General features: G+C 42.9%; 54 protein-coding genes (1 of these 54 cut by a window edge). 16 read left to right on the plus strand and 38 right to left on the minus strand.

Annotated elements, in window-relative coordinates; translation table 11 throughout:
- From K245_RS0102415 to K245_RS0102430, 4 genes are all read left to right on the plus strand, one after another.
- Window positions 1–306 carry the end of a FliI/YscN family ATPase gene (locus K245_RS0102415; protein WP_027358024.1) on the plus strand. The gene continues 1,026 nt to the left of window position 1, outside the view, so the window shows 306 of its 1,332 coding nt (coding positions 1,027–1,332); its start codon lies beyond the left edge, outside the window; the stop codon is at window positions 304–306.
- Between the two features lie 149 nt (window positions 307–455).
- Window positions 456–905: a flagellar export protein FliJ gene (gene fliJ / locus K245_RS0102420; RefSeq protein ID WP_027358025.1), complete on the plus strand. Its 450-nt coding sequence runs from the start codon at window positions 456–458 to the stop codon at window positions 903–905.
- Window positions 902–1,711 carry a MotE family protein gene (locus K245_RS26240; protein ID WP_051283801.1) on the plus strand — a complete coding sequence of 270 codons (810 nt, stop codon included), beginning with the start codon at window positions 902–904 and terminating at the stop codon, window positions 1,709–1,711. The genes fliJ and K245_RS26240 overlap by 4 nt, the downstream gene beginning before the upstream one ends.
- 225 nt (window positions 1,712–1,936) lie before the next feature.
- The gene (locus K245_RS0102430; protein ID WP_156906673.1) at window positions 1,937–2,902 is read left to right on the plus strand and encodes a hypothetical protein; all 966 of its coding nucleotides are present in this window, start codon (window positions 1,937–1,939) and stop codon (window positions 2,900–2,902) included.
- Between the two features lie 375 nt (window positions 2,903–3,277).
- Here K245_RS0102430 and K245_RS0102435 read toward each other — a convergent pair whose 3' ends face one another.
- From K245_RS0102435 to K245_RS0102550, 22 genes are all read right to left on the minus strand, one after another.
- On the minus strand, window positions 3,278–4,153 hold the full coding sequence (locus K245_RS0102435; RefSeq protein WP_027358027.1) for an AraC family transcriptional regulator: 876 nt from the start codon (window positions 4,151–4,153) through the stop codon (window positions 3,278–3,280).
- Between the two features lie 189 nt (window positions 4,154–4,342).
- Window positions 4,343–5,812, minus strand: coding sequence for a sensor domain-containing diguanylate cyclase (locus K245_RS22740; RefSeq protein WP_051283802.1), 1,470 nt, complete (start codon window positions 5,810–5,812; stop codon window positions 4,343–4,345).
- Window positions 5,813–5,889: 77 nt separating this feature from the next.
- Window positions 5,890–7,347 (minus strand): sensor domain-containing diguanylate cyclase, encoded by a 1,458-nt coding sequence (locus K245_RS0102445; protein WP_027358028.1) that lies wholly within the window; start codon window positions 7,345–7,347, stop codon window positions 5,890–5,892.
- 208 nt (window positions 7,348–7,555) lie between these two features.
- Entirely contained in the window at window positions 7,556–8,239 is a 684-nt protein-coding gene (locus K245_RS0102450) for a FliG C-terminal domain-containing protein (protein WP_027358029.1), read from the minus strand.
- 255 nt (window positions 8,240–8,494) lie between these two features.
- Complete coding sequence (locus K245_RS0102460; protein WP_156906674.1) at window positions 8,495–9,337, minus strand: MBL fold metallo-hydrolase; 843 nt, start codon at window positions 9,335–9,337, stop codon at window positions 8,495–8,497.
- A gap of 14 nt (window positions 9,338–9,351) precedes the next feature.
- Window positions 9,352–9,807: a dUTP diphosphatase gene (gene dut / locus K245_RS0102465; RefSeq protein ID WP_027358031.1), complete on the minus strand. Its 456-nt coding sequence runs from the start codon at window positions 9,805–9,807 to the stop codon at window positions 9,352–9,354.
- Between the two features lie 339 nt (window positions 9,808–10,146).
- The gene (locus tag K245_RS0102470; protein ID WP_027358032.1) at window positions 10,147–11,415 is read right to left on the minus strand and encodes a M16 family metallopeptidase; all 1,269 of its coding nucleotides are present in this window, start codon (window positions 11,413–11,415) and stop codon (window positions 10,147–10,149) included.
- A complete protein-coding gene (pnp, locus tag K245_RS0102475) occupies window positions 11,408–13,507 on the minus strand; it encodes a polyribonucleotide nucleotidyltransferase (protein WP_027358033.1) in 2,100 nt (699 codons plus the stop codon). The genes K245_RS0102470 and pnp overlap by 8 nt, the downstream gene beginning before the upstream one ends.
- 274 nt (window positions 13,508–13,781) lie before the next feature.
- Window positions 13,782–14,051, minus strand: coding sequence for a 30S ribosomal protein S15 (gene rpsO, locus K245_RS0102480; protein ID WP_027358034.1), 270 nt, complete (start codon window positions 14,049–14,051; stop codon window positions 13,782–13,784).
- 160 nt (window positions 14,052–14,211) lie between these two features.
- Window positions 14,212–15,111 carry a tRNA pseudouridine(55) synthase TruB gene (gene truB / locus K245_RS0102485; RefSeq protein WP_027358035.1) on the minus strand — a complete coding sequence of 300 codons (900 nt, stop codon included), beginning with the start codon at window positions 15,109–15,111 and terminating at the stop codon, window positions 14,212–14,214.
- Between the two features lie 14 nt (window positions 15,112–15,125).
- Window positions 15,126–16,097 (minus strand): DHH family phosphoesterase, encoded by a 972-nt coding sequence (locus tag K245_RS22745; RefSeq protein ID WP_051283804.1) that lies wholly within the window; start codon window positions 16,095–16,097, stop codon window positions 15,126–15,128.
- On the minus strand, window positions 16,097–16,462 hold the full coding sequence (rbfA, locus tag K245_RS0102495) for a 30S ribosome-binding factor RbfA (RefSeq protein WP_027358036.1): 366 nt from the start codon (window positions 16,460–16,462) through the stop codon (window positions 16,097–16,099). Before rbfA ends, K245_RS22745 begins: the two co-directional genes overlap by 1 nt.
- A gap of 35 nt (window positions 16,463–16,497) precedes the next feature.
- The gene (infB, locus tag K245_RS0102500; RefSeq protein ID WP_027358037.1) at window positions 16,498–19,458 is read right to left on the minus strand and encodes a translation initiation factor IF-2; all 2,961 of its coding nucleotides are present in this window, start codon (window positions 19,456–19,458) and stop codon (window positions 16,498–16,500) included.
- Window positions 19,459–19,530: 72 nt separating this feature from the next.
- Window positions 19,531–20,850, minus strand: a complete 1,320-nt coding sequence (gene nusA / locus K245_RS0102505; RefSeq protein ID WP_027358038.1) for a transcription termination factor NusA — start codon at window positions 20,848–20,850, stop codon at window positions 19,531–19,533.
- Window positions 20,847–21,320: a ribosome maturation factor RimP gene (locus tag K245_RS0102510; protein ID WP_198013808.1), complete on the minus strand. Its 474-nt coding sequence runs from the start codon at window positions 21,318–21,320 to the stop codon at window positions 20,847–20,849. Before K245_RS0102510 ends, nusA begins: the two co-directional genes overlap by 4 nt.
- A 355-nt stretch (window positions 21,321–21,675) precedes the next feature.
- Window positions 21,676–24,084 carry a phenylalanine--tRNA ligase subunit beta gene (gene pheT, locus K245_RS0102515; protein ID WP_027358040.1) on the minus strand — a complete coding sequence of 803 codons (2,409 nt, stop codon included), beginning with the start codon at window positions 24,082–24,084 and terminating at the stop codon, window positions 21,676–21,678.
- Window position 24,085: 1 nt separating this feature from the next.
- Window positions 24,086–25,093 carry a phenylalanine--tRNA ligase subunit alpha gene (gene pheS, locus K245_RS0102520; protein WP_027358041.1) on the minus strand — a complete coding sequence of 336 codons (1,008 nt, stop codon included), beginning with the start codon at window positions 25,091–25,093 and terminating at the stop codon, window positions 24,086–24,088.
- Between the two features lie 235 nt (window positions 25,094–25,328).
- Window positions 25,329–25,685: a 50S ribosomal protein L20 gene (gene rplT / locus K245_RS0102525; RefSeq protein WP_027358042.1), complete on the minus strand. Its 357-nt coding sequence runs from the start codon at window positions 25,683–25,685 to the stop codon at window positions 25,329–25,331.
- A gap of 195 nt (window positions 25,686–25,880) precedes the next feature.
- Window positions 25,881–26,078, minus strand: a complete 198-nt coding sequence (gene rpmI / locus K245_RS0102535; RefSeq protein ID WP_027358043.1) for a 50S ribosomal protein L35 — start codon at window positions 26,076–26,078, stop codon at window positions 25,881–25,883.
- A gap of 311 nt (window positions 26,079–26,389) precedes the next feature.
- The gene (gene infC, locus K245_RS0102540; RefSeq protein ID WP_332248649.1) at window positions 26,390–26,971 is read right to left on the minus strand and encodes a translation initiation factor IF-3; all 582 of its coding nucleotides are present in this window, start codon (window positions 26,969–26,971) and stop codon (window positions 26,390–26,392) included.
- A 101-nt stretch (window positions 26,972–27,072) separates the two neighbouring features.
- Window positions 27,073–27,576, minus strand: a complete 504-nt coding sequence (locus K245_RS0102545; RefSeq protein WP_027358045.1) for a nucleoside deaminase — start codon at window positions 27,574–27,576, stop codon at window positions 27,073–27,075.
- 280 nt (window positions 27,577–27,856) lie between these two features.
- On the minus strand, window positions 27,857–28,420 hold the full coding sequence (locus tag K245_RS0102550; protein WP_027358046.1) for a type I restriction enzyme HsdR N-terminal domain-containing protein: 564 nt from the start codon (window positions 28,418–28,420) through the stop codon (window positions 27,857–27,859).
- Between the two features lie 165 nt (window positions 28,421–28,585).
- On the opposite strand from K245_RS0102550, the gene K245_RS0102555 reads away from it, so the two are divergent.
- Genes K245_RS0102555 through K245_RS0102565 form a run of 3 tightly spaced genes read left to right on the plus strand, consistent with a single transcriptional unit; the run spans window position 28,586 to window position 31,106 of the window.
- Window positions 28,586–29,701 carry a deoxyguanosinetriphosphate triphosphohydrolase gene (locus K245_RS0102555; RefSeq protein WP_084156101.1) on the plus strand — a complete coding sequence of 372 codons (1,116 nt, stop codon included), beginning with the start codon at window positions 28,586–28,588 and terminating at the stop codon, window positions 29,699–29,701.
- A gap of 11 nt (window positions 29,702–29,712) precedes the next feature.
- Entirely contained in the window at window positions 29,713–30,333 is a 621-nt protein-coding gene (locus tag K245_RS0102560) for a YkgJ family cysteine cluster protein (protein WP_027358048.1), read from the plus strand.
- Window positions 30,330–31,106: a YkgJ family cysteine cluster protein gene (locus K245_RS0102565; protein WP_027358049.1), complete on the plus strand. Its 777-nt coding sequence runs from the start codon at window positions 30,330–30,332 to the stop codon at window positions 31,104–31,106. Before K245_RS0102560 ends, K245_RS0102565 begins: the two co-directional genes overlap by 4 nt.
- Before the next feature lie 188 nt (window positions 31,107–31,294).
- Here K245_RS0102565 and K245_RS22750 read toward each other — a convergent pair whose 3' ends face one another.
- Window positions 31,295–32,170: a YifB family Mg chelatase-like AAA ATPase gene (locus K245_RS22750; RefSeq protein WP_198013809.1), complete on the minus strand. Its 876-nt coding sequence runs from the start codon at window positions 32,168–32,170 to the stop codon at window positions 31,295–31,297.
- A 99-nt stretch (window positions 32,171–32,269) separates the two neighbouring features.
- Between K245_RS22750 and K245_RS27140 the strand changes: the two genes are divergently transcribed.
- The 9 genes from K245_RS27140 to K245_RS0102620 all read left to right on the plus strand — a co-directional run bounded on the left by K245_RS27140 (window position 32,270) and on the right by K245_RS0102620 (window position 41,442).
- Window positions 32,270–34,294, plus strand: coding sequence for a recombinase family protein (locus K245_RS27140; RefSeq protein ID WP_084156099.1), 2,025 nt, complete (start codon window positions 32,270–32,272; stop codon window positions 34,292–34,294).
- A 220-nt stretch (window positions 34,295–34,514) separates the two neighbouring features.
- Entirely contained in the window at window positions 34,515–34,859 is a 345-nt protein-coding gene (locus K245_RS0102580; protein ID WP_027358050.1) for a DUF2493 domain-containing protein, read from the plus strand.
- Window positions 34,860–34,993: 134 nt separating this feature from the next.
- Window positions 34,994–35,314, plus strand: a complete 321-nt coding sequence (locus tag K245_RS0102585; protein ID WP_027358051.1) for a hypothetical protein — start codon at window positions 34,994–34,996, stop codon at window positions 35,312–35,314.
- Between the two features lie 372 nt (window positions 35,315–35,686).
- Complete coding sequence (locus K245_RS26245) at window positions 35,687–36,433, plus strand: tellurite resistance TerB family protein (RefSeq protein WP_027358052.1); 747 nt, start codon at window positions 35,687–35,689, stop codon at window positions 36,431–36,433.
- A gap of 1,124 nt (window positions 36,434–37,557) precedes the next feature.
- Complete coding sequence (locus K245_RS22765) at window positions 37,558–37,845, plus strand: hypothetical protein (protein ID WP_035276349.1); 288 nt, start codon at window positions 37,558–37,560, stop codon at window positions 37,843–37,845.
- A gap of 439 nt (window positions 37,846–38,284) precedes the next feature.
- Window positions 38,285–39,244, plus strand: coding sequence for a tetratricopeptide repeat protein (locus tag K245_RS0102605; protein ID WP_027358054.1), 960 nt, complete (start codon window positions 38,285–38,287; stop codon window positions 39,242–39,244).
- A gap of 45 nt (window positions 39,245–39,289) precedes the next feature.
- Window positions 39,290–39,829 carry a hypothetical protein gene (locus K245_RS0102610; protein WP_027358055.1) on the plus strand — a complete coding sequence of 180 codons (540 nt, stop codon included), beginning with the start codon at window positions 39,290–39,292 and terminating at the stop codon, window positions 39,827–39,829.
- A 94-nt stretch (window positions 39,830–39,923) separates the two neighbouring features.
- On the plus strand, window positions 39,924–40,418 hold the full coding sequence (locus K245_RS0102615; RefSeq protein ID WP_027358056.1) for a hypothetical protein: 495 nt from the start codon (window positions 39,924–39,926) through the stop codon (window positions 40,416–40,418).
- A 352-nt stretch (window positions 40,419–40,770) separates the two neighbouring features.
- Window positions 40,771–41,442: a thermonuclease family protein gene (locus K245_RS0102620; RefSeq protein WP_027358057.1), complete on the plus strand. Its 672-nt coding sequence runs from the start codon at window positions 40,771–40,773 to the stop codon at window positions 41,440–41,442.
- Between the two features lie 514 nt (window positions 41,443–41,956).
- Here K245_RS0102620 and K245_RS0102625 read toward each other — a convergent pair.
- The 15 genes from K245_RS0102625 to K245_RS0102695 form a co-directional block, all read right to left on the minus strand.
- Window positions 41,957–42,721, minus strand: coding sequence for a DNA adenine methylase (locus K245_RS0102625; RefSeq protein ID WP_027358058.1), 765 nt, complete (start codon window positions 42,719–42,721; stop codon window positions 41,957–41,959).
- A gap of 62 nt (window positions 42,722–42,783) precedes the next feature.
- Window positions 42,784–43,023 (minus strand): hypothetical protein, encoded by a 240-nt coding sequence (locus tag K245_RS22770; RefSeq protein ID WP_156906675.1) that lies wholly within the window; start codon window positions 43,021–43,023, stop codon window positions 42,784–42,786.
- A complete protein-coding gene (locus K245_RS0102635; RefSeq protein ID WP_027358059.1) occupies window positions 43,020–43,577 on the minus strand; it encodes a hypothetical protein in 558 nt (185 codons plus the stop codon). The genes K245_RS22770 and K245_RS0102635 overlap by 4 nt, the downstream gene beginning before the upstream one ends.
- A gap of 11 nt (window positions 43,578–43,588) precedes the next feature.
- Entirely contained in the window at window positions 43,589–44,827 is a 1,239-nt protein-coding gene (locus tag K245_RS0102640; protein ID WP_027358060.1) for a Kelch repeat-containing protein, read from the minus strand.
- Between the two features lie 10 nt (window positions 44,828–44,837).
- On the minus strand, window positions 44,838–45,167 hold the full coding sequence (locus K245_RS0102645) for a hypothetical protein (protein WP_027358061.1): 330 nt from the start codon (window positions 45,165–45,167) through the stop codon (window positions 44,838–44,840).
- Between the two features lie 210 nt (window positions 45,168–45,377).
- Complete coding sequence (locus K245_RS0102650) at window positions 45,378–45,908, minus strand: phage tail protein (RefSeq protein WP_027358062.1); 531 nt, start codon at window positions 45,906–45,908, stop codon at window positions 45,378–45,380.
- Window positions 45,909–45,916: 8 nt separating this feature from the next.
- Window positions 45,917–46,588, minus strand: coding sequence for a phage tail protein (locus tag K245_RS22775; protein ID WP_051283808.1), 672 nt, complete (start codon window positions 46,586–46,588; stop codon window positions 45,917–45,919).
- Window positions 46,588–47,724, minus strand: coding sequence for a baseplate J/gp47 family protein (locus tag K245_RS0102660; RefSeq protein WP_027358063.1), 1,137 nt, complete (start codon window positions 47,722–47,724; stop codon window positions 46,588–46,590). Before K245_RS0102660 ends, K245_RS22775 begins: the two co-directional genes overlap by 1 nt.
- A complete protein-coding gene (locus tag K245_RS0102665; protein WP_027358064.1) occupies window positions 47,711–48,133 on the minus strand; it encodes a hypothetical protein in 423 nt (140 codons plus the stop codon). Before K245_RS0102665 ends, K245_RS0102660 begins: the two co-directional genes overlap by 14 nt.
- Window positions 48,133–48,450, minus strand: a complete 318-nt coding sequence (locus K245_RS0102670) for a PAAR domain-containing protein (RefSeq protein ID WP_051283809.1) — start codon at window positions 48,448–48,450, stop codon at window positions 48,133–48,135. Before K245_RS0102670 ends, K245_RS0102665 begins: the two co-directional genes overlap by 1 nt.
- 59 nt (window positions 48,451–48,509) lie before the next feature.
- Window positions 48,510–49,127 (minus strand): hypothetical protein, encoded by a 618-nt coding sequence (locus K245_RS0102675; protein ID WP_027358066.1) that lies wholly within the window; start codon window positions 49,125–49,127, stop codon window positions 48,510–48,512.
- Window positions 49,128–49,138: 11 nt separating this feature from the next.
- Entirely contained in the window at window positions 49,139–49,729 is a 591-nt protein-coding gene (locus tag K245_RS22780) for a hypothetical protein (RefSeq protein ID WP_051283810.1), read from the minus strand.
- The gene (locus K245_RS0102685) at window positions 49,716–50,525 is read right to left on the minus strand and encodes a hypothetical protein (protein ID WP_156906676.1); all 810 of its coding nucleotides are present in this window, start codon (window positions 50,523–50,525) and stop codon (window positions 49,716–49,718) included. The genes K245_RS22780 and K245_RS0102685 overlap by 14 nt, the downstream gene beginning before the upstream one ends.
- Window positions 50,525–51,064, minus strand: coding sequence for a hypothetical protein (locus tag K245_RS0102690; protein WP_027358068.1), 540 nt, complete (start codon window positions 51,062–51,064; stop codon window positions 50,525–50,527). The genes K245_RS0102685 and K245_RS0102690 overlap by 1 nt, the downstream gene beginning before the upstream one ends.
- Window positions 51,054–52,088 (minus strand): hypothetical protein (locus K245_RS0102695; protein ID WP_027358069.1); only part of this gene is annotated, 1,035 nt, incomplete at its 5' end. The genes K245_RS0102695 and K245_RS0102690, both read right to left, overlap by 11 nt.

Here is a 52,088-nt window from a genome sequence, read left to right on the forward strand (position 1 = left end):
AGACGTCTTGCCAACAAAGGTCATTATCCTGCAATAGAGGTTCTTGAAAGCGTAAGCCGTGTAATCAGGGATGTGACTGAGCCGGAGCATCTTAAAATGAGGCAGAAGGCCATAGATCTGATGGCCGCATACCGGGAGGTCGAGGATATGATCAATATCGGAGCTTATGTGGAAGGTTCTGACAGCAGAATCGACTATGCCAGAAAGGTAATGCCTAAAATAAATGCTTTTCTGAGACAGTCTGTTGACAAGAAAATGTCCATTGAGATGGGCGTGGCTGAATTGAAGAATATCTTCAAGAACTAAGGATTACAAGGTCGTAAAAAGTCCGATTAAAGTCATTGCGGCGCAGGCCTGAATCCAGAAATAATTGAAATTACTGGATGTTTTATCAAGTCCGGCATAACGCTGATGCTTTATTTGACTTTTTGCAAGTCCATCAAGGATGATGTTTTATGAAAAAATTCAGATTCAGTCTTGAGCCTCTTTTAAAATATCGTACCTTCATGGAGCAGAAGGCAAAGCAGGAACTTGCCGAAGCTTTGAAAAATCTCTCAGACTGTGAGGAACAGATAAAAAAACTGGAAAATGACAAGATCAACGCCATGGTTGAAATGGACAGGGAAATGGCAAAGGGTATTTCATCAGACCAGTACAGGCTTCACACTTCTTTCATCGACTCCCTGGATGCAATGATTCTCAGTGAAGAAGACAGAAGAATCAGACTAATGAAGGTCGTGAGGGAAAAACAGCAGGCTCTTGCAAAAAGATCGGTTGATAAAAAAGCCATTGAGAATCTTAAACAGAAAAAGAGGACTGAATACCTTGAAGAAATGGCATCGAGCCAGCAAAAAATTGCGGATGAGATAATCATGGTCAGAAAAGCGAGGGAAAACCTGAAATGAAATATTCAATCATACTGTTTTCATTGGTTTTGTTCATGGTTTTTTATTTTTCTCCGCCTGGAACAGAGAAGAATTCTATTTCTGTTTCCCCGGTTTTTGCCGAGGCAAAGAAAGAAGAAAAGCCCGCTGAAAAAAAAGAAGATAAGGCAGAGGCCAAAAAGGAAGAAAAAAAAGCGGATAAGGACGAAAAACCGGCTGAAGAAAAAGGCAAGGAAGGCGAAGAAAAAGCCGCTGAAGGTGAAAAAAAGGCCGAGGGCGAGGCTGCCAAAGCAGAAGAGGCTCCAAAAGGTCCGTCAGAGGAAGAAGTTTCTGCAATGCTCAAGGCAATAGAGGATAAGAAAAAAGCACTTGCGGCAGAAGAAGAAAGAATCAATTCAGAAAGAAAACGTCTTGAGACCCTGAAAGAAGAAATAGATGAAAAAGTTGATGAGCTTACCAAGATTCGTCAGGAAACAGAAGGATCTATAAAGAATCTGGATTCCAAAAAATCAGCCGAAGAGATTGCAAAGGACGCGGCTGAAAAAGCCGAAGAAGAAACAAGGCTCAAGCAGCTTGTTAAAACATATTCCGCCATGAAACCCAAAAGCGCCGCTGCCCTGTTTGACAAACTCGATAACGATGTAGCCAAAAAAGTGATTCTCAGAATGAATGGCGATGTTGCAGGTAAGATCATGTCTTATGTAAACAGTGAAAAGGCTGCTACCATAAGCGAGGTGATTGCCGCAAAAAATGGCACGAAAACTGTCCGTCCCGAGACTGAAAAAAAGCCCCAGGACGCAAAAGAAGCACCTCCTGAGAAAAAGTGATTTGGATTCGCAGGTCTGATTAGAGCGCCCTTTGCTCGTAATCAGACGTCATAATTTTTGATTTATGATTGATGTAATCAGACCAATATTTCAAAAATCATAAATTGAAAATCATGTGCCGTCGGGCCGCTTTTTTGGAAAAAGCTCAGCAAAAAACTTATGTTCATATTTTGAAAGGTAATACTCATAATGATATTAAAACAGCAGATTCATCGGCTGATTTTTTTGAATAAATGCATTGTCTTCATATTTTTGAGTTTTTTTCTTTTTTGCGGACTTACCGGATGTTCTGGTCTTCAAAAAGACTCAAAATCCATATCTGCCATATATTCAATGTCAGATGAAAAATCTGAATTCTCCCCTGTTTTTGAAATTCAGGGTTATGAAAAAGATCTCAACAGGATCGGAACTCCATCAGCCGTAATTCTTGATGGAGGTGACGAGGAAATCATCATAGATATAACAAAGCCGTCTGTTTTCACCCAGACCCAGAAATTCAAAACAGAAAATGGAAGCTATACAAATAGAATTTACAGGGTTCACTTTCCCAGAGTGCCATATTTCCATCTTACAGCCGGAAACAATGTTGGCCTTCTTGTGATTGTCACCATGGATTCTTCAAACAAGGCTGTTCTTGTCACCACAGTGCATACATGCGGGTGCTACAATGCCATAATTCCGACAAACTATCTCCAGGAAAGCGCGTATCCTGATGGCTGGAATAAAGAATCTTTTGATTTATATGGGGAAACCCTTCCCGGAATGATAGATCTTTCCAATTCTGATTCATCCTCCATTCTTCTGAAAATAAGGCCTGATGTGCACAGGGTCATGGATATAAGGCCTTTGGCAAAAGAGAATTTGAATGCCTCGGATGAACGTCCCAGATTTGAAATGAAGAAGCATGATATGTCCGAACTTGAAAAGATCTCGGCAGGCGAAGGCAAAACCGTGAATTTTTTCCATAAGGACGGCTTAATGAAAGGCCATGTAAAAGGGACTGTAAAACCCCTTGAGATGATGTTCATGAGTCTCATCAGCCTTGATCTTTTTGTCGGTTCGGACAAAATTTACTCACCGCCCGATGAGTATGGGAATCCCTTTTATACGAGCTTGAAACCCTGGAACAGAAATGAATCAGATATGCGTGACTTTGCCGGATATCTCAAGTTTTGGGGATGGAAGCTGTGATTTGATTTATGGCTTGACTCGTTACCGTGCTTTGCGTTTTCAGGTTTAAATACCAGAATATACTTCACATCATCATAAATGGAACTCTTCAGTTAGATGAAAGGTCAAAGGCCGCTTTTTGAAAAAAGCTTGGCAAAAACTTTTCGGTTATGGATTCTTTTGCGTGAAAAAACATATGTTCTCAACTCTTAATAAAAAAATATAAAAGTTTTGGGAAAGGTCTGGAAAACCCTTTTTCAAAAGAGTTTTCCAGTAATAATGCAACAACAGGCAGGCATTTAAACTGCCTGACTCATTTCAAATGTTCAGGCTGTGACATTGATGAGTATAAATAAAGGCCCCGCAGAAATCAGCGGGACTTTCGTAAAATGTCGATTATTTATGAATAGGAATGCAGATATCAGTTACAAGCTCTTCGGCAGGAGTTGTTTCTGGGCTGTTTCTGTATATTTCCAGGGAAGGCGCAAGTCCTGGTTCATAGCCGCTTGAAGGAAGCCATTCTCCGTAAAGCCAGCGGTAACAGTCATGCAATCCGTCATAACTTCCTTTGTGGGTAAGAACCGCAAATTCCCCGCCCATGATTTTTTGTTTTATTACCCCATTTTCCGGAATGTAATTGTCATTTACTTTGATGCAGGCGTCATAACGAATTTTGTCCTTTTCTGTTATGTCAGGATCATCGTAGCCAATACCAACGCAAAGATGTGGCATAACGGCATTTTTCATAACCGAGTCATTGCTGCATAGTTTCTGCCAAGCTGTATGGCATTCAAAATAGCTTCCAGTATGGCGTACAGATGCCACAGTTATTTCTTCAAGGTTTTCAATTCTTACGTCCATTTTAGTCTCTCCATAATTTTTTATTGTGACTTCTGAATAAATAGTCTTTTCAGGAGATAACCCGATGCTTGTGCCAGATTTCCTGTAATCCATTGGAGACATAAGGAAAATTTTCTTGAACGCACGGGAAAACGATTCATGATTTTCATAGCCAGCATCAAAAGCTATATCTGTGACTGGCCTTGAGGTGTATTTCAGATCCCAGGCAGCGCGCTCAAGCTTGAGCCTCCTTGTGTAATCCATGAGCGACTCTCCTGTCATGGCCCTGAAAATCCTGTTGAAATGCCACGGTGAAAAGCAAGCAACACCTGCAAGTTCTTTAGTCCCGAGCTGTCTGTCGAGATGCTTTTGAATATGCATCTGCACCCTCAGAATGCGTTCTTCGTAATCCTGTCTGGTTCTTTCATTCATGCTATCTCCCTTCATGAGGAGATATATAATGGATAATAATATGGACTGCTTGACAATTTGTGCTTTTTCTCACGGAGGATTAATCAGAGTTCTTTAATCGAATAAAAGGTCCCGAAGTGTCTGTAAATACAGGATGCCGGATCAGGCCCGGCATGAAGTCAACGCCTTTTGGGTTTTTTTGCAAGTTCATCAATTTTCAATGATGGTTTCAATTCTGTTGCGGCCGTTATCCTTGGCCAGATAAAGTGCCTTGTCAGCCCTTTCCATAATAGATTCAGGGGTTATGTCTGATTCCATAAGCCCTGATATTCCTATGCTGAGAGTTGCCTTTATTTCATTTGAACCTGCGGTTATCCTGATATCTTCACATCTGCTCCTGATTCGTTCAGCCGCGTCATTCGCTGATGTTATGTCTGTCTCAGGTAAAATAACGCAGAATTCTTCTCCGCCTATCCTTCCGGCAATATCCATATTTCTGATAGTGTCTTTGAAAAGCTTTCCCATTGATCTTAGAACTTCATCTCCTGCGCTATGTCCATATTTGTCGTTGACCTTTTTGAAGTAGTCAACATCAATCATTAATAGCGAAAGGGATCTTGAATAACGGTGGGATCTTTCAATTTCTGTGTTTAGTTCCTCAAGAAAGGCCCTTCTGTTAAGAAGACCTGTCAATGCGTCAATCTTTGCCTGAAACTCGAGCTTTGCTTGGGCCTCTTCACTGTATTTTATTGAAGCCAGCAGATGGTACCAGAGAAAAGCCACAAAAACCGTAACCCAGAAACAAAGGCCAATGATCGTCATGGTCTGCTTTTTCCATGGCGCAAGAACATCTTTCATCGCAGAAGAAACCGCAATGACAAGGGGATAACTCTTTAGCCTTGAAAAACTCACTAATCTGGTCACGCCGTCCGTAGCGCTGCCATCAGTCAGAAAAGTCCCGCTTTCTTTTTGCATATGAGTGCTGAACTCAGAATAACTCAAGATAGATTTGCCAATGATTTTTTCGTTAAACGGGGCTCGTGCAATAATCTGCCCCTTATTTGAGAGTATTGTTATTGTCCCGTTTGGCTTGATTCTGGAATTTTCGTGAAGTTCTGCAATCCTGTCAAGTTCTATTGCTGCGAAAATCACTGCTACGTATTTTGACTTGGCATTAACAGGTATAGATATAGGCACCAGCCATTTATTGGTGACCCTGCTTTTCAGTGGCTGGGATATATAAAATCCTTTTGTGGAGTCATCCAGCTGGACTTTGAAATATTCGCGGTCAGAAACATTTGCCAGCTCGTATTCGGACTGTTTCGGAATATAATGAAGCCCTCCTGAAGGAGAGACTATCCTTATATCCACAAGATTGTCCGAAAGCTTTCTGAATCCGTCCACAAGACCTATGAATTCCTCAGCGCTGGCTGGGTCTGAGTCAGGATGATCCGCAATCCACCTTTCGGAAGCCTGGAGAGAAAGCTCTATAATCCTGAACAGACCAGTTGTCTGCTCATCTAATGCTGATCTGAGCTGACCGAGGATTTTGGCGTCTGCGTCAAGAATCCTTTCACGTTCTGAGAAAGACCAGAAAAAGACCATGCCCCACATGAAACAAACGAGTAAGGATATTATGCCAAATATGCCTGCCCTGGTTCTTCTGAATTTGATTTTCATGTGTCCCTTTGCGAATATTTTGGGGAAAATTTATTTTTTAAATATCATGTATTCCAAGGCGATTCGTATCTATTGCTTCAGAAAGACGCCTCAACCCTGTTGCGGCCCTTGTCCTTTGCCAGATAAAGCGCTTTGTCGGCTCTATCCATAATGGTTTCTGGCGCTTTATCCGATTCCATAAGCCTTGATACGCCGATGCTCAGCGTTGCCCTGATTTCATTTGTTCCAGAGATTATCTTGAGCTTTTCAAATTTGCTCCTTATCCTTTCCGCCACGTCGGTCGCTGATTTAATATCAGACTCTGGCAGAAGAATGCAGAATTCCTCGCCTCCTATTCTGCCTGCAATATCAACGCCCCTTATTGTGTCGCAGAAGAGCTTTCCAAGTGATTTGAGGACTTCATCGCCTGCGCTGTGGCCAAATCTGTCGTTAATCTTTTTGAAATAATCCAGATCAATCATGAGCAGTGAAAGGGGTCTTGAATATCTATTCGATCTTTCGATTTCAGAACCGAGTTTTTCGAGAAAGGCTCGTCTGTTACGAAGCCCGGTCAAAACATCAATTTTAGCCTGATACTCAAGCTTTGTCTGGGCTTCTTCCCTTGATCTGATTGCATCAAGCAGCTGGAACCAAAAGAAAACCACAAAAAAAGTAACGCCTGTGCCAAGGCCTATGATTGCAATGGTCAGCTTTTTCCATGTTTCGAGGATATCGTCCATTGCGGACGAAACCGAAACGATTATGGGGAAATCCTTTAGCTTTGAAAAGCTCACCATTCTGGTAACTCCGTCTGTGATATTGCCATCGGTCAGGAATGTTTCCATGTCCTTGTTCCTATGCTTATAAAGTTCAGATTTTTCCAGAATTGGCTTGCCAATCATTTTTTCATTAAACGGAACCCTCACATTGATGAGGCCCTCAGGTGACAGTATGGCTATTGTGCCCTTAGGCTTTATCCGTGACTTTTCGAGCAGTTCGATTATCTTTTTTAATTCGATTGTAGCAAGAATCACGCCAGCATATTTTGACGCCGAATTTACAGGAATGGATACTGGTAAAAGCCATTCATTTGTGATTTTGCTTTTAACCGGAGAGCCAACATAGAAACCTCTTGTAGCCTCACTAAACTGGGCCTTGAAGTATTCATGGTCAGAAACATTGACCCTGGCCCGCTCACTGCTTTGGGCTATGATTTGAAGGTCACCTGATGGAGAGATTATTGTGATATCCACTTTATTGTCAGAGAGTCTTCTGAATCCGTCGACAAGATTTATGAATTCTGCCGATGTGGCCGGATTTGCGTAGGGATGGGTTGAAATCCATCTTTCCGATGAATAAAGAGAAAGTTCGATTGTTTTGAACAATCCCTTTATCTGCTCTTCAAGAAGGGATAGCAGCTGCTCTATTATGCGGGAGCTGGAATCAAGCACCCTTTCTCTTTCGTTAAAAGCGCCGAAAAGCATTATTCCCCACATGAATAATATGGGTATGAAAATTACACAGAATATTCTGGCTCTTTCGAATTGATGCCTCATATGCCCCCTTGCTGTTTGACACGCCCGCAAAAAGCCGTTTTAAATATTTCCTCTAATGCCGGAAGTATGAATCTGTTGTGGGCGGTCTGACACCGGGGCACAACAGATTAAACCAGATCCGGCATGGCATTATGCCATTTTGATATTTTGCGAGGGCTCATCATTCAAGGCCGTCAAGATGCCAAAGTTTGATTGGTGTTCATTCGCTTTAAGGTCTGATAAGAGCTTCAACAAGAGTTTGCTGGGCCTCGTCAATTTCTTCGGGATCTGCTCCTGATGCGAATTTCATATCTTCTTCTATTATTTCCCTGAATCTTGAGGGTATATTCGAGAATATCTTGTTTTTTATGGCATCGGTTGAATCAAGGAGGGCCATAGCTATGATTCCTATATCAACCCTGAAAATTCTGGAGCTTATGTCCATATCCCTTATGCCCATGATGTCCTCGAAAAAATAGACTCCGTGCTTTTCTTTGTAGGCCTTGATTTCCTTTTCAAGAATGCTGAAATAGGTTTTCTTTTTTTCCTTGATGGCAGACATCATATGGGATCTTTCTTTTGTATCCGAGATGCATATCATCTCTGCCAGATGTTTTTTTGGGTTGAAATCCTTATATCTGACCTCTAGTGACCTGACAATTTCTTCTTCTACCTTATCAAGGATCTGGTTTAGAGCGGTTTCGGTTATGCTTTCAAGATCGATGAGGATTGACAGGATCTTCTCGCGCTTTTCAGGCTTGATTATCTTCATGAGTCCCGCAGCGCCTTCGACTGTCATGTTCATTATTATGACAGCCGCACTCGTATCCGAGATATGCATCAGTATTGAAAGAAGATCTTTCGGTGGTATTGTTCTTACGAGCATCCATGTATTGAAATTGAGCTTCTTCATCTATTAACGCCAAGGATCATTTAAGGTTTTTGCTGATTGCCAATGCTGCAAGAAAGTCAGGGACAAAAGCAGCCCATCCCCTTTTTTATTACACCATTGATAAATGCTCAAGAATTTATAATTTGAAAAGACTCTATCATGATTATGGAGATTTTTTTCATGCTATTGATTAAATTGTGTCTGGGAAATTCACTGTCAAGTGGCATGGATGTCACATTAACTGTTATATTTGGGGAGACAATGGGGGCAGGGCTGTCAGATCTTATAAACTTCAGAAGCTGATGTCTGATCAGCGACCGTTATCCCTACGCGTCTGCCTCTTATCGCTTCAGATACGGTTCCGAGGGCCATTTCACGGGTGTTGTTTTTTTCGCTTACATGGCCGATTATTACCTGTCTGAGTCCTGGATGGATAATCTGGGTGACGAGTTCTTTGGCTTCCTGGTTTGACAGATGCCCGACCCTGCTTCTCACTCTCTGCTTGAGTGTCCACGGATATGGGCCGGATGCAAGCATTACCGGATCATGGTTTGCCTCGATCATTACGAGACCGCAGTTCATGAGTCTTGTTTTGACAAGGGATGTGGCGATTCCAAGATCGGTTGCAATACCCATTTTTTTTAAACCGGATGAAACAGTGAATCCTGCCGGATCTACAGCGTCGTGGGATATACTGAATGGTTGGATTTCCATTCCGTTTATTCTGAATGCATTGCCGCATACAAATTCCCGGATTTCATGGAATGATTTTTTTTTGTCACCGATTGCGGCCATTGTCGCCCTTGAGGCGTAAACAGGAATTTTATATCTTTTTGATAATACGAACGCGGCCTGGACATGGTCAGTGTGTTCGTGGGTTATGAGTATAGCCTTCAGATTTGAGGTCGGCAGATTCTTGGAGGCCATTCTTTTTTCAAGCTCTATGCCCGAAAGACCCGCATCGATAAGGATAGAATATTTGCCTGATGAAACATATGTGGAATTACCCTTGCTGCCGCTGGCAAGGACACATACTGACATCTCTTGATCAATGCTGCCGGATTCATCGTAAATATGTTCTGTGGATTTGTAATTGTTAAATGTCACTGGATCAGGCATTGATTTATTTTCCGTTATATCCCGGTATGTCCGAACCCGCCGGTTCTTTCTGTTTTTGAAAGCTTTTCAACTTCATCAATTGTCACCTGATAAACCTTCTTGATCAGCATCTGGGCCACACGATCGCCTCTTTTAAGCACGAACGGGGCCTTCCCAAGGTTTATTATGGCCACCTTAACTTCTTCACGATAGTCTGCATCAACAGTTCCTGGTGAATTAATCAGGGTTATTCCGAATTTTACGGCAAGTCCGCTTCTTGGCCTTATTTCACCTTCATAACCTTGAGGAATGGCCATGGCAAAACCTGTGGGAACAAGAAAAATGTCTCCTGGCTCAATGACCGTATCTTCGTTTACAGCCGCGCAGAGATCCATGCCCGCAGAACCGGGAGTCATATATCTTGGTATGGGAATATCAGCGTCCTGGTCAGGTCTGAGTCTTACAATTTTCAGAAGGGGTATTTCTGGCATAATGCTCCGGTATTAATTTTAAAAAAACGTTTCTGTATCAATTTGTCTGTTTTAGGAAGAGGAGAGCCTTTTGTACAGCTTTTTCCTTGTGCGGGTTCCAAAAAAAATGGTGCGCAGACCATATAGTCCGGGCACCATATCTTTATCAAAGCTTAATGAGACAAAATATCAATTTTTTTGTGAAACTTTTTTACAAAAAATCGACCCGCGAATGCTAATATTTCTGATTTTTGAACGATGTTTTTTGAAACATTGGTTTGGTTCCATCAATCATAAATTCAAATTCTAAAATCAAAAATCCTGGCGTTGGATCACGGACAAAATGCGTCCTAATCTGACTTACGAATAAAGCGCTTCTTTGAGCTTATTTCTGTCCAGGTCAGGGCCGAGCGCTGTCAGAGCGAGGCTTTCAGGAGAGAAACATTCTGACGCAAGGCGCTGAATGTCTTCCCTTGTGACCTGGTCAAGCTTTTCAGAAACCTCTTCGACGGATATGAATCTTCCGAAGTATGCTTCGTTCTGGGCTATTCTCATAACCTGACCGTCTGTATTTTCCTCGGCAAGAAGTATGTTCCCGCGTATGAATTCCCTTGCAGCATCGAATTCAGACTGGCTGACAGTCTCTTTTATGAGCCTGTCCAGCTCTTTTTTTATGAGAGCCACTGATTTTTGGGCGTTCTCAGGAGCGACTCCGGCATAAACGCCAAATGATCCTGAATCTGTATTTGTGCTGTTAAAGGAGTAAACATTATAAGCAAGGCCGCGCTTTTCCCTTATTTCCTGGAAAAGACGGGAGCTCATATTTCCACCCAGAATTGTATTCATGATCCCTGCTGCAAACCTGTCCGGTGATGTGTAATTTATTCCGTTCATACCGATGCAGATATGGGCCTGTTCAATATCTTTTTCATGCACCATGACATGAGGCCTGATTACGGGCGGAGTTCTGTCCGGAAAGCCTAAACCTGATTTTATGGTTTCAAAGCGTTTTCCAACGAGGTCAACCACTCTTGAGTGCTCCATATTCCCAGCCGCCGCAATTATTACTTTTTGGGGGTCGTAATTGCGCCTGAAAAATTTAAGAACATCATCCCTTGTGAAGGACATGAGCATTTCAGGTGTTCCGAGAATGCTCCTTGAAAAAGGATGGCCTTCCCAGAAATGGCTGTCAAACAGAAGATGAACATATTCATCAGAATTGTCTTCTGTCATGCTTATTTCCTGAAGAACCACCTGGAGTTCATTTTCCATTTCCTCAGGAATAAAAGCAGGATTCAGAAAAATGTCTGACAGAATATCAGACATTTTTTCAAGATGGGTATCAATGGCCTTTGCGTGGAAGCAGGTGCTTTCCATGGAAGTAAAGGCATTGGTGTGGCCTCCGATTGCGTCGAAGGCCTTGGCTATCTCGTATGCACTACGGGTTGTCGTACCCTTGAACAGCATATGCTCAATGAAATGAGCCATGCCGTTCTCTTCAGGGTATTCGTCCCTTGAGCCTGTATCAAGCCATACTCCCATTGCCACTGATCTGACATGGGGTATATGCATGCTCAGGATCTTGACCCCGTTTGAAAGGGTCGTTTTTGTGTAGGACTGACTATTCATTCGTCGTGTCTTCCAGAAGGGCCTTGCGGCTCAGTCTGATTTTCCCGTCCCTTGAGATTTCAAGAACCTTAACCCTGATTGTCTCGCCTTCGCTGATGACATCAGTTACCTTGCGTACTCTTTCCTTTGCAAGTTCGGAAATATGAACGAGTCCGTCGCATCCAGGCTTGATTGTGACAAAAGCTCCGAAGTCAGTTATCTTTGCAACGAGACCTTCGTAAATTCCACCAACTTCAGGATCGAGTGCTATGTCGCTGATAATTTTATGGGCCTTGGCAGCGTCGTCTTCATTTGATGCGGAAATCTTTATAATGCCTGAATCGTTTATCTCGATCTGGGTATTGGTATCTGCCTGGATCTGGCGTATTACCTTGCCACCCGCTCCGATTATATCGCGGATTTTGTCTGTATTGATCTGCATTGTATGTATTTTAGGAGCATGAGGAGATATTTCATCCCTTGATTCAGAAAGAGATTCGAGCATTTTACCAAGAATATGAAGTCTTCCTCTTCTGGCCTGTTCAAGGGCCTGGGTCATGATTTCCTTGGAAAGCTCGTTGATCTTTATGTCCATCTGAAGGGCTGTGATGCCTTCGCTTGTCCCGCAGACCTTGAAGTCCATGTCTCCTGTATGATCTTCGTCTCCAAGTATGTCAGAAAGGATTGCAATCTTGTCGCCTTCCTTTACAAGTCCCATTGCAATGCCTGATACAGGAGCCTTGATCGGAACTCCGCCGTCCATGAGGGCAAGTGTGCAGGAGCATACGGTTCCCATGGAAGATGATCCGTTTGATTCTGTAACTTCAGATACAAGACGGATTGTGTAATCAAAGTTTTCCTTGTCAGGAAGAATGGCTTCAATGGCTCTTGTCGCAAGAGCACCGTGACCGTATTCACGTCTGCTTGGTGCTCCGACTCTTTTTACTTCGCCAACGCAGTACGGAGGGAAGTTGTAATGAAGCATGAACTGCTTTTCGGATTCTCCGTGGAGAAGTTCGACTTTCTGGGCATCCCTTCCTGATCCGAGGGTAAGCACTCCAAGAACCTGGGTTTCGCCTCTGGTGAAGAGAGCCGAGCCGTGCGGACGAGGAAGAATGTCAATATCGCAGGTGATTGGTCTTACTTCATCAAATTTTCTGCCGTCGACTCTGATTTGATCAGTGAGTATGATATCCCTGCTGACTTTTTTGACAAGCTCTGAATACATGCCAGAAACTTCGGCTTTGCGGTCTGCATATTCTTCGCCAAGAGCAGCTATCAATTCTGCCTTGACCTTGCTGACAGCGTCCTTGCGGCTGAACTTGTCAGGAGACATGAGCGCGACCCTGAGCGGTGCTGACGCAATTTCTTTTATTTTTGCCAGAAGAGCTTCATCCCGCTGCTTTGCTTCAAAAATTCTCTTTTCTTTGCCAAGCGCAGCCTGGAGCTTTTCCTGGGCCTCTATGATTGGCTTGATTGCATCATGTCCGAAATAAATGGCATCGAGCATTTCTGCTTCAGAAACCATCTGACCGCCGCCTTCAACCATTGTGATTCCGCTTTTTGATCCGGCCACAACAATATTGATATCACAAGAAGGATCCGAAATCTGGCTTATGGTCGGATTTGCAACAAATTTTCCGCCGATTCTTGCTACTCTGACACCTGCTATTGGGCCCATGAATGGTATTTCAGAAATGCTCAGAGCAGCCGAGGCTCCGATGAGGGCAAGAATATCAGAATCGTTTTCCTTGTCCATTGAAAGAACCGTTGCAATAACCTGGGTCTCGCAACAGAATTCATCGGGAAAAAGCGGCCTGATAGGTCTGTCTATGAGGCGGCAGGTTAGAACTTCCTTTTCGCTAGGACGGCCTACTTCTCTTCTGAAATAGTTGCCAGGAATTCTTCCCGCAGCATATATCTTTTCTATATATTCAACTGACAGCGGAAGAAAGTCGGTTCCTTCCTTTGCGTCTTTGATATAGGAAACAGTCACAAGGACTATTGTGTCTCCATATTGAACGATTGCGCTTCCTGCTGCCTGTTTTGCTATTTTTCCGGATTTGATGGTAAGCGGTTTGCCCTCAACGATTGCTTCTACTACATATTCCATATTTTTTTCTTCCTTGATTCTCTGCACCCGGACAAATCGGAGAGACTTACGCCAAAACAGCATTCCATTTTAAGCTGTCGTATTAAGGCAGGATTGGATAATTTGGTGTGTAAAATGAAATCCTGTTTGTGCGCGAGCCCTTGCCGTGTGTTCCAGATACATTGGGTTTGTTATTCTCATTTCGCATTCAGATTACAATTGTATTGCATCTTGATTGCGGAAATGAAATTTGCCAAAAAAAGCGGCGCAGGATGCGCCGCTTTTTTATTTTTTATTACCTTCTGAGACCGAGAGCCTTGATTATGGTTCTGTATCTCTGAATTTCCTTGTTTTTCAGGTAGTTCAGCATTCTTCTGCGCTGACCTACAAGCATAAGAAGACCTCGTCTTGAGTGATGATCTTTTTTGTGAGTCTTGAGATGATCAGTCAGATACTCTATTCTGTTTGTAAGAAGAGCAATCTGAACTTCAGGGGAACCTGTGTCAGACTCATGGGTCTTGAATTTTTCGATTACTTCTTTTTTTGCTTCGTTTGACATTGTCATTCTTTGAATCTCCGTTTGGTTTGGAATATATATTACGATTTTGCATATCCCGACCATGTTGATTTGTTCATGGTGGTCTCCGAAATCGCGGTCCAATATTCCATTCAGACCAAGCGTTCCAGACAACTCTTAACGTGATACGCGCTTCCCATGCAGATTTTCAGATCAGGACACAGTGGTATCCATATCTGCCAAATTCATCTTCATACCTCAAAATAGCCATGAGGTCATTATTTTTATTTACAATTTTCAAAAATCCGTCGCTGTCCGCAGCAAATTCAGCACTTACAGAATCAAGATTTCTGCCATGCCTTATGGTAATTTCAAGTGATTCATCAGCAATCAGCTCCGGCATTCCTTTGAGTGCTGTGGCTGGTTCGAAAACGAAGTCAATGCGCTCTGTTTCAGGAACTTCCCTGAAATCATCCAGTTTTATGGCGTCTTCCACATTGAATCCGCAGTTCACGGTTCTTCTCAGTTCTTTAAGATGGGCGCCACATCCTAATTTTTGTCCAATATCATAGCATAGTGTGCGGATGTAGGTGCCTGACGAGCATCTTACCCTGAAAAATACAGAAGGCAGATTGATTTCAAGAACCTCAAGCTCAAAAATTGTCACCGGTCTCGCCGGTTTCTCAACTGGCTTTCCCTTTCTTGCGAGCTTGTATAAAGGAACTCCGTTGTGTTTTAGGGCTGAAAAAGTGGGAGGCTTCTGAAGAATATCACCTTTAAAACATTCACATGCTTTTTTGATATCAGATTCACTGATTTGATCTACAAGTTCGGGGTTGCACTGGCTCGTTATCTGGCCTGTTCTGTCCTGGGTATCTGTTTCTATTCCGAGAAGCATCTCAGCTTCGTAGGTTTTTTCTCCGCCTAAAAGAAACGAGGAAATTTTTGTGGCTTTTTCAAGGCATACAACCATAAGGCCTGTTGCAAATGGATCAAGGGTTCCTGTATGTCCGCACTTTGAAGCTCCAAGAAGTCTTTTGACCCTTGCCACGACAAACGCAGAACTGATGCCGGATGGTTTGTCAATCAGAATAAGTCCGTTTTTCATTTTTCCCATTTATATTAAAGTGCGTCGGCAAGACGCATTATATTGTCCTTGAGTGCGGAAAAAGAGGAAAGGGTGGTGAAGCCGGCCGCTGTCGAGTGGCCTCCGCCTCCAAAGCTTGCGGCAAATGATGATACATCTATTGTCCCGTCTGATCTCAGGCTGACGTAATACAGCGTCTCATCTTCTTTGATTTGCTCCCTGGCCTGGGTTTCAGCTTCCTGGATAAAAGCTGCGACCCTCACATCTTCGATATGTTTTGCGTAATTTACCAGACCATTAACATCTTCGGCGTTTGTGCCTGTTTCCCTGAGCATTCTCTGGGTCAGAGACATCAGGGAAAGTTTTCCGTTCTTTGACACTTCAATGGATTCAAGTACCATGTTAAGGAGTTTGATTCTTCCGAGGGAGTATGGGCTGTATATATTTTGAGCGACTATGTATGGATTTGCGCCTTTTTCAACCATATCGGCGCATATTTCGAAAGATTTCCTAGTTGTGTTGGAAAATCTGAAGGAACCTGTGTCAGAAACTATGCCCGTATATATTGCAAAAGCAATATCAGTGGTGATTTCTGCTCCGAGATCCATTATCAGGTCGTGAATGATCTCGGATGTTGAGCAGGCTTCGGGCTTTATAAGTCTGGCCTTGCCAAAGCGGGTGTTTGTCTGGTGGTGGTCTATGTTCAGAAGTATATGAATGTTTTCTATGCTTTTATGCAGATTCCCGATTCTTGACAGGTCTCCGCAGTCAAGAATCACGGCAGTATCATAGTCATCAATGCATCCTGGCGTCTGGGTCAGAAGCTCGACTTCCGGCAGATACCTGAAAACCGCAGGAAGCCTGCTTTCATTATAGACTGTTACTGTTTTTCCAAGGGATTTCAGTGCGAGACCAAGCGCAAGGCTGGAACCAACTGCGTCGCCATCAGGATTTTTATGACTTGCAAGGAGTACGTTTGTACTCCTTTTTAAATACTCTAATATCATTAACTATTACTGTCGCTGTCGCTATTCTTTATGTTTTTAAAAATTTCTTCTATCTTCTGTCCGTATTTGATGGATTTGTCCACCTCAAAGCGGATATCAGGCATATACTTCAGTCCGAGATTCTGGGCAAGCGTTCTTTTTATGAATCCATAAGCGCTTTTGAATCCTGCGAGTGCTTGCTTTTCCCTTGTCTCATCGCCTGTGGCAGAAAAAAATACTGTGGCGACCTTCTTGTCAGGCGTCAGTTTGACACCGGTAACAGCGACCAGAAATAGTCTCGGGTCGCTGATTTCCTTCACAAGCATCTCCGCCAGGATTTTTTGTATATGTCCTTCGAGCCTTTCGGATCTAGGATATGACTTCATAAATACTCCAAACACCTGAAAGCCGTTAATGTGAATTATTCATCCATCTTTGGCTTGATTTCTTCCATGTAGTAACACTCGATGGTATCGCCAATCTTGATATCATTGAAGTTTTCAATGCCGATACCACAGTCATAACCTTGTGCAACTTCTTTAACGTCGTCCTTGAAGCGTCTGAGTGATGAAATGTTCCCATCATAGACTATGATTCCGTTTCTAAGAACTCTTGCCTTGAGATTGCGCTGGATCTTGCCGTTTGAAACCATTACTCCGGCGATTGTGCCTACCTTTGGAATGCTGAATGCCTCAACTACTTCCGCGCGTCCCATGACACGTTCCTCGTAAGTAGAATCCATGAGGCCGATCATGGCGTTCTTGATGTCCTTGATAGCATCGTAGATGATGTTGTAGAAACGCATGTCAACATTTTCTTCTTCTGCCATTTCATGAACTTTTGCGCCAGGACGGACGTTAAATCCGAGTATGATGGCATTTGAAACAGCCGCCAGCGATACATCCGACTCTGTAACAGTACCTGTAGCTGAGTGAATAACATTGATCTTCACTTCGCTGGTAGAAAGCTTGGACAACGATTCCTTGAGTGCTTCAATGGATCCATGAACGTCAGCCTTGAGTATGAGGTTAAGGTCTTTAACTATGCCTTCCTCAAGCTTTTCGAACAGGCCTTCGAGGCTCATTCTGCTATTTTTTGCCAATTCTTTTGCTCTCTGTTTCTGGGCTCTGTCCTGGCTAATCTGTCTCGCATCTTTTTCACTCTTGCACTCGATGATTTCATCGCCAGCCATTGGAACACCTGAAAGACCAAGAACTTCTACAGGGATTGACGGGCCAGCTTCGTCAGCCTTTTGTCCCTTGTCGTTGATCATGGCTCTTACTCTGCCGTACTGGATACCGCAGACTATGTATTTCCCTGGCTTTAACGTTCCTTCCTGGATAAGAACCGTAGCAACAGGGCCTCTTCCTGAATCGAGCTTGGCTTCAATTACGTGGCCTCTTGCCATTTTCTCAGGATTAGCCTTGAGATCGAGGAATTCAGCCTGGAGAAGTATCATTTCAAGGAGGGCATCAATGTTTATGGCCTGCTTTGCAGACACATGAACAAATATGACATCACCGCCCCAGTCTTCTGCAAGTACACCATGATCAGACAGCTCTCTCTTAACTCTGTCAGGATCAGCGTCAGGCTTGTCGATTTTGTTTACTGCAACAATTATAGGAACGCCGGCAGCTTTTGCATGGTTTATGGCTTCAATTGTCTGGGGCATTACTCCGTCATCAGCAGCAACAACAAGAATAACTAAGTCCGTAATTTTGGCTCCGCGTGAACGCATTGAGGTAAATGCCTCATGTCCGGGAGTATCGAGGAATGTGATCATGCCTCTATCTGTTGTTACGCTGTAAGCACCGATATGCTGTGTAATACCGCCAGCTTCGAAATTGGCAACTTTTGTCTTTCTTATGACGTCAAGAAGAGATGTTTTCCCGTGGTCAACATGGCCCATTATTGTAACGACCGGAGCTCTTGTTATAAGAGATTCTGGTGCGTCAACTTCCTGGGCTATAAGTGTGTCTTCCTCAAAAGACGCTTTTTCAACTTCAAAGCTGAATTCAGAGGCTACGAGAACGGCTGTGTCGTAATCAATGGTTTGGTTTACTGTCGCCATGACCCCAAGCTCCATGAGCTTTGCGATCATTTCATTGGCTTTTATGCCCATGCGTTTTGCAAGTTCAGCCAGAATGATGGTTTCGTCAACCTTGATTCTTCTCTTGATGGCTTTAGGAACAGTAAGCTGGGTCTTCTGTGGCTCAGGCTTGGCCTTTCCGCCCTTCTTTTTCTTTCCGAATCTTCCTGACTCGCTGTACAGAGCATTGCCCTCAACAACTTCTTTTTTGCTGAAGGTTTTTTTCTTGCCCTTTTTGTCCCAGCTGTCTCCACCGCCGCCGCCATGACGTTTCTTTGCCTTGTCATCGGAAGGCTCCGCATTTACCACAGGAGCGATGACTTTTTCTTCAGGCTCGATTATAGGCACGTCTACGACAACAGGCCTTCTTTCGGGCTTGAATGTTTTTTTAGGCGTAATTTCAGGAATGAAATCAGGCAATTTGATGATTCTCGCAGCCGTAGGTTTTTTTCCTTTTTTCTTGGACTTAGAAGACCCCTTGTCTTCTTCCCCGCTGTCATCGGTTTCAGGTTTAACTGAAGTGTCCATGGGCTTTGCTGGGGCTCCTTGCTTGTCCTGTCTTGGAGTTTCTGATCCTGGAATAAAAGGCGGTTCGGCCTTTTTGTCCTCTTCGGCGATTATTTCCGCTATAACTGTTTTTACATTCTCTGGTTCGGAAGGTCTCTGAACAGAAACTGTTTCTGTTTCATGCACTGGCCTTGTTTCCCTTTTTTTGTGATGCTCTGCCTGTTTGTGTTCCTGGGCCGGAGTTTTATTTTCTTTTGTGCTTTGCTTCATTACTTCTTCAGGTTGCTCAAGAAGCTCAGGCCTGAAAATAACCTTTGCCGCAGAATGTTTTCCTGATGCATCCTTTTTTCTGGGCTGATGCCCATCCTGTTTTTCTGCAAACGTGTTGCCCGGCAGATCTGATTCTATCTTTTCAGATTGAGTCTGCTCTGCTTCATGATCATCAGGTTCTGCTATCATATCGGTTTCAGATATTTCTGCATGTGCTTCGAAGGATTCTTCTACTGCTGCTTCTGCAAGGGAATCTTCTGCTTTGGCTGCTGTTTCCTGATTGAGTTCCGGAGTTTCGGCGTTAGCTTTTCTTCTGCGGATGACAGTCGGTTTGTTTTTGTCGTCGTCTTCGGCTTTTTTCCCTGCTACCTGTTCTTTGATTAGTTTTACTGCGTCATCCTCCAGCGAGCTCATATGGCTTCTGACGTCGATATCCAACTGCATGATCTTGTCAAGAAGCGCTTTATGCGACATCCCCAGCTCTTTGGCCAATTCGTATACTCTGATTTTCGCCATCCGTCCCCCTTCCTATAAAAAACACAGGCTATTTCTGAACACCTGAACTTGCGGCAATTTTAGATAATTTTACTATTCTTTTGTTTCCTGATCAGGGAGAGAAGCTGATTCCTGAATGATATTCTCTTCCGGTTCCTGATCAGTGTCGTCGATTTCTTGGTCAAGAAGGGCAGCTGACTCCTGAATGATTTTCTCTGCGTCTTCCAGTGTCATACCTTCTACTGCCATGAGATCGTCGGTCGATGCATCTCTTATAATTTCAGGGGACACGAATCCATGCTCGTAAAGCTTTTCGGCAAGCACCATTCCAATGGAAGGGAGTATCATGAGTGCATCATACCCTTCTTTTAGTGCCTTGCTGTATTTCTCTTCGCTAATGACATCAAGACGCCAGCCTGTGAGTTTGGATGCAAGTCTGACGTTCTGACCTTTTTTCCCTATGGCAATCGAAAGAGATTCCGTCGGAACAATCACTTCCATTGATTTGTTGTCTTCATCAATTATGACCCTTGCTATTTCAGCAGGGGCAAGGGCGTTGCATACAAATTTTGCCTGATCCATATCCCAGGCAATAATATCGATTTTTTCGCCCCTTAGTTCCTGGACGACATTCTGTACCCTGTTGCCTTTAACGCCGACGCATGCGCCAACCGGATCAATGCCCATCTCTATGGAGGATACGGCTATTTTGCCGCGGCTTCCAGGCTCTCTCGCAGCTGCCTGTATAAGGACGATTCCTTCGTTTATTTCAGGTACTTCGGCCTTGAATAGGTTTATCAGGAAGCTCGGATGGGTTCTTGTAAGAACTATCTGCGGCCCCCTTGCATCATGAAGTACTTTCATGATGTTGGCCCTGATTCTGTCGCCTCTTCTGTATATTTCCCTCGGGATCTGCTCCCTTGCTGGAAGAAGGGCGTCGGTCTGGCCGAGATTGACAATTATGTCTCCGCGGTCGATCCGTTGGACAATACCGTTTATTATTTCCCCCTTGCGGTTGATAAAACCTTCGTATACCGCATCTTTTTCAGCATCCTTCATCTTCTGTATGATGACCTGTTTTGCTGACTGAGCCGCGATTCGGCCAAAAAGGGCGGTATCCATTTTAATGCCGAGGCTGTCACCAGGCTCGCATTCAGGATCAAGTTCCCTGCCTTCCGCGAGATTGATCTGGGTAGCGGGGTCCGTAACTTTGGTTACGACTTCCTTGAACTGAAATACTTCTATCTCGCCAGTTACCGGCTTGTACTGAACCTCTATTTCCGCATGTGGGCCAAGTTTTTTTCTTGCTGCAGAAGCTATAGCCTCTTCTATTGTTTTAATCAGAACACTGGAATCTATCCCCTTGTCGCGGCTAACCTGATCTATAACCCTTTTAATTTCATTAAACATCATTTTTCTCCGAATTCATAAACCAGCCTCGCGGTGGATATGTTTGCTTGGGGGATTTGCACAGGACCCTTGATGGTTTCAAGGATCAAGCGTCCTTCTTCAATGCCGAGAATTGTGCCTGTAAAGGTTTTCTGGTCGTTGATAAGGGTTTTGACTTTTACCCGCGCTTTTTTACCTGCAAATCTTACGAAATCAGACTCCTTGGCAAGAGGCCTGTCCAATCCCGGAGACGAAACCTCCAGTGTGTATGCACCTGAATTTTCAAGCAAGATGTCGAGCATGTCTCCCAGCTGTCTGCTGACAAGTGTGCAGTCTTCAAGGGAAACGCCGCCCTCTTTGTCTATATAAATTCTGAGAATGCGTCTTCCTCCCTGGGAAAGGAACTCTGCATGCACGAATTCCATGCCCTCTGCCCCGCACAGAGAAGATGCTGTATCCTTGATCTTGATCATTGTTTCGTTTTGCGTCGACAACCCGTTATCTCCTGGTTTTAATCCAGCCCTTTTACACAAAAAAGAAACGGGCGCAGAGCCCGTTTTTTCTGGTGCAGACAGACGCAATGCTGTTTGCCAGGCCATTCCCGACCCGTCAGGATCAAGAATTCTTTTGAGCATATACAGATATGTATATGAATAAAACATAACTATAAAATAAGTATGAGGAAATTGTCAATGATTAAAATTGGTTGGCCTGTCGTGACTGGTTTGTGACAAACGACGCCCAACTTTTTTGAGGATGAAGCCCTCCGGATAGGTGTGGCCAGAGGGCTTTTTGATTTCTTCGGCATTCAGGCCATAATATTTTCAGCCAGGATGCGGATAAAGTCATCTATGGCGATACGGCGCCTAATCCCGTTCTCAATTCATCAGATATCCTGTTGTGGATCTTGTTCACAGCATCATCTTCGAGTGTTGATTCGGCTGATCTGTACACGAAACGGACAGATACGCTTCTTTTTTCCTCCGGTACGGGAGTCCCTTCATAAACAGCGCACACCCATGATGTCTCAAGCAGAGATTCTTTCATTGATCCTATTTTTTCCATAATCTCGGCTGAGCTTATGGCTTTGTCAATGATAAGGGTTATATCCCTGGATGTAGATGGGTACTTGGGTGTTTGTTTGTACTGTCTGTCTGAAGTATAATTCTGTTTTACAATGTCAAGGTTCAGTTCCATGAAAAGGGCTGACTGCTTGATGTCGTAGGCTTTCAGGACAGCAGGATTGATTTCGCCGAGAATGCCCGCTTCTTTACCGTCTATGCTTATTTTTGTGCAGTATCCAGGTCTTGCATAAGGATACAGATCAAGATCAGGTTTTTCAAAAACTACGTTTCTGATTCTGAGATTATCAAATATTGCCTCTGCAGCGCCTTTTATATCATAAAAGTCCACTGAGTCGGATTTTGAATGCCAGGTATTTGGTTCTCTTACGCCAGTCCATGCAATTGAAAGTGTTTCTGTCTCCTTGGGGAGCTTTTCATTAATAACAGGCATGAATGTCTTGCCAACTTCAAACATTCTGAGGTTTCTTTCCTGCTGGGAAATATTTTTCCTCATCGTGTCAAATATTCCAGGCAAGAGGCTTGTTCTCATTACGGCTAATTCTTCAGAGAGCGGGTTTAGGATCTCCACGCTGTTTCTTCTTGAATCAATTTCAGATAGTCCCAGGCGGTCATAGCTTTTCGGGCTTATGAAGCTGTAATTGATTGCTTCATAGAAACCCAGCCCGGTCAGAATTCTTTTTATCATCATCCTGAACTCGAATGTCGACGCTGGTGTCCTGTCTGCCGTTGCAATGGCAGGGAAGGTGACCGGGATATTGTCATACCCAGAAAGCCTTGCTATTTCTTCCATGAGATCTTCCGGGATTGTTACGTCAACCCTGAAAGAAGGAGGTACTGCTACAATTATATCTCCTTCAATCTGGGTTTCGAACTCAATACTTCTCAGCATATCGGCCATCATGGACGGACTGAAATTTGTGCCAAGTAGTCTGTTTGTTCTTGTTGCGCTTATGCTGATCGGTTTCGGAGCGAATTTAACCGGATTGACATCAATCGTGCCATCTGTGAGTCTGCCTCCGGTCAGTTCTGCAATGAGGGTTGCTGCTCTTTCCGCCGCATATAATGTCCCAAGAGGATCAATTCCTCTTTCAAATCTGTGGGATGCGTCTGTTCCAAGACCCAAAACCTTTGCAGTCTTTCTTATGGATGCGGGATTGAAATATGCGCTCTCAAGCAGGATATTGACCGTGCTGTCGCTTATTTCGGAGTTCTCTCCGCCCATTACTCCAGCTATTGCGACAGGCTTTTCCCCGTCGCATATCATGAGCATTCCATCTTCAAGTTTTCTTTTTTTGCTGTCCAGGGTGGTGAACTCGTCGCCTTCCTTTGCTGTCCTGACAATTATCTGTTTGCCGGCAAGGTTGTCATAGTCAAAGGCATGGAGGGGCTGGCCGGTTTCAAGCATTACGAAGTTGGTTATATCAACTACATTGTTGATCGGCTTGAGTCCGACTGATTTGAGTCTGTCCTGAAGCCACGCCGGTGACGGAGCTATCTTTGCGCCTAAGATTATTTTTGCCGCATATCTTGGGCAGAGTTCAGGATTTTCGATTACAACTATTGCAAGACCTGCCGCTTCGCCGCCTGCTTCTGATATCTTCAGTTCTGGCTTGGTTATCTTTGATTTCTGGATCGAGGCCACTTCACGCGCAATACCTAATATGCTGAGGCAGTCAGCCCTGTTTGGTGTCAATCCTATCTCAAAAACATGATCAGAAAGGTTCAGGGCCTTATTAAGAGGCGTACCAGGAGCTATTGAGGCGTCAAGCTCCAGTAGTCCGCCAGCCGCTTCTCCTATCTCAAGTTCTCTTGCGCTGCATAGCATTCCTGATGAAGATTCGCCCCTTATTTTTCCTTGTTTTATAACGCTGCCGTCAGGCATTACGCATCCAGGCAGAGCAAGCGGAACAATCATTCCCTCTTTTGCGTTGGGTGCTCCGCAGACGATATCTATGGTCTCTTTTCCCGTAAAAACCTTGCAAAGTTTGAGTTTGTCAGCATTGGGGTGGGGCGCTGTTTTTTCAATTCTTGCGGCTACGATTGTTTCGAGCCATGCGAATCTGTCGTGTAGAGCGTCCACTTCCAGCCCTGTCATGGTTAGAGCTGCGGAAAGTTCGTCTATGCCTGTGTTTATGGTCACATATTGGCTAAGCCAGTTGGTGCTGAATTTCATTTTAGAATTGTCCTAAAAACCTGATGTCGTTTTCGTAGAATTTTCTAAGATCGTCTATGCCGTATTTGAGCATGGCGATTCGCTCGACGCCTGTTCCGAAAGCAAAGCCCGAATACTTTCCAGGCTCATATCCAGCCTTTTCAAAGACATAAGGATGAACCATTCCGGAGCCAAGGATTTCAAGCCATCCGGTCTGGGAGCAGACTCTGCATCCTTTACCCCTGCACATCACGCACTCTATGTCGACTTCAGCGCTTGGTTCCGTGAAAGGGAAAAAACTTGGTCTGAATCTCAGCTTCACATTTTTGTCAAAAATCTGATGGACAAAGATTGTGAGAATACCTTTAAGATCGCTGAAGCTTATGTTCTCGTCGACAAGCAGTCCCTCCACCTGATTGAACATTGGTGTGTGGGTATGGTCAGAATCGCATCTGTATACTTTGCCAGGCGCTATTATTCTGATTGGAGGCTTGCTTTTTTCCATGACCCTTGCCTGCATAGGCGAGGTATGGGTTCTGAGAACCACGTCTCCGGATACATAAAAAGTATCCTGCATGTCTCTCGCCGGATGATTTTTAGGGATGTTGAGCGCCTCAAAATTGTAGTAATCGCTTTCGACTTCAGGACCTTCGGCAATTTCAAAACCAAGGCGAAGAAATATGCTGCATATTTCCTCGGTGACCTTGGTGATTGGATGGAGGTTTCCCTGATAGGCTGGGCGTCCGGGAAGAGTGATATCAATTCCAGGAGCTTTTCTTGCAATATCAGCCTCGATTTTTTCAGTCGCCTTTTCAATGGCCTCCTCAATTTCCTTTTTAAGGATATTGGTGAGCTTGCCAGCCAAAGGTTTTTGATCTGCGGGCAGATTTGCAACATTTCTCAGCATAAGGGTTAAGGAACCTTTTCTGCCAATGTACTTGACAGAAACGTTCTGTAAAGACTCAAGGTCTTTGGCTTCATTGACAGCGCAAAGCGCTTCTTCCCGAATCTGTTTGAGTTCTTTTTCCACGGCTATATCTGAAATCCAGAAGTTATTGTAAATTTAGACGGTTCGGTAGTTTGTTGCGCTTTTGCAAGTCAGATACTTACCCGTCAGCATTTTTATGGTTATGTAATTCCAGTTCGCATTCAGAATCTTAAACTTTTAACCGATGTACCATTCTAAAGGCTTGTGGAGCGGATATTAAAAAAGCCCATGCGGTTTAAATCCGCATGGGCTTCTATTTTTTCATGACAAAAAAATACTAATTTGCCAGTTGGCCTGCAGCTGTTTCAGCTATTTTGGTGAAAGCTGCAGGATCAGAAATGGCAAGTTCGGCAAGAACCTTGCGGTCAAGTTCAATGCCAGCCTTATGAAGGCCGCCTATGAATTTGCTGTATGAAAGTCCGTTCATTCTTGCCGCAGCATTTATACGTACAATCCAGAGAGCTCTGAAATCGCGTTTCTTTGCTCTTCTGTCACGGAATGCGTACATGAGCGCACGGTCAACTGTATCCGCCGCGCTGCGGAAAAGCTTACTTCTTCCGCCTCTGAAGCCCTTGGCTAATTTTAAAATCTTGTTACGTCTTCTTCTTGCCTTAAAGCCCCTCTTAATTCTCATTTTAATCTCCTCAAAATTTTCCGCTGTATACGCGGATGTGATTGTGTCTGATCCCTTTTCCGGCAATTCCGTAAGTGGAAAGAAGTCTGTCCCGGCTTTTCATATTAGTTACCTGGCTACCTATAGCCGCCCAAGGTTTGAAAGGCCTCGCCGGATGGCTTCATGACACCATTCAGATCCAAATCCGTCTATCTGCTATGCGTTTGGCAGAAGGTGACGGATTTCACGCATATTTGACTTGTCGATAATCTGACCCTGGCGAAGTTGACGCTTGCGCTTTGTGGTCTTCTTTGTGAGGATATGGCTTGAATTTGCTTTTTGATATGCAAATTTACCAGACCCGGTTTTTTTGAACCGCTTGGCAGCGGATCTATTGGTTTTGATCTTGGGCATCGGAAATCTCCTTGGAATGCAAAAAAATATCCCTAATCTAAAATAAACAAAAAAACTGTCACTGTTTTCAGTGGCCAGTTTCAAAAGTCGGCATAATAAACATAAGGTCTATCTGCGTCAATAATAAAAATGCGGATAGATAATTAATAACCCCAAAAAAGACGTGAAAAAACACTCCAGTCGCATGAATTCTAACCGGAGTGAAGGCCTGTTTTTGGCGCCTGCCTTGTGATCAGCCTTAAAGAGATAGGCTCAAAGAAGGACTTTAAATAATAACCATAGGGAAGCTTTTATGCCCGCAAAATCCGGGGTTACTGAGCTTTTGGCGCTACAACCATTACCATTGCCCTGCCTTCGAATTTTGCGTCACTCTCAATGGTCGCAATTTCTGTTATTTCTGCGGCAATCTTGGTAAGCAGTTCTTTTGCCTGTTCTGACATGGTTATTTCCCTGCCCCTGAAAACAACGGTGATCTTGACCTTGTCTTTCTTTTCAAGAAATTCCTTGATATGTCTTATCTTGGTCTGAAGGTCGTGTTCTCCTGTCTTGGGACGGAGCTTTATTTCTTTAAGCTGGAAGGTCGCCTGTTTCTTTTTGGCTTCCTGATTCTTCTTAGTCTGCTCGTATTTGAACTTGCCATAGTCCATTATTTTGCAGACAGGAGGGCTGACGTTGGGTGAAACTTCAACGAGATCAAGCGCTCTCTCGCTTGCGGCTGCAAGGGCTTCGTGGAGTTGAAGGATTCCGAGCTGTCTTCCTTCGTTGTCGATGACCCTGACTTCTCTGGCCCTAATATTACGATTTATTCTGAGTTGTTGTTCAGCAGCGATGCCTACACCTCCTGAGACAGTGTTGTTATTAACGGTGATTCTATCACCGATGATGAATGGTATACAGGTATTATTACATCAGGCTTGTTTACTATGATAAAGGGTAATATTGCAAGATAAAAAATGTGGATTTTATAAGGATTATCAGTTTGTTCCGACTTTTTTCAGATTGTCTCCAAAGTGTATTTTGCAAGAAGGCTGTCTTTTAGGTAATCGTTCGAAGGACTTGAAAAGAATTTCTTGAAAATTTGGAGGCTTTCGTTTCTCATTATTCCTGGAACAATCTGTATTCCTGAGTCCCTGTAAAGAGGAGGCAGATTTTCAAGAATGCATGAAGTACCTCCACCCATGGTGTCTTCATAAGCATAAACCATTTTTTTTATTCCGCTTATGATTATTGCTCCAAAGCACATTAGGCATGGTTCCAGAGTGCAGTATAAGGTAAGATTTTTTCTGTCAGCCCCGGGATGATCTTTTTCAAGATTTTCAAGGGCTATGATTTCGGCGTGTCTGGTTTCCCCGCCTGCTGATTGCCTTGAACTTGTTCTCGTAGATGATGAAATAATCCTGCCATTCTCAATAATTACGCACCCAACAGGGAACTCACCTGACTCGAGGGCTTTTTCTGCATTTTTCAGAGCTTTTGCCATGAATTCTTCATGATTCATATAATCGTCCATAGAAAAAAATATTTTTCATTTTTTGTAATTATTCAGCAAATAAGTATTTAGGTCGCTTTTTTGAAAAAAAGCTTAGCAAAAAACTTTTGGTTTTCTGGTGATTGGTGGTGTACCAAGGTACCGCTCAATATTTCTTTCCTTGATCTTACTTCAAAGCACAATGGCCAAATTAACTTAAAAGTTTTTGGGAAAGGTTTGGAAAACCCTTTTTTCAAAAAGGGTTTTCCAAGAATAACAATGCTAAGCTGAATAGTTACCATTTTTTTTGTTATTCATCGGGCAATCTGCATACATTTTCGTCACAAGGACACGCTCCGTCTATTTCATATGCGTAAACAAGCCTGCCTGCCATTTCCATAGCCCTTTCTCCAATTTTGGGAAAGTAATAGGAAGAGTATTTTTTTTCAAGACATAACCTGTCAGGGATTGAATCAAGGCCGTATGAAATGATGGCGCCACTTTCTCCATCAATAATAAGAGCGTCCTCGCCATTTGTTACAACGACAAAGGGAATCTGGTAAGGCTCAATCAGTCTGGATATAGCAATTGCAGGAGTCTCTCTGGTAATAATTGATCCTGGCCCGTATTTGACAATCATCATTACCTTGTCTTTAATGGATATTTTGAAATCAAGCCATATGCTGCCCCTTCTTTTTGAAACAGATTTCAGCTCAATTTTTATTCTGCTCTCAATCTCTTCCCTTAAATAATTTTTGTTCTCCACAAGGATCCGGGCGATTTTCTGCCTGTATCTTTCATCGTGATTATCTTCAATTTCCCTGCCTGACAGGAAATCCTTCATTTTTCCGAGTACAAGATGATGTCCGCCCATTTTTTTATATCTCCGGTGTTAGCGTTTGATTGAGATTAATCCCTAACAGATCAGTAGGCAACTATCTGTTTGGTAGTACCTGAATTTTTTGGTGTTTATAATTGCAAAGCCTTGAAAAAGGATATACTTTCTGGCTGGATGAGTATTATTGGAATGGGGAAAAAAATGAGTATCTCAAAGGCTGCAATCAAGGCAGGAGACGGGTTTGGGACAGAACCCACGCTCTTTTCAATTCGTGAATCTTTTGAAGAAAGAGAAAGCAATTTTATTTCTCCCCACGGATGCACAAGCAGGGATTCCAGGGGCAGACGAAAAAGCGAGACTTCATGTCCGGTCAGGACTGTTTTTCAGCAGGATCGGGATCGCATAGTTTTTTCAAACAGTTTCAGAAGATTGAAGCACAAAACCCAGGTTTTTCTTTCTCCGCTCGGAGATCATTTCAGGACAAGACTCACCCACACACTAGAGGTTGCGGAGATCGCAAGAACCATTGCACGGGCAATGAGACTGAACGAGGATCTTACAGAGGCCATAGCTCTGGGTCACGATCTTGGTCATACGCCTTTCGGCCACGGCGGCGAGACAGTTCTTAAAGAAATATTTTCATCAAACTTCTGCCACAGCGACCAGAGTCTCAGGGTTGTTGATGTTCTTGAACGTCAGGGGGCAGGGCTGAATCTTACATATGAGGTCAGGGATGGCATACTCAAGCATTCCAAAGGTTTTGGAAATATAATTCCTTGCGAGCCTGGCGAAAAAGCCGTGACTGTCGAAGGGCGAATAGTCAGAATTGCTGATATCATGGCATACCTGAATCATGACCTTGATGATGCTATCAGAAGCGGCGTCATCACCCGCGATCAGATTCCGGGGGAATGTATAGAAACCCTCGGTGATACTCATTCCCAGAGAGCAACCACAATGATCAGGGACATCATCTATTCATCAGGATACACAGAAGACGGTGTCGATTTAAGGATGAGTGATGAAGTCTATGAACGGATGATTCTTCTTAGAAAATTTCTTTTTGATAATGTCTACAGATCTCCCCAGGTGCATAATGAATTCCTAAAAGCCAAAAAAATTCTTACGGATCTTTTCGGTTTTTTTATGGAAGACACCCAGGCCCTCGTATCCGAGCTTGCAAGGATGGAAATGGAATGGATAAAACTTGACTCCATGCCCATGCCGAGGATAGTGTGCGACCTCATTGCAAGCATGACAGACAGGTATGCAATGAATCTCTATAATCGCATTTTTATGCCAAAGCCTCTTTTTTAGAAATTATGGTTATGAACAATATATTTGAAATGGTAAAAACAGCTGAAAAAGCTGGTCTTTTTGCTGAACTTGCCGATATTTTCAGTGACATGGATATGGAATATGAAAAGTCTGCGGCTTCAGCCGGATTTTCATGCAGAGGCTGTTCTGAAAGCTGCTGCGAGACCAGGTTTTATCATTTTACCTGGGCTGAGTATCTTTATCTGATGAAGGGTCTTATGAGTGGCCTGGCCGGAGTTGAGCCCGACGTTTTTGCTTTAATGGGCGACAGGGCAAAATTTGTCGCTGACTATTACAGAAAGGGCAGCCAGATAGATGTTCCAAGAATCATGTGTCCGGTGAATGAAGATGGACTTTGCAGGCTTTATGATTTCAGACCCATGATATGCAGACTTCATGGCGTAGCTCATGAGTTCAGCATGGGACACCAGAAAAAAGAGGGTCCAGGATGCTCTCTGTTTGATGCTGAGGCCAATGGCAAAAATATTCAGCCTCTTGACAGAACTCCTTTTTATTCAAGGATGTCCATGCTTGAGAAAAAGGCCCGCGAAGTACTCGGGCAGCCAGGCAAAATAAAAATGACCGTTGCAGACATGGTGGAGTCTGCGTTTGCTGAAAAGCGGGTGATATGAAGCTTGTTTCAATAGATGAATTGGCCGAAAGGGGCAGAAGGATAACATCCTTTGACAGATTCAGTTTTCGTTGTCATCCTGATGTGAGCTGTTTCAACAGATGCTGCAGGAATCTCAATCTTTTTCTATATCCATATGACGTGATAAGGCTCAGAAAAAGTCTCGGAATAACTTCCGGTGAATTCATAGACAACCATGTTGATGTTGTCATGAGGGAAGGGTGCTTTTTTCCGGACGTTCTACTCAGAATGTCTGAGGACAGTGAGGCCTCATGTCCTTATCTCACTGCTGACGGATGCTCAGTTTATCAAGACAGACCCGATGCATGCCGGGCATTTCCGGTAGAGCATGGCGTATATATAAATGACAAAGGTGTTTCCGAAGACGTGCACTTCTTCAGGCCTCCCGATTTCTGCATGGGGCAGCATGAAGAAAAACAGTGGACTGTAAAGACCTGGGCAGAAGATCAGAATGCAGTCGAATACAACAGAATGACTAAGCTGTGGGGAGAAACTAAGGCTCTTTTTGGAACAGACCCGTGGGGGCCAGCAGGTTCTGCCGGGCCAAAGGCGAAAATGGCATTCATGGCCGCCTATAATATTGATGGCTTCAGGGAGTTTATTTTTGAGAGCTCATTTCTCCAGAGATACAAGCTAAAGGCAGATCTCCTCAAAAAGCTCAAATCCGATGACGTGACCTTGATGAAGTTCGGCTTTGAATGGATAAGAGCTTTTGTGTGGGGACTGAAGAGCGACAAAATCAGGTTGAGGTAAACAAAATAGCTTTCAAGCCCACAAAGTATAAGGCGTTTTGTTCATCGATCTAATGCGTAAAGCTTGCGGTTCTGTCTTGTTTCCGGTAGATTCCGTATCCGATGTTAGCCTGAAAATAGCGCATAGATCCGATCTCTTATCCCTACGCCTTTGATTTGCAGACCTTCGTCCGTTTTTTAGGGAACCCCTTAATGCCTGTCCAGACTCCTTAGCTGAATAGCTTCAGCCACATGGTGGTGAGCTATATCAGGGCTTGCCTCCAGATCCGCAATCGTTCTTGCAATTTTGAGAATACGGCTCACTCCCCTTGCTGACAGTCCCAGTTTTTCAGATGCTTTTTCAAGAAATGAGGTTATTGGAGAATCAATGGAGCAGAAAGCCTTGATATGTCTGCTTCCCATTTCCGCGTTGGTCTTTATTTTTGTTTTTGCAAATCGCTTTGACTGGATTCTTCTGGCTGCTTCAACTCTTGATCTTATCTCGGGCGATCCTTCAGCTTTTTTGTCAGACATAAGGGATTTGTAATTCACCTGCGGAACTTCAACCTGAATATCTATCCTGTCCATTAGAGGACCGGAAATCTTTGACTTATATCTTGAAATCTGGGCCTGACCACACTTGCATTCATGGACAGGATCACCGAGGTATCCGCATGGACAGGGATTCATGGCTGCGACCAGCATGAAACTTGATGGGTATGTTATTGTCGCCATTGCCCTTGATATTGTGACTCGTCTGTCTTCAAGAGGCTGTCTGAGCATTTCAAGAACAGTCTTTTTGAACTCAGGCATTTCATCCAGGAAAAGCACGCCATTATGAGCAAGGCTTACTTCTCCTGGTTTCGGATTGGCTCCTCCACCTATCAGACCGGCATCAGATATTGTATGGTGAGGATTTCTATACGGCCTCTGATTAACAAGCCCTGATTCCGCGTCAAGAAGGCCTGCAACGCTGTGGATCTTTGTGGTTTCGAGGGCTTCTTCAAATAAAAAGGACGGAAGAATACCTGGTATTCTTCTTGCCATCATGGTTTTTCCGGAACCTGGGGGGCCTGACATAATCATGTTGTAGTATATTTAATATTGATTTTCATTTTAATTTAATCTAATTATATTAGCTAATTGAATAATTATTATATTTTTGTACGCCCCTGGATAAAACTTATGACCCAGCCTGTTTGCTATAGCTATACAAGATTTTCAAGCCCACAACAATCAAAAGGTAATAGCTTAGAGCGCCAAATAAAGCTTGCAGAAGAATATGCTAAAAAACACAATTTCACATTAGACAACACATTAAGAATGCATGATGCAGGTCTTTCAGCTTTTTCAGGAGAACACATTGAAAAAGGTGCTTTAGGTAAATTTTTGACATTAGTGAATTCAGGTAAAATACAGAAAGGATCTGTTCTAATTGTCGAATCATTAGATAGGCTTTCACGAGATCAGATCACAGACGCTCTAACACTATTCATGGATATAATAAAAAGTGGCATAAAAATTGTCACTTTGAGCGATAGCATGGAATATACAGTTGATTCTATAAATAATAACTGGGCACAGATCGTTGTTTCATTAGCAATAATGTCAAGAGCGCATGATGAAAGTCTTACTAAATCAAAGCGTTTAAGTAGTTCATGGGAAGCTAAAAGAAACAAAGCCAAGGAAGCTGTTATTCTTACAAAAATATGTCCTGCTTGGATACGAGTTATAAAACAGAATAAGTTAAGGAGTTTTGAAGTCATAAGCGATAGAGCTGATCTTATTAGAGAAATATTTTCAATGTACTTATCTGGGAAAGGCGTTCACACAATAGTCACTAAGATTAATAAGGATGGAATACCTGCTTGGGGAAAATCAAAAACAGGGTGGCATAGATCTTATATTCAGAAAATTCTTCATAACAGAGCTGTGATTGGGGACTTTCAGCCAAAAAAGAAAGTTGATGGGAAGTTTGTGCCTGTTGGAGAAATGCTGAGAAATTATTTCCCTCAAATAATAAGTGAAGAAGATTTTTTTAGAGTTCAGCAAAAAATGCAAAAAAACACTAAGTACCCTGGCAGGACTGGAAAAATATCAAATTTATTCACGGGATTATTGGTTTGCTCATATTGCGGGTCACAGTATACATACAGAGACAAAGGCAATAACTGGATGTATTTACATTGCTCAAATTCAGTTGATGGTAAAGGGTGCAGAGCTACAAGTGTCAACTATTATATTTTTGAAAAAGCCTTTTTAGAATTTTGTTCAGCCCTTGATGTAAATAAATTAATTGATGGGAATAATGACCAAATTGAAATTAACAGCTTAAGAACAAAAATTGAGTTCATAACCTCAAAAATCGAAAATAATAATAGGAGGCACAGGAATTTAAAACAAGCTATCAGTGAAGCCGATGATAAAAAAATACGAAAAGAACTATTAGATGACCTAACAAGAATAAAAGACGAAACATTAATTTTGCAAAATGAAGCAGACGAAACTGAAATAAAAATTAGAGAATTAAACGCATATAAAAATTATTTTAAAGAAAGAATAAACGACATTAATAAACTGTACTCGCATATGGATGCATTACAGGAAGCAGATAGGATTGAGTTTCGTTTAAAAATTAGAGGCAAATTAAGAGATCTGATTAAGGTGATTGGCATATCTTCAGATGAATACTCTGACGAGTTCATTAAAGAATTCAAGAGTTACTTTGCAAGCAAAGAAATCGTTTTTAAGGATGATTTTTACGAATTAATGAAGAGTAAAAATTTCAGTAATGTAAGAATTGAATTCATAAATGGTTCTTTGCTTGAATTTAATATTGATAAAAGGACTCAGAAAGCCAAAAAAATCATAGATTTTCAAAAAGAACAGGCTAAATATATATCATATGGTAATGGGAATGCCTGCCTTGTAAATGATCTGCTTACCAATGAAGAGCTTTTTATAGCAGAAGATGAAATGCCCCTGATATATCTAAGGAAGGGTTCTATGTCTCAATCATATAGTGAATGCTTAAAATGCATTCATAATCTTGCTTCTTCAGATGGAATAAAATGCCCTTCAGTTAAGGTTCACAAAATTATTGATTACAAGAAATTTATAGAAGATCGAACTAAAAGCATTAATAGCTTTTTCAAGATAGAGCTTAAAAGCGAAGCTATTGAAGCATGCCCACAATTTCAAGAAAAATAGATTCATATTTTGCAGACAAACTTTTTTATCTTACTCTGCCTCTCAGATACATTTGCATATAAATTAAAAATGTAATGGCACTATCACTTCAGCCGCAAAACCGTATCATTTTCACGTCTTCTTGATGAACTTAGTTTATTGTGCTAAACAAAGGTATCAATATAGCCATACTTCGAATTGGTATGGGCCTTTATATAAAATTAAATAGCAAAGGATTCATATGCGCACCATTATTGCTGGAAGCAGAATTTGCAACAACATGGCAAACTTACTGTCAGCACTCAAATCAGCAGGATGGAAACCCACAACTGTAGTATGTGGCACAGCAAAAGGTGTAGATACCTTAGGAGAAAAGTGGGCCATAGATAATGGCATACCGATTGAGAAATTTGCACCTGACTGGAGCAGATACGGCAGAGCCGCAGGGCCTAAACGCAATTTAGAAATGGCAAAATCAGCAAATGCCCTTATTGCGTTATGGGACGGCAAGAGCAAGGGTACTAAGAACATGATAGAAACAGCCAGAAAAGAAGGGCTAAAAGTTTACGTGCATTTAATCGACTAATAACCTCAGAAAACGACCCTGTAATTATATCAGATAAAGCCCCACCTCAAAGAGAGGTAGGGGCTTTTATAGTTTCTGGGACTATTTCAAGCTGAATACGTCAAAAGGGACTCTTGCATAAGGAGAGAGCATATATGTGGAATGAACCAAGTAAAGAACGCCTTGGTGCAATACCCAAGCTTTATGCTACAGAGCATATACCAATTAAAGACAAGCTTATTCATCTGCATTTTTTTATAGGGAACTGCGATTGGTTTATAGCTGAGTATGACGGAGATAACATCTTCTGGGGGTATACAATCTTAAACGGAGACCATGAATGTGCTGAATGGGGCTATATTTCATTCAGTGAGCTTAAATCTATTAAGGCTGGTGGGTGGTGCGAGGTTGATTGTGTACTGGAAAAATATTGGCGGCCTAAAAAAGTATCAGAAATACCGGTGATCAAAGTTTAAGGTGGTCAAATGAGGCCAGTAATGCGGGAATACAAGCTCTATAAGTAAAACGGCAATGTATTCGAAAGCATTTAGATTAAAGTATGAAACCAGCACTCATATTATTGACTGGTTTAAAGTAAATGCTCGCATGAAACTTTTGATTTAAATTAGATACAACGAACGCTAAAACAAATTGAAATCAAAATTTTTATTTATCTTTCATGAAAATTTGTCCAACATAATTATGCTAATTCTTTAAAATTTTCATTGAACTTTTTTTTTAAAAAAAAGATAACTGGTTAATAATTTCTATACCGCTTCAATTAAAAGTTAATAGCCATTGAGCAATTTAGCTTATATTTTTGTATAATTATAAGGGGATGCATCGCTATGGATAATAATAAAGAAGTAGCATTACGCTTGATAGAGTGTATGTTAATAATTTCATATAGTGATGGTCATTTAGATGAAAGTGAAATTGAAGTTATAATAAATATTGCTTCTCAAACATGGAATGGCTCTGATGATGATTTAAAAATGCTTATTCAGCAAGCTATTAAGAATATAGAAAACAACAACGATTCTCTATCAAGAAAAATGGATGATAATGCTGATTTTTTTTCTGGAATTCTCGATAGCGAAGGTAAAACCCAGCTTATAAATATTTTTGAAGAATTAATAAATGCTGATGGAAAAATAACAAAAGAAGAACTAAATTTATTCAACAAATTTCATGATAGAATACTGTGTCATCAGTATGATAAAAAAGTAAACAATCATGAAGGATATAAGGACTCATTAATAATATTTGGCGCTTCATTATTAGCTCTGCCATTTGGATTAGCTAATATAATTTCACCTCAATTAAGTTTTCTAATTGTAGCAGTTGCGGCTGGTTATATTATATGGGATAAATTTTTCAGGAGAAGATGCTCTGTTTGTTGTTCAAAACGTAACATTCTTTTTGATGAACAAGAACTTGACAGATGGCTGGGGCGAAAAACTGTATATGAAAAAACTGCTAGTGGAAAAACTAAATCTAAAAATGTTCAAACAACATACATGAAAATAAAGAGATTCTATAGATGCAATGATTGTGCTTATGAGTGGGCAATAATTTCAAATGAGGAAAAATAAATTTTAACCATAGTCTGCATAGGCCAAGCTCATAGTCAGGTTAATCTATTGCAAAAGCCAGTATCAGCAATAATTTTTGATTAATAGAAGCTTCGGCGTCCCGCATGCATCAATTTTTTTTTGAAGAGTAAGCTACTTTAGCAACCATTAGATTTTCAAATGACACATCAATTCTCTGCTGGTGGTTTAAGCCTACCTCCTGCGTTCAAGTCTGATCCTGAATAATCAGGATCAAATCTCAGAAAGTACAGAGCCTTATATAAACACCGTTAGGATTTCTGAAATTGTCATATTCTGTTTTTTGCGGATGAGAGCGTTCAATACATCGCTTAAGATAATTATTTCAGGACGGTCTTTATATGTTTTGCTTGGAGAGCAACGGAAATATAAATCAAGAGCGAGAATAAGCTCGTCTCTCGTCCATTTAGGGTTTCTCATATTGATTATCCAGCTGAGTTATTTTTTAAACTGATTGTAGCCAAAGCACATTGAAAAAAGTGCAAAGAGAACGCAGCAAAATGGGCGAGAACACGACAGAGGCTGTTACCAAATACAAATTACAGTTAAACATGCATGAATGCGATCTCGCCCGGATGATCTTGTTACTAAAGTATAAGCCAAAGGCTGCATTGCGCAACAACTGCGTTTATGCATTTTTTCGCTTTTCATAAACCCGTATATATACTCAACCACAGCAAAACCTTATTTCCTTAAAATCTGAATAATCAAGCCTGCTTCACTCATTCAATACAATGACTTCATTTTTTAAGTTTTTATCACCGGTATCGAACCACCAGATCATACAGTCAACACAGATATCACTTCTCTTCAGGGCTATACCCATCTGTATTTATAAATCGTAAAAGATATAGACTTTTAAATATTTCTATTAATCTATCATCTATTGAGATATAATAAAATATTAGGCTAAAGATATAGGATGTGATTACATTAATAATAGCTATTAGAATTTTTTTTTCATATGAAAACTTTATCAAGATATCAGTATCAACGTTGTAAACATGGAACTGTTTCAGGCTACGTTTCATGTATATTCTAAACAATGGCGCAATAGACAGTTGCACTTACAACACATTTGCGAAAGAAAAACGAAAGGGATAAGTATGACTTTTAGCAAGGAATGTCAGGAATATCACTTGACACCTAACGGGTGGGTAGAGGGTTCATTTAAGGGCGATACATTGGGTTCGGGTGCCACAAAAGAAATTGCAGCACCAGATGATCGAGTTCTCACAATCTTCTGCTATGATGAACGTCCTTCACTTCACTCAAAGCCATTCTATCATGATAAAGTGGTTTGGGAAATTGCCGACAAAGCTGTTATCAGCCAATTACAAATATCATTTGGTAAGAAGCCTGATTGGTTCGGATACAAAAAGATGAAGAAATAATTCGGCTATGAGGACGGGTACATGGGCCATGCCACCGCCAATGAGCTGCATGTGTTGACATCGCATAGCTCTCCGTTAAAAGTCGAAAAGGGAAATTTGCGCATTTAAAAGAAAATCATATTCCAACGCGCAGAACGTGGCGCTTACATCTCAAGTAGGCGGTGTGTGCCTTGTTGTGAACAGATCAGCTTTTTTACTAGAAGCAAGGTAAAAGCTACAAGAACTATGATATAGCTCAAATATACCCATTAAATCCATCTACTGAAGAAACTGAACTGTTAAAAATGACGTGAACTTATCTATGTAAATGATGAGAACAATGTCATTCCTCTTTGCCTGGCATGGCAAGTTTGACAAGCCTAGAACTGAAGAATAATAACGGCCCATAGTGAAATGCAGAAGATCATTATAAAATTTTAATAATTATTAAGCATACTTTATGAGATTAAAAACACTTGTAGCATCTATCGTTGGTAGTATTTTATTATTGAATTTTTTTTTATTATCTTTTGCTAATGCTCAAATTGACTGTGCTAAGATTAAAAATTATAAAGATTTAAGAAAACAAGGGGGGTGCGATGGAGAGATTCACCATTTGATAGAGAAACGGTTTGCTGACATTTTTGGAGTTGACCCAGATATCATTCCTTCTATTTGTCTCACTAAAGAAGAACACAGAAGCTATACCAATAAATGGAGAGAATATATCCCATATGGTAAAGAATATAATAATTTATCAATACAAACAATAATCAAAGTATTTACTGAGATTTATAATGATAATCCATGTATTATCAAAAAATTACTTAAATTTTTAGAAAAAAATTTAGAAAAGAAAATTGGGTCAAAACTCTACAAAAAACTAATCCAAAGAATCCCCAAGTTATTTCCACAAAATGCAATAGAGCCTATTATCAGAAGAATTTATATTATAGTTTTTTGGTATGAGGTGTATAGCTTTTTTCCACAATTTGATGAAAATTTTTGTTCAGATGCCAATGTTATCAAAGCAGAAGAATTATTTGCCGAAAGCCAAATTTTAGCTCAGGACAACAAACAGGAGGCTATAAAAAAATTAAGTGGCTCATATTTTTTTATAGGCTACGCTGTCTATAAAAAAATGGAAACATACATTTCATCACCCAGTAAAGAAGTAGTGAATGTTTTTACTGAAAAAAAAGAGTTTTATTCTAAATGGGCAATAGAACTTTTTAAAAAATCATTAGAGTTAGACTCTAATAATCCTTATACTTATTTATATTTAGGAAATACATATAGTGCTATAGGGAGCAAAAATGATGCTGTTGTGAATTACCAAAAATCAATTCATTATTTTAAACAACAAGGTGATACTAAATTTTCAGAACCAATAGAAAAAATGATTATCAACTTGAAATGATATCTAATTGTGAGTCTAATGATTTCGGTTATAAAAGAGGTCTGTATGAAAAGTAGACTATTATCAGCATTACTTATGTTTTTTTTATTATTTTCGAATAGCAATTATGCATTAAGTGAGATCCGTGAAGATGAGTTTAATAAATACAGCAATCAATTTTTAGATGATTTAAATGCTATTTATGAATATCAAAATAGAACTTTTTTGCAAAGACACAAATGGAAACTTATTGGTGGAGCAATCGTTATCACAGGAGCAGTTATAACAGTTGCAACAATGGGAGCTGGAGCTCCGGCAGGAGCATCGTTGGTTGCTGGAGGATCAACAGTTGCAGCAACAGGCGGTGTAATAACTGCTGCTGCTGGTGGAACAGTTGTTGTAATGGGTACATCATTATCTTCTCCAGGGTCTGACTTTTATAAATGGTTAGATTCAAGAAAGATAATTCTGACTCAAGCTGACCTAAATAGTGTAGATCAAGCAATACAAGCAAAGCACCAAGAAATAATGCAAGCTGACTCAATTGAGAATGCACAAAAAATGATAACTGATATTGCAATTACCACAATATCACAACACCGCTAATATGCTCATTGCTATATATGATTCTATAAAAAGCTGGTTTTTGATTTTGTAGCATGGAAATAGGACGTGGCAAATAGGCGTTTATAAGGTATAAATGACGGATACTAAATCTCAAAAGATCAGAAAACAAATATATGATCTGACAATTGAAGACTTGCAGACATTTTCAATATGGGAGTTTTGTTCTGATGAAGAAGGTTTTAATGAACAAGATGAGTGTACTGTCAGGCCAAAAAGCAACAATCATTTTGAGTATGTAAACAAGCTTATTTGCTTGACCTCTTATACTTTTAATAATGGTAATAGTTATTTAGGCTACATTACCCCTTCATTAAATATGCAAGAAGCTCAACCACATATAATTATAAATAGTCAATTGACTATGCAATTTTGGTTTGGAATAAATAAGCCTAATATCTTAGTAATTGAAAAAAATTTCAATCAAATAGACTGTAAATTATCTGAGGTATTCCCAATATCATGGAGGATTATCCCCATCATTCATGGATTGCCCTTTAAAGGCGTTATAGATGATTTTTATTATTTAAATGATGATTTTCAAATTTCACGGTTGTCTACAAAAAAATAATTGAAAGCAGTTGTTAACGGACTCTACGGAGTAGAGAGTTTGCTATATTAGGATATTTTTATTGAACTTCAGATATGAATATAGATATAAAAAAAGTGTTATCAATACGCAAAAGTTGAGTAAACGTAATATTTGCGTTTATAAGCCTCTGCCGTAAGAGAAAAGCTTATACAGCGACGTCAAGACTCTTTAGGCAAATGCTTGCATAATAAATATGAACACGGCCTCGCATGTCTGACAGCTATAATTAACACAATCTAAACCACCTGAACAATTTATTTGTTTCCTCCTCCAACCTTTGATAAACAAAAGTTCTTGATCTCAATAATCACCCCTGTAATTAGGAATACATATGAAAAGAATACTGACCACAAGCTGGCTTTTACTTCTGATTTTTATCTCATCCCCTGTATTTGCTCTTGAAGGCAAGGTCGTTGGCATATCTGACGGTGATACCGTAACAGTCCTAACCCCCGAAAAGCAGCAGATAAAAGTAAGGTTATACGGAGTCGATTGCCCTGAATCGCATCAGGACTATGGGCAGAAGGCAAAACAGTTCACGTCTGATCTTGTATTTAGCAAGACAGTTGATCTCGAAAAGATTGATACTGACAGATATGGCCGTACAGTCGGCGTTATAAAAGTTGGCAATACTGTGCTGAATGAAGAACTGCTGAAAAACGGTTTCGCCTGGTACTATGGACAGTACTGCAAAAAGCCTTTCTGTTCTCAGTGGCAGCAGCTTGAATCTCAAGCAAAAAGTAAGAAAGCTGGACTATGGGCAGGTAATAGCCCGGTTGCGCCGTGGGATTTCAGAAAGAATAAAAGAGCTGGTGATGAAAGCTCTGATAAAGCACAAAGCAATCAGCAGATCGCAGCAGGCTTTAACGGTAATACGAAGTCTATGGTATTTCATCAGGCATCTTGCAAGAATTACGATTGCAAAAACTGTTCTGAGCATTTTGCTTCAAGGGATGAAGCTATCAAGGCTGGGTATAAGCCTTGCGGGGTCTGTAAGCCTTAAGGCGTGTGATTTATAAAACGATGAAAAACGCAAATAATGCGTTTACACAGTTTGCGTTTTTTAACTGATGTATAGTGCTTGAAAGACTACGAATCCTTAGGTCGCAGGTTCGACTACTGCCTTGCGCCACTAAAAATATAAAGCCTGAGCATTTTTTGCTCAGGCTTTTTTATTTTGCTCCGGTCGGATTCTGGTCGTTTGGATTCACATTTAGATTAAGATTCGCCGACCATGCAGGATGCTTAAATTAATTCTGGTTCCAACCTGACGCCTAATAGATTGCGCAGTATTTTCGTTGTGACACTCACATAATTATCAAATGGCTGTATTGACATGACTAAAAAATAGTGAATATTGTAAAGCGGCGAGCGCTTTGGCACCATTTTGCGTCTGCTTTGGCACCACTGCCGCATGAATTGAATAAAAAAAGCCCGTCTGATTGCCTGTCAAAAATATGTCGATTATTACAGCCCTGACCAGAAAAAATTAAAACAACTGACCAGGGCTTGATTTATCAATAATTTGTGAAGATCAGTTCTTTTCCCTCTGTGGCACTTTTTTGAGAGACAGAATATCTCAGCTTAACTTCCAGCTGTTTGAAGTCCTTGAACACTTCACGAATTTCAGGCAGGTCGTTTATGGTCAGAAGGAACTTGCCTTTCACGCCTCCAAGTATCCCGGCCATTTCCTTATAATCATCCAGAACCATATTATGGTTGTAGTATGGGGCTTTATAATAAGGTGGGTCAATAAAAAAGAAGGTGTCGGGCCTGTAGTATCTGGCCACAAGATTCTGCCACGGAAGATGCTCAACAACACACCCGGACAACCGCATGTGAACCTGGGACATTTCCTCCTCAAGCCTGATTATGTTGATTTTGCCAGCCCTTCCAGGAGACACCCCGAACGATCTGTTTCTAACTCTGCCACCGTAGCAAAGCCTCTGTGTATAATAATATCTGGCGGCTTTCTGTATATCGGTCAGGCCGCCTGTTTCAAGCTGGCTTTTCCATTCTTCAAACATCTGCCTTGAAGTTAAAAGCCATTTAAACTGCTTTAAAAACTCTTCTAAATGATTCTGGACTACCCGATAAAAGGATATAAGTTCTCCGTCCAGATCATTGAGAACTTCAGATTTTGAAAGCATCGGGTCTTTTTTGAAAAACACCCAACCGGCTCCTGTGCATACTTCGCAGTATGTTTCATGCTCCGGCAACATCGAGATGATCTGGGCAGCAAGTCTTGATTTGCCGCCCACGTAGGCCATGGGACTGTTCATAAAATCCTTATATATATGGTACTCAATAACTAAAAAAACTGCAAAATGCAGCAGCTTTACATTCAGGCACGCCACCTGAACCGATACCTAAAATAACCGCCTATGCTGACTCCTATAAACATAGTCACAGAAGCGATCTTGTTTTTAATTCCGCCTTTCATGGCCACACATTTCGAGAGCTTCCAGTCGGCCAGAATTTTATCCTTCAATGTCCCTCCGTCTGCGTATTCGTAGTCATGCCCCACGCAGCACGGCCGCCAGTTCCCATCAAAAAAGCAGGTACAACCATCACTGTCCATCATAATTTCCTGTAAACCTTGAATTGAAGATCACCAACAAGCCTGATGCCATATTTAAACCCGCCAAGTTCAAAGATTTCGTTCATGTCTTTCGGGTCAATTTTCACCAGCACAGCCAGCTGATTCGTTGTTTTATATGTAAAGGACATGACTCCGCTTACCATTGACGCTGATATGGTTTCATATTCAGCGCTTCCGGCTTCTGTCCTTAAAAGCAGTCGCCATGTCCTGTCTGGCAGAGATTCAACAACAGGAGATCCAGGATCAGCGCTCTGCCTTGCTGTGCAAACGACATTCAGTCCCTCAATACCGTCGTTGGCTACTCCAATTGGATCATTCCGACCGTCTCCACCAGATAGCGTCACATGGACATAAGCATATTGGATTCCGAGCTTTTCCTTGTTTATCCTCGCAATCTGCTCCACGGCATAGGCCTCCGCGTCCGCATAAGATAAAAAAGGCTGCCCCTGTAAATCTGTCGGATATATAATGTCATGGCCCAGTCCGAACACCCTTGCCCTGTTTCCTTGCAGAATTTCATAAGTAATGTCGCTCATCTGATCCCTCCTTAGGCAAACACAGGCATTTTAATGCCGATTGTTTTTGATGATTTCAGGAATGCGGAAAGCTTTGCCAAGTCGATTATTAACCCTGATGTGTTGTAAAGGGTAGAGGATGACTGGACAGCAGACATCCCCCAACTACCGCCCCACATAAAGATCTTACCATTGTCAAAGGCAATCATGGGGCCGAGTAGCGTTGCCGCTGAAATTGGAACGTGATACTGACGGCCAGTAGCCTCCACATAAGCCATCAACCCGCTGAACAAGGGAGACCACATAAAAAGAACCCCGTCCTGATAGAATATTCGTGTATCTGCAAGCTGTGACTGGAGATAGTCCGCACTAATCCCTGGCGGCTGAATGCATGGATGGAAATTACAGAAGCGAGAAAACTGATTGGTTACTGTATCGAATAAAAAAATGTTGTTATGAAATATTGATCGAAGGTAAGCCCCGTCTATTTTAGATATCTTAAAATTTATTAAAAATTTTGTTGCGGAATATTTACATGATGCTGAGTTGGTTTTAAGCAAAACGCTGGAGTAAGAACCATCGCCTGATGCTGCGCCATTATTTATTATCGGCGGAACTACAGCCAGATCAGACCATACGTTTGATGCAAAATTATACCTGTATATTGTTGGAAAATTTGAAGGTACATATGTAGCAGATGTACTTTTAGCGGCCTGCATAAAATAAGCATATCCACCGCTTGTGCCCATAAAGGCATACGCGACACATATAAGATTTGTAGGCGTCGCAGGAAGGGAGGCTAAAGCAGTCCATGAGTTGAGGACTGGGTCATAAACCCTGAAATTAAATGCAGCATTAGCTGGGGTTGATATATTGGCATAGTAATAACATTTGCCGCCATAATCGAAACTTCCGGTTTGAGAGCAAGCAAGCAAATCATTGATATCCGGATAAGCAAGCCCTGTCTCGCTCCAAGTGTTAGCAGCTTCGTCGTAGACGCTCGGCCTCTGAGTAGTCGATCCCGGAGTATACAATTTGCTGTTAGCCGCTACGGCGGGGCCGCTTGATACTGACTCGGCAACCCATTCCGAAAATTTACTAAACGTGCTGTTGCCTGAACCAAAAAGAGTATTCATGGGAGAGACAAAAGCACTTCCCCAGTCATCTCCCAGCAGGTTAAGGTTTTCGAAATAATTCACATTGTCTATTTTTGATTTAGCAACCAGCCTGACTCCTGGAATGCCGGATTGAGCAGGGAATGATGAACCCATTTCTTCCTCCTTATATTAGCAAGCCTTCAAGAATAAAGCTGACGCTGTCAGCCTGGCCAGTCTTAACCCGTATTGTTTCCCCGGCTCCCATATTCACAGTAATCTCGTGTGGAGGGCCAGGATCGACCGGGACATTGAAACATCGCCAGTCGGCCACGAGGGCCGGGTTATCCCCATGGCCAGCCGCACACCTTGCTATGCTGTATTCAACCGATTCCCCGGCCTGGTTGCAGACAGACACTCTGCCTTGAAAAAACCTGCCAGCCGGGCAGGCATAAAGCTGTATTTCTCCGGTTGATGCGGGTTTCAAAGCCGCGAACCGTCCGTATTGATCAGCCATAAATCCTCCTACAAAGATGTCGCCCCGCTGGGGCTTTTTACGGATGAATCCGTTTTTCGGGTTCAGCTCCGTAGGAGCGTCATCTTTGTAGATGTCACCCCTACGGGTTATTTTCGGTTGAATTCATTTTTTTACAAAGATGTCGCCTCTCTGGGGCTTTTTACGAATGCTTAATGCTTTTAAGCTCCGTAGGAGCGTCATCTTTGTAGACTACATTGTGTTTGTGTAGAAAAAGGCTCTTCGAAGCCCGGCTTTCACAGTTTCGGCAAGCACCTCTGTGATGCTGTCCACATATTGCCTGGATGCCATGACAACAGATGGTTCTATAGTCAGTGTGATAGCTGATGTATTCTCAACTGCGAGCGGCAGCCTGATATAAAGATCCTGGCCAGCTCCATCAGCAAGGACAGGTTTTTCCGTTGGCGGGTAATTGGAAACGGCCACAAGATCTCCGGCAGAATCAAAGAGACCAACTTCCCTTATCCACCATCCGCCAACATCCACAGGGATCTTCCCCTCAATGGTAATCCAGTTTGGATTTTCCTCTGACAGAGCTATCCTGTTGACTTCACCGCGCCAAACTTCATTAACCAGGCCTGCCATTCCTTCCCATGGTTCGACAAACAGCCCATTTCCGTCTCCTACAGCCATATGGGTTATTTCAAGACCAACACCGTCGACCAGCGCCTGCGCGTACCTGGCCACGCCTATGCTCGTCATGATCGAATAATATTTTTGCATTAAACCTCCTAAGTCGGTTCTTTCGGATATACGATGGTGTCAGAGCCTGTCTGTATTGCTGCGGCAGACATCAACATCACAGGCTCAAGTGTAATTTCCGTGGTAATCAGTGGATAAACCGTCGTAACCGCTCCAGCCACTGGCCCTCCGCACCCAATCCACGCCTGGGCTTTCTCCAGATAAAGAACCAGCTCAAAACCAGCCAGTTTCGACCTGGCTGGTTTCACCTCATTAATGGCCCAGGTCATTGTGGGCAGTTTGGTGAGCATGTCGCCCTGGATATTATTGATCCTCACACGGAATTCTGCCCAGCGCTCCGGATCAGTATCCCTGAGATTAATGATCTCCATGGTGTCTATGCCGCAAGCGTCCGCGACTATGCGCCTGATCCCGCTTTCCCTGCCGCCAAGAACGTACCAGTGCCAGGCCAGCCTTACCCTGCTGTAATATTGATCATCGGTTTCATAGGCAGCGCGAACAATCCCCCTCGATGCCGCGAACCCGTCAAGATTCTCTTCCTCGCATCTGTCCGGCAGAAACTGGTCACGAACCCAGAGCACAGACTCCCTTGCTGAATCCAGAACATCAGCTGCCCCTTGAACAACAGTGGCCAAAGGCCCTGGCTGCCAGATCAGCGCGTATTTCAAACCGTTTTTGAAATAATTCCAGAATATACTCATCAGGCTTCAGCCCATTTCCAGGTTAAATCCAGTGATTCAAGCACTCCGAGTCCGTCATCAGGGATACCAATGTCAGAAACAGGAGAAGCCCAGTTCACCTTTTTGATATTTGATCCAGTACCTAAAACCAGAAAGGTCAATAAATCCCTTGTCACATCCTGGCCGATTTCAAGTGGAGCAACCCCGCTGACAACAGCACCTGAAAACAGCGCCCTGATTCTGTTTTCAACAGCAAGCCTGATATCCGCAGGATTGCCTCCTGTCAGTTCAAGCTCTCCAATAATCAGGACATTCACCGCCAAAGGCCCTTTGACTATTACATCATCGTTGATCGGCTTTTTTTCATTAACTACAGCATCCACAGCCGCGACCAGCTCTGCGGTCGGCAGCCCTGCCGCGCCTCTTATCACAACATCAATCGTGCCCTGACCCCTTGGGTGATTATCCATGATCCTTACTCCGGTCACTCCTGTCACAGACCTTGCCCATGATTCATAAGCGTATTTGGTGCAGCCGTTTATCGCGGCCCAGGCAAGCTGATATCTAAGCCTCAGGCTGTCATCGTCTTCTTCGTCTATGGCCTCGGACGCAAGCCATCCGGCCCGGTTGATTACTCCGTCAATGCCAGGAATAACCGAGGCCATTTCCCTTATCTGGCCTGCTGTTACATTGCCCGCGCAGCCACAGGATTCTGATTCGACCGCGACAAGCGTTTCAATTTCTCCATCCTGTAAAACCACGTCAGCCAGGGTAACAAACCTATAGACATTGCCGAGTCCGTCTGGCGGAGTTCTGATAACGCTGCCCGCAGCTATGGGAACATTGCCAGCAGAGTCTGAGCGGTAAAAAATAATATTGCCCCTGGCTTTTGTGGCCTTCTTGCGAGAAACCCCGACCTGACCGCAATGCAGGTCAAGCCATAAACCTGTGGCTGTTGACGGAAACGCCTGCTTAAGCACAAAATCAAGAAACTGATAAAGCTGATAAAGACCCCAGGCCCAAAGCTCTATCAAACCACGGACAGGCCCTCTGTTAAGATTGAGAGGTCGTGGCAAATCTCCATCAGCCTGAACCGCCTCGATGCGCTCAAACAAGCTACTTCTGATGCTTTCGAGTGTTTGCTTAACCAGTAACATCCTTGATCACCATTTCCATGTTTGCGCCGATTTCCATTACCAGGTTGAATTTATGGTTCTCGTTGATCAGCCTGGCTTCCGCCTGGATAACAATCCCTGTGTGATCCCATCCTGAAACCATGGCCTGGGCAGACATGGGCACAACCCTCGGATCAAGCCCGATCCTGTAAACAACTTCATTAACCAGGGCCATTCTGTTCGTGACCGTGTTTTCGTCCTTGGCATAAAGATAGATTTCAGAGCCGAATGCCTTGTCGTAAAACAGAGAACCCAGAGGAGTGGCCAGTCTCAGCCTTATGTCCTGGACAGCCGCCCTGACTCCCTCGGTTATGGCTGCTTCTCCATTTGCGGCCACAACAGCCTGCAAGGATTCATCAAGCAGCATGTCGAACCCATAAATATTTTCCATTATTCACCATTCGCCGTAATGTTTGCAGACCCTGTCACGCAGATCCCTGATCCGCAGAAATGGGTCACAGGATCGCCGACCCTTGCCACGCCCTTGCTGTTTGCGGAAACATCCGGTGATCCCCCGATCACCATGTAGACTCCGCAATGCGGACAAGTATGTGTGCCGAAGTCCCCGGATCTCTGGACACCAAGGCCATTGCCAGAAACGTCCGGAGATCCTGAACCGTGGTATCCCACAACAGCGTGGGGACAACATCTGAGGCCGTGGCTGCAAATTCCGATTACAAGGTCATTTGTTAAGGCTATCCCTGGCATTATTGTGGCCTCCGGCGGGTCGCTTTTTTGAAAAAAAGCTCCGCAAAAAACTTTATGGGTTAATGAGCAAGGGTCTGAAGATATTCATCCCATGTCAGGGCAGATCCCTTTTCAGGCAAGCTGGCCAGCATGGGAGGCCTTGAATCAGCCTTGATATAAAAAGTCTTTCCATAGATCAGACCATTTCCGTCCAAATCTTCTGCGCCCATATATTCGTTGACCAGAATAGCTGCCTTGGGAGGCTTGCTTCCTGATGATTGGCCCGCCATCTTAAGCAAGGCGTCAGACCCCATCATTCCGCATCTGCTGTTGACCACATCCCAGAGCTTGCATGAACCATCTTCAGGGCATCTGAAAAAGCCATATTCAGAACCTTCGGTAACAGCCATTGACAGATCAGACTCGTTTTCAAAGGCTGTCTTTTCTTCCTGATCAAGATATTTTCCGGTCTCTGAATCAGGCGCATAAATATTGCCTGCGGAATCCCTGAGGCTTATTACCAACGATTCTTTGGCCAGGGCAGATGCTATTGCGACAGGTTCGTTGGTTTCCAGGGAATTACCTTCGGCATCCAGATACTGGCCAGATGGATTCCTTGTGTAAACCTTCCCGACCTGATCAACGAGCTGGGTCTTAATCGATTGAATTTTCAGTGACAAAAACGGACAAAAAGCCATGATGTTTTCCTTTAGTTCAGCCTGATTTTTGCGCCTTTTATGCTTACTTCGGCAGCCTGTACCGTGGCATTTCCAGTGCTTGTCACAGCCACTGAGCCGCCAGCGTTTATGATTACGTCGCCTGTAATCTCAATTTTCATGCTTCCGCCTGCTTTCATATTTATGTCCGAGGGTGTGACCTGAATGATGTTCTTTTCAGCATCTATTTTAATATGACAGCCAGGGCCGGACTGAATTATGAAGGCTCCGGTCTCACAGCCAGGCGCTTTGTTTCCGTGCCATCTGAAATTTGAAATCCTCGGATAATTGGGATCTCCATCATAATAAGAAAGATCACAATAGCTGCCCTCTGTTGGCGGACAAATTACGCCGCGATCAGGCCCTGCCCAGATCACAGGGATTTCAACCTTTGAAACCACAGGTTCGTTTTCATCCACGGATTCGTCATTTCTGAGCGGCTGAACATCGGCCCAGTATTTTCCGTCAGACTCATAAGCCTTTACGACCCTGGCTTTTTTGGTCAGCCTGTAAAATGCCCTGAAATCAGGCATGCATATTTCCATGGCCTTCTTGAGCATTTCTTTAAGTTCAGCAGGGTTCATATTCGACTCCGTAAGAAATAAAAGTTCTGGCCTTTGTTTCCTGAATTTCGTGGACAACAGACAAAATTCTGTAATCCCCGCTTTTATGCCTTGTTGTGTCTTCCAGCCTGAAAAGCTGGGAATGTCTCAGATGAGGCAATAAAAAACTCTCGACCACGCTCAGTCCGGAGTCGTTTTCCACAGGACGATGGCTGATAAGCCCGGCTCCAGTGGCGATCACCGGGATTGAGTCTGTCTCTTCATCGAAATCACCCCAGTTGATTTTCCCCTCTCCATCCATCCAGATAGCCCAGCGACTCATATCCTTGTTTGAAGCCCTCCGGCATGTTACCCGGCATTGCCTCACTGCCTGCCACACAGGAATATTATTTGCCGAAAACCTTGGAATGATCACTCCCGGCGCATCGATGCGCCCGGCGGTCAGCCCTGCTTTATTCACCAGCCATTTTACTATGGCCTCGGCTGGCTCGTTCTCGAAGGCATGGACAACACTTGTCGCTGTCAGCGGCAGCTCTTCTCCGCAAGCCGTGATTAGTATCTGATCCTTTGCCGGGTCTGGTTTTATTGACGAAACAGAACCTTTCCAGATTCCCGCCTCCTGCTCCCTGTAGCCCAGCCCGATCTTAACCTGATCTTTTGCCTTCACAGTCCGGAACAGATATCTGTCCGGATCTGGCAGAGCTATTTCCATCATGGTCAAAGGAGAATGCCTCCTTGATATGATGCGGAGTCTTTGCGCCCGGTTAAAGCTCAAGCCCCCTATGTCAATCTGCTGATGCAAAACGGATATTCTCATTACATTACATCCACATTTATAGCCGTATCAGGCCCTGGATCAGGCTTTGTTCCGCCTGGCGTTTTTGTCAGGGTTGTCGAAGCCTTGTCTCCGCTTGAGGCTCTGTTTTCCACTGTCTGGATATCTATTCCTTCCTCGACAAAGGATAACTGACAGTCAATTACATCGTCATGGTCAGACTCCATGGCATCCAGGTCACAGAAAATCACCTGCCTGATTCCCATTGCCGTAAGCATGGGATTGTTCACGGAGTAAACGCCTGGCCTGCCTCCTGAGTCGTGGCCTTTGAATATGGAATTGATTTTTGCAAGCTTGTCGTAGCAGGTGCTCTGGTCATCGGTCAGAAGCTCCAGCGTAAGCGACACATCAGCGTCTTCCCATCCCATGGCCACCTTGACTTTGCCTGATCCGCCTCCGTCCTGTTTTGTTTCATCAAACCGGACAGATCCCCGAACAGACTGATTCTTCAAAATACCGGGCAAAATCTCTCCGTTCAGCATCACGATTCCGTCTTCATAGGTCAGCATTCTACCAGCCATGAGCTTCCACCATTCCTTTCAGGGCAGTGACAAATCCGTCGGAGTCCTTTACTTCAGGCAATACAAGCGATCTGATATGCACTTCTATTTTTCTGTTTTTTCCTGCTTCGTTCGTGGTTTTTGTATTTTTGGCGCTATCGCCCATGACGATTTCAGGCAGGGCAGGAGCTGGAACTCCGCTGCCAGGCTCAGGCATTTTAAGGGCCAGGGATGAAGCGACAGTCGCCTGAAGATCAGGAGCCGCCTGTCTGACTCCTGTGCCGAGGGTTTCCATCATCCTTACCCCTGAAAGTGTCAGGGTTGATAATGGCCCTTCCTTGGCGTCTGAAAACGGAAGAAGGTTTCTGATTTTTTGAAGCCCTGTTTCCACAAGCTGGGCAGGCACTGAAAGAGCCGATCTTATGCCTTCGGTGAAAGTGCTTATGAGTTTGGCCCCTGATTCAAACAAATTGAGGCCGCTGAAAAGGTCGATTATTGTCGTCTTTATGGTCTCGACAGATGTCGTAAGTGTCAGCCAGGCCCCGTCAATGAAAGTTGTCAGAAGATTTTTGCCCGCATCCATAAGGCTGCCGCCCATTTCAATGGCGGACTTGATCCATTGAACAGGAGCAAGATTCATAAGAGCGTTCATGACCCTGTCCGGAAGTGATGTGAAATAACCGACCACGCTATCCACAAAGCCGCTGACAGCATCTGGTATGGCGGCAATAGTCACATATATCCATCCAGCAGATTCACCGATTGCCTTGCCAAGCCATCTGAAACCGTCCGCCAAAGCTCCGACAATCTGAAAGACCATCTTTAAGGGAACAATGAGGACTTTCAGAACCTCGACAAGAAGCTGCAAGCCTGAACCTGCGATTACTCCAACAACCTCGCCGAACAGCTTCCAGCCCGAAACATTAGTTCCGGACATGCCACCCATGACTGAAGAGACAACTTCCTTAATCAGGTCAATCACCGGAGCCAGGGCAGAACTAATCTCTGTCCAAACAGGCAGAAGCGAATCCATCAATCCGCTGGT

The organism is Desulforegula conservatrix Mb1Pa (genome assembly GCF_000426225.1).
In the GTDB taxonomy this organism is placed as follows: domain Bacteria; phylum Desulfobacterota; class Desulfobacteria; order Desulfobacterales; family Desulforegulaceae; genus Desulforegula; species Desulforegula conservatrix.

Coding starts and splice junctions, on each gene's coding strand:
- fliJ (WP_027358025.1), top strand. CDS start 456: ATGAAAAAATTCAGATTCAGTCTTGAGCCTCTTTTAAAATATCGTACC.
- K245_RS26240 (WP_051283801.1), top strand. CDS start 902: ATGAAATATTCAATCATACTGTTTTCATTGGTTTTGTTCATGGTTTTT.
- K245_RS0102435 (WP_027358027.1), bottom strand. CDS start 4,153: ATGAATGAAAGAACCAGACAGGATTACGAAGAACGCATTCTGAGGGTG.
- K245_RS22740 (WP_051283802.1), bottom strand. CDS start 5,812: ATGAAAATCAAATTCAGAAGAACCAGGGCAGGCATATTTGGCATAATA.
- K245_RS0102445 (WP_027358028.1), bottom strand. CDS start 7,347: ATGAGGCATCAATTCGAAAGAGCCAGAATATTCTGTGTAATTTTCATA.
- K245_RS0102450 (WP_027358029.1), bottom strand. CDS start 8,239: ATGAAGAAGCTCAATTTCAATACATGGATGCTCGTAAGAACAATACCA.
- K245_RS0102460 (WP_156906674.1), bottom strand. CDS start 9,337: ATGCCTGATCCAGTGACATTTAACAATTACAAATCCACAGAACATATT.
- dut (WP_027358031.1), bottom strand. CDS start 9,807: ATGCCAGAAATACCCCTTCTGAAAATTGTAAGACTCAGACCTGACCAG.
- K245_RS0102470 (WP_027358032.1), bottom strand. CDS start 11,415: ATGAATAGTCAGTCCTACACAAAAACGACCCTTTCAAACGGGGTCAAG.
- pnp (WP_027358033.1), bottom strand. CDS start 13,507: ATGGAATATGTAGTAGAAGCAATCGTTGAGGGCAAACCGCTTACCATC.
- rpsO (WP_027358034.1), bottom strand. CDS start 14,051: ATGACAATGTCAAACGAAGCAAAAAAAGAAGTAATCGAAAAATTCAAG.
- truB (WP_027358035.1), bottom strand. CDS start 15,111: ATGAAAAACGGACTTATTCTGATTGACAAACCATCCGGCATCAGTTCT.
- K245_RS22745 (WP_051283804.1), bottom strand. CDS start 16,097: ATGATATTAGAGTATTTAAAAAGGAGTACAAACGTACTCCTTGCAAGT.
- rbfA (WP_027358036.1), bottom strand. CDS start 16,462: ATGAAGTCATATCCTAGATCCGAAAGGCTCGAAGGACATATACAAAAA.
- infB (WP_027358037.1), bottom strand. CDS start 19,458: ATGGCGAAAATCAGAGTATACGAATTGGCCAAAGAGCTGGGGATGTCG.
- nusA (WP_027358038.1), bottom strand. CDS start 20,850: ATGATGTTTAATGAAATTAAAAGGGTTATAGATCAGGTTAGCCGCGAC.
- pheT (WP_027358040.1), bottom strand. CDS start 24,084: ATGAAATTCAGCACCAACTGGCTTAGCCAATATGTGACCATAAACACA.
- rplT (WP_027358042.1), bottom strand. CDS start 25,685: ATGAGAATTAAGAGGGGCTTTAAGGCAAGAAGAAGACGTAACAAGATT.
- rpmI (WP_027358043.1), bottom strand. CDS start 26,078: ATGCCCAAGATCAAAACCAATAGATCCGCTGCCAAGCGGTTCAAAAAA.
- K245_RS0102545 (WP_027358045.1), bottom strand. CDS start 27,576: ATGAATCATGAAGAATTCATGGCAAAAGCTCTGAAAAATGCAGAAAAA.
- K245_RS0102550 (WP_027358046.1), bottom strand. CDS start 28,420: ATGGGCGGACATCATCTTGTACTCGGAAAAATGAAGGATTTCCTGTCA.
- K245_RS0102555 (WP_084156101.1), top strand. CDS start 28,586: ATGAGTATCTCAAAGGCTGCAATCAAGGCAGGAGACGGGTTTGGGACA.
- K245_RS0102560 (WP_027358048.1), top strand. CDS start 29,713: ATGAACAATATATTTGAAATGGTAAAAACAGCTGAAAAAGCTGGTCTT.
- K245_RS0102565 (WP_027358049.1), top strand. CDS start 30,330: ATGAAGCTTGTTTCAATAGATGAATTGGCCGAAAGGGGCAGAAGGATA.
- K245_RS22750 (WP_198013809.1), bottom strand. CDS start 32,170: ATGATTATGTCAGGCCCCCCAGGTTCCGGAAAAACCATGATGGCAAGA.
- K245_RS27140 (WP_084156099.1), top strand. CDS start 32,270: ATGACCCAGCCTGTTTGCTATAGCTATACAAGATTTTCAAGCCCACAA.
- K245_RS0102580 (WP_027358050.1), top strand. CDS start 34,515: ATGCGCACCATTATTGCTGGAAGCAGAATTTGCAACAACATGGCAAAC.
- K245_RS0102585 (WP_027358051.1), top strand. CDS start 34,994: ATGTGGAATGAACCAAGTAAAGAACGCCTTGGTGCAATACCCAAGCTT.
- K245_RS26245 (WP_027358052.1), top strand. CDS start 35,687: ATGGATAATAATAAAGAAGTAGCATTACGCTTGATAGAGTGTATGTTA.
- K245_RS22765 (WP_035276349.1), top strand. CDS start 37,558: ATGACTTTTAGCAAGGAATGTCAGGAATATCACTTGACACCTAACGGG.
- K245_RS0102605 (WP_027358054.1), top strand. CDS start 38,285: ATGAGATTAAAAACACTTGTAGCATCTATCGTTGGTAGTATTTTATTA.
- K245_RS0102610 (WP_027358055.1), top strand. CDS start 39,290: ATGAAAAGTAGACTATTATCAGCATTACTTATGTTTTTTTTATTATTT.
- K245_RS0102615 (WP_027358056.1), top strand. CDS start 39,924: ATGACGGATACTAAATCTCAAAAGATCAGAAAACAAATATATGATCTG.
- K245_RS0102620 (WP_027358057.1), top strand. CDS start 40,771: ATGAAAAGAATACTGACCACAAGCTGGCTTTTACTTCTGATTTTTATC.
- K245_RS0102625 (WP_027358058.1), bottom strand. CDS start 42,721: ATGAACAGTCCCATGGCCTACGTGGGCGGCAAATCAAGACTTGCTGCC.
- K245_RS22770 (WP_156906675.1), bottom strand. CDS start 43,023: ATGATGGACAGTGATGGTTGTACCTGCTTTTTTGATGGGAACTGGCGG.
- K245_RS0102635 (WP_027358059.1), bottom strand. CDS start 43,577: ATGAGCGACATTACTTATGAAATTCTGCAAGGAAACAGGGCAAGGGTG.
- K245_RS0102640 (WP_027358060.1), bottom strand. CDS start 44,827: ATGGGTTCATCATTCCCTGCTCAATCCGGCATTCCAGGAGTCAGGCTG.
- K245_RS0102645 (WP_027358061.1), bottom strand. CDS start 45,167: ATGGCTGATCAATACGGACGGTTCGCGGCTTTGAAACCCGCATCAACC.
- K245_RS0102650 (WP_027358062.1), bottom strand. CDS start 45,908: ATGCAAAAATATTATTCGATCATGACGAGCATAGGCGTGGCCAGGTAC.
- K245_RS22775 (WP_051283808.1), bottom strand. CDS start 46,588: ATGAGTATATTCTGGAATTATTTCAAAAACGGTTTGAAATACGCGCTG.
- K245_RS0102660 (WP_027358063.1), bottom strand. CDS start 47,724: ATGTTACTGGTTAAGCAAACACTCGAAAGCATCAGAAGTAGCTTGTTT.
- K245_RS0102665 (WP_027358064.1), bottom strand. CDS start 48,133: ATGGAAAATATTTATGGGTTCGACATGCTGCTTGATGAATCCTTGCAG.
- K245_RS0102670 (WP_051283809.1), bottom strand. CDS start 48,450: ATGCCAGGGATAGCCTTAACAAATGACCTTGTAATCGGAATTTGCAGC.
- K245_RS0102675 (WP_027358066.1), bottom strand. CDS start 49,127: ATGGCTTTTTGTCCGTTTTTGTCACTGAAAATTCAATCGATTAAGACC.
- K245_RS22780 (WP_051283810.1), bottom strand. CDS start 49,729: ATGAACCCTGCTGAACTTAAAGAAATGCTCAAGAAGGCCATGGAAATA.
- K245_RS0102685 (WP_156906676.1), bottom strand. CDS start 50,525: ATGAGAATATCCGTTTTGCATCAGCAGATTGACATAGGGGGCTTGAGC.
- K245_RS0102690 (WP_027358068.1), bottom strand. CDS start 51,064: ATGGCTGGTAGAATGCTGACCTATGAAGACGGAATCGTGATGCTGAAC.